General features: G+C 65.6%; 46 protein-coding genes (2 of these 46 cut by a window edge). 28 read left to right on the forward strand and 18 right to left on the reverse strand.

Going from position 1 to position 57,671, the window contains the following annotated elements:
- Both K7G82_RS09040 and fusA read left to right on the forward strand, forming a co-directional pair.
- Positions 1-189: the 3' portion of a hypothetical protein gene (locus K7G82_RS09040; RefSeq protein ID WP_222989516.1), read on the forward strand. 72 nt of this gene lie to the left of the window's left edge; only the last 189 of its 261 coding nucleotides appear in the window; its start codon lies beyond the left edge, outside the window; it ends in the stop codon at positions 187-189.
- Between the two features lie 344 nt (positions 190-533).
- Positions 534-2,582 carry an elongation factor G gene (gene fusA / locus K7G82_RS09045; RefSeq protein WP_222989517.1) on the forward strand — a complete coding sequence of 683 codons (2,049 nt, stop codon included), beginning with the start codon at positions 534-536 and terminating at the stop codon, positions 2,580-2,582.
- Between the two features lie 56 nt (positions 2,583-2,638).
- On the opposite strand, the gene K7G82_RS09050 is transcribed toward fusA, so the two are convergent.
- From K7G82_RS09050 to cyoA, 7 genes are all read right to left on the reverse strand, one after another.
- Positions 2,639-3,172 (reverse strand): response regulator transcription factor, encoded by a 534-nt coding sequence (locus K7G82_RS09050; RefSeq protein ID WP_222989518.1) that lies wholly within the window; start codon positions 3,170-3,172, stop codon positions 2,639-2,641.
- Positions 3,169-4,416, reverse strand: coding sequence for an ATP-binding protein (locus K7G82_RS09055; RefSeq protein WP_222990237.1), 1,248 nt, complete (start codon positions 4,414-4,416; stop codon positions 3,169-3,171). Before K7G82_RS09055 ends, K7G82_RS09050 begins: the two co-directional genes overlap by 4 nt.
- Before the next feature lie 65 nt (positions 4,417-4,481).
- A complete protein-coding gene (locus K7G82_RS09060; protein WP_222989519.1) occupies positions 4,482-5,225 on the reverse strand; it encodes an SURF1 family protein in 744 nt (247 codons plus the stop codon).
- A complete protein-coding gene (gene cyoD / locus K7G82_RS09065) occupies positions 5,222-5,575 on the reverse strand; it encodes a cytochrome o ubiquinol oxidase subunit IV (protein ID WP_246623389.1) in 354 nt (117 codons plus the stop codon). Before cyoD ends, K7G82_RS09060 begins: the two co-directional genes overlap by 4 nt.
- Entirely contained in the window at positions 5,572-6,201 is a 630-nt protein-coding gene (gene cyoC, locus K7G82_RS09070; protein ID WP_222989520.1) for a cytochrome o ubiquinol oxidase subunit III, read from the reverse strand. Before cyoC ends, cyoD begins: the two co-directional genes overlap by 4 nt.
- Positions 6,202-6,205: 4 nt before the next feature.
- Positions 6,206-8,215, reverse strand: coding sequence for a cytochrome o ubiquinol oxidase subunit I (gene cyoB, locus K7G82_RS09075; protein ID WP_222989521.1), 2,010 nt, complete (start codon positions 8,213-8,215; stop codon positions 6,206-6,208).
- 16 nt (positions 8,216-8,231) lie between these two features.
- The gene (gene cyoA / locus K7G82_RS09080) at positions 8,232-9,386 is read right to left on the reverse strand and encodes a ubiquinol oxidase subunit II (RefSeq protein ID WP_246623390.1); all 1,155 of its coding nucleotides are present in this window, start codon (positions 9,384-9,386) and stop codon (positions 8,232-8,234) included.
- A gap of 186 nt (positions 9,387-9,572) precedes the next feature.
- Here cyoA and K7G82_RS09085 point away from each other — a divergent pair, with 186 nt between their 5' ends.
- The 5 genes from K7G82_RS09085 (at position 9,573) to K7G82_RS09105 (ending at position 15,471) form a co-directional block, all read left to right on the forward strand.
- On the forward strand, positions 9,573-10,916 hold the full coding sequence (locus tag K7G82_RS09085; RefSeq protein ID WP_222989523.1) for an MFS transporter: 1,344 nt from the start codon (positions 9,573-9,575) through the stop codon (positions 10,914-10,916).
- A 70-nt stretch (positions 10,917-10,986) separates the two neighbouring features.
- Positions 10,987-12,207 (forward strand): CoA transferase, encoded by a 1,221-nt coding sequence (locus K7G82_RS09090; protein WP_222989524.1) that lies wholly within the window; start codon positions 10,987-10,989, stop codon positions 12,205-12,207.
- On the forward strand, positions 12,204-13,031 hold the full coding sequence (locus K7G82_RS09095) for an HTD2 family dehydratase (protein WP_222989525.1): 828 nt from the start codon (positions 12,204-12,206) through the stop codon (positions 13,029-13,031). The genes K7G82_RS09090 and K7G82_RS09095 overlap by 4 nt, the downstream gene beginning before the upstream one ends.
- Before the next feature lie 12 nt (positions 13,032-13,043).
- Positions 13,044-14,189, forward strand: coding sequence for an acyl-CoA dehydrogenase family protein (locus tag K7G82_RS09100; protein ID WP_222989526.1), 1,146 nt, complete (start codon positions 13,044-13,046; stop codon positions 14,187-14,189).
- Between the two features lie 85 nt (positions 14,190-14,274).
- On the forward strand, positions 14,275-15,471 hold the full coding sequence (locus tag K7G82_RS09105) for an acetyl-CoA C-acetyltransferase (protein WP_222989527.1): 1,197 nt from the start codon (positions 14,275-14,277) through the stop codon (positions 15,469-15,471).
- Positions 15,472-15,580: 109 nt separating this feature from the next.
- On the opposite strand, the gene K7G82_RS09110 is transcribed toward K7G82_RS09105, so the two are convergent.
- Positions 15,581-16,903: an APC family permease gene (locus tag K7G82_RS09110; RefSeq protein ID WP_222989528.1), complete on the reverse strand. Its 1,323-nt coding sequence runs from the start codon at positions 16,901-16,903 to the stop codon at positions 15,581-15,583.
- 235 nt (positions 16,904-17,138) lie between these two features.
- Here K7G82_RS09110 and K7G82_RS09115 point away from each other — a divergent pair, with 235 nt between their 5' ends.
- Positions 17,139-18,035: a MurR/RpiR family transcriptional regulator gene (locus tag K7G82_RS09115; RefSeq protein ID WP_222989529.1), complete on the forward strand. Its 897-nt coding sequence runs from the start codon at positions 17,139-17,141 to the stop codon at positions 18,033-18,035.
- On the opposite strand, the gene dgcN is transcribed toward K7G82_RS09115, so the two are convergent.
- From dgcN to K7G82_RS09130, 3 genes are read right to left on the reverse strand one after another with little or no spacing between them, the layout of a single operon-like run.
- Entirely contained in the window at positions 18,036-19,049 is a 1,014-nt protein-coding gene (gene dgcN / locus K7G82_RS09120; RefSeq protein WP_222989530.1) for an N-acetyltransferase DgcN, read from the reverse strand. It abuts the gene before it with no gap.
- Positions 19,046-20,632 carry an N-acyl-D-amino-acid deacylase family protein gene (locus tag K7G82_RS09125; protein WP_222989531.1) on the reverse strand — a complete coding sequence of 529 codons (1,587 nt, stop codon included), beginning with the start codon at positions 20,630-20,632 and terminating at the stop codon, positions 19,046-19,048. Before K7G82_RS09125 ends, dgcN begins: the two co-directional genes overlap by 4 nt.
- Positions 20,563-23,355, reverse strand: a complete 2,793-nt coding sequence (locus K7G82_RS09130; RefSeq protein ID WP_222989532.1) for a TonB-dependent receptor plug domain-containing protein — start codon at positions 23,353-23,355, stop codon at positions 20,563-20,565. The genes K7G82_RS09125 and K7G82_RS09130 overlap by 70 nt, the downstream gene beginning before the upstream one ends.
- Before the next feature lie 165 nt (positions 23,356-23,520).
- On the opposite strand from K7G82_RS09130, the gene K7G82_RS09135 reads away from it, so the two are divergent.
- Entirely contained in the window at positions 23,521-24,600 is a 1,080-nt protein-coding gene (locus K7G82_RS09135) for a cyanophycinase (RefSeq protein ID WP_246623391.1), read from the forward strand.
- Between the two features lie 194 nt (positions 24,601-24,794).
- Here the strand turns inward: K7G82_RS09135 and K7G82_RS09140 are convergent, their stop codons facing one another.
- Positions 24,795-26,366 (reverse strand): class I adenylate-forming enzyme family protein, encoded by a 1,572-nt coding sequence (locus tag K7G82_RS09140; protein WP_222989533.1) that lies wholly within the window; start codon positions 26,364-26,366, stop codon positions 24,795-24,797.
- A 3-nt stretch (positions 26,367-26,369) separates the two neighbouring features.
- Positions 26,370-28,373, reverse strand: coding sequence for a glycoside hydrolase family 5 protein (locus K7G82_RS09145; RefSeq protein ID WP_222989534.1), 2,004 nt, complete (start codon positions 28,371-28,373; stop codon positions 26,370-26,372).
- Between the two features lie 117 nt (positions 28,374-28,490).
- On the opposite strand from K7G82_RS09145, the gene K7G82_RS09150 reads away from it, so the two are divergent.
- The 6 genes from K7G82_RS09150 to K7G82_RS09175 all read left to right on the forward strand — a co-directional run bounded on the left by K7G82_RS09150 (position 28,491) and on the right by K7G82_RS09175 (position 36,428).
- Positions 28,491-29,870 carry an MFS transporter gene (locus K7G82_RS09150; protein WP_222989535.1) on the forward strand — a complete coding sequence of 460 codons (1,380 nt, stop codon included), beginning with the start codon at positions 28,491-28,493 and terminating at the stop codon, positions 29,868-29,870.
- A 91-nt stretch (positions 29,871-29,961) separates the two neighbouring features.
- Positions 29,962-32,241 (forward strand): TonB-dependent receptor, encoded by a 2,280-nt coding sequence (locus tag K7G82_RS09155; protein ID WP_222989536.1) that lies wholly within the window; start codon positions 29,962-29,964, stop codon positions 32,239-32,241.
- A gap of 106 nt (positions 32,242-32,347) precedes the next feature.
- Complete coding sequence (locus K7G82_RS09160; protein WP_222989537.1) at positions 32,348-33,136, forward strand: GntR family transcriptional regulator; 789 nt, start codon at positions 32,348-32,350, stop codon at positions 33,134-33,136.
- A gap of 10 nt (positions 33,137-33,146) precedes the next feature.
- Positions 33,147-34,109 carry a Gfo/Idh/MocA family protein gene (locus K7G82_RS09165; protein ID WP_222989538.1) on the forward strand — a complete coding sequence of 321 codons (963 nt, stop codon included), beginning with the start codon at positions 33,147-33,149 and terminating at the stop codon, positions 34,107-34,109.
- An 82-nt stretch (positions 34,110-34,191) separates the two neighbouring features.
- Positions 34,192-35,082, forward strand: a complete 891-nt coding sequence (locus K7G82_RS09170; protein ID WP_222989539.1) for a hypothetical protein — start codon at positions 34,192-34,194, stop codon at positions 35,080-35,082.
- On the forward strand, positions 35,079-36,428 hold the full coding sequence (locus K7G82_RS09175) for an MFS transporter (protein ID WP_222989540.1): 1,350 nt from the start codon (positions 35,079-35,081) through the stop codon (positions 36,426-36,428). Before K7G82_RS09170 ends, K7G82_RS09175 begins: the two co-directional genes overlap by 4 nt.
- Positions 36,429-36,474: 46 nt before the next feature.
- Here the strand turns inward: K7G82_RS09175 and K7G82_RS09180 are convergent, their stop codons facing one another.
- The 3 genes from K7G82_RS09180 to copC all read right to left on the reverse strand — a co-directional run bounded on the left by K7G82_RS09180 (position 36,475) and on the right by copC (position 38,710).
- Positions 36,475-37,287: a phytanoyl-CoA dioxygenase family protein gene (locus tag K7G82_RS09180; RefSeq protein WP_222989541.1), complete on the reverse strand. Its 813-nt coding sequence runs from the start codon at positions 37,285-37,287 to the stop codon at positions 36,475-36,477.
- A gap of 162 nt (positions 37,288-37,449) precedes the next feature.
- A complete protein-coding gene (copD, locus tag K7G82_RS09185; protein ID WP_222989542.1) occupies positions 37,450-38,307 on the reverse strand; it encodes a copper homeostasis membrane protein CopD in 858 nt (285 codons plus the stop codon).
- Positions 38,308-38,311: 4 nt separating this feature from the next.
- Positions 38,312-38,710, reverse strand: coding sequence for a copper homeostasis periplasmic binding protein CopC (copC, locus tag K7G82_RS09190; RefSeq protein WP_222989543.1), 399 nt, complete (start codon positions 38,708-38,710; stop codon positions 38,312-38,314).
- Between the two features lie 136 nt (positions 38,711-38,846).
- Here copC and K7G82_RS09195 point away from each other — a divergent pair, with 136 nt between their 5' ends.
- From K7G82_RS09195 to K7G82_RS09205, 3 genes are read left to right on the forward strand one after another with little or no spacing between them, the layout of a single operon-like run.
- Positions 38,847-40,517: an MFS transporter gene (locus K7G82_RS09195; protein WP_222989544.1), complete on the forward strand. Its 1,671-nt coding sequence runs from the start codon at positions 38,847-38,849 to the stop codon at positions 40,515-40,517.
- The gene (locus K7G82_RS09200) at positions 40,518-41,633 is read left to right on the forward strand and encodes an HlyD family secretion protein (protein ID WP_222989545.1); all 1,116 of its coding nucleotides are present in this window, start codon (positions 40,518-40,520) and stop codon (positions 41,631-41,633) included.
- Between the two features lie 5 nt (positions 41,634-41,638).
- Positions 41,639-43,012, forward strand: a complete 1,374-nt coding sequence (locus K7G82_RS09205; RefSeq protein WP_222989546.1) for an efflux transporter outer membrane subunit — start codon at positions 41,639-41,641, stop codon at positions 43,010-43,012.
- 12 nt (positions 43,013-43,024) lie between these two features.
- Here the strand turns inward: K7G82_RS09205 and K7G82_RS09210 are convergent, their stop codons facing one another.
- Together K7G82_RS09210 and K7G82_RS09215 are read right to left on the reverse strand one after the other, a co-directional pair.
- Complete coding sequence (locus K7G82_RS09210; protein ID WP_222989547.1) at positions 43,025-44,011, reverse strand: alpha/beta hydrolase; 987 nt, start codon at positions 44,009-44,011, stop codon at positions 43,025-43,027.
- A gap of 57 nt (positions 44,012-44,068) precedes the next feature.
- Positions 44,069-45,556, reverse strand: coding sequence for a hypothetical protein (locus K7G82_RS09215; RefSeq protein ID WP_222989548.1), 1,488 nt, complete (start codon positions 45,554-45,556; stop codon positions 44,069-44,071).
- Positions 45,557-45,728: 172 nt separating this feature from the next.
- Between K7G82_RS09215 and K7G82_RS09220 the strand changes: the two genes are divergently transcribed.
- The 10 genes from K7G82_RS09220 to lpdA all read left to right on the forward strand — a co-directional run.
- Positions 45,729-46,757 (forward strand): D-alanine--D-alanine ligase family protein, encoded by a 1,029-nt coding sequence (locus K7G82_RS09220; RefSeq protein ID WP_343228550.1) that lies wholly within the window; start codon positions 45,729-45,731, stop codon positions 46,755-46,757.
- Positions 46,750-47,544 carry an NTP transferase domain-containing protein gene (locus K7G82_RS09225; protein ID WP_222989549.1) on the forward strand — a complete coding sequence of 265 codons (795 nt, stop codon included), beginning with the start codon at positions 46,750-46,752 and terminating at the stop codon, positions 47,542-47,544. The genes K7G82_RS09220 and K7G82_RS09225 overlap by 8 nt, the downstream gene beginning before the upstream one ends.
- A 110-nt stretch (positions 47,545-47,654) precedes the next feature.
- Positions 47,655-48,437, forward strand: a complete 783-nt coding sequence (locus K7G82_RS09230; RefSeq protein WP_222989550.1) for a succinate dehydrogenase iron-sulfur subunit — start codon at positions 47,655-47,657, stop codon at positions 48,435-48,437.
- A gap of 117 nt (positions 48,438-48,554) precedes the next feature.
- Positions 48,555-49,016: a PaaI family thioesterase gene (locus tag K7G82_RS09235; protein WP_222989551.1), complete on the forward strand. Its 462-nt coding sequence runs from the start codon at positions 48,555-48,557 to the stop codon at positions 49,014-49,016.
- The gene (zapE, locus tag K7G82_RS09240; RefSeq protein ID WP_222989552.1) at positions 49,013-50,125 is read left to right on the forward strand and encodes a cell division protein ZapE; all 1,113 of its coding nucleotides are present in this window, start codon (positions 49,013-49,015) and stop codon (positions 50,123-50,125) included. The genes K7G82_RS09235 and zapE overlap by 4 nt, the downstream gene beginning before the upstream one ends.
- Positions 50,126-50,394: 269 nt before the next feature.
- Positions 50,395-51,357: a malate dehydrogenase gene (gene mdh, locus K7G82_RS09245; protein ID WP_222989553.1), complete on the forward strand. Its 963-nt coding sequence runs from the start codon at positions 50,395-50,397 to the stop codon at positions 51,355-51,357.
- A gap of 87 nt (positions 51,358-51,444) precedes the next feature.
- On the forward strand, positions 51,445-52,329 hold the full coding sequence (sucD, locus tag K7G82_RS09250) for a succinate--CoA ligase subunit alpha (protein WP_222989554.1): 885 nt from the start codon (positions 51,445-51,447) through the stop codon (positions 52,327-52,329).
- 59 nt (positions 52,330-52,388) lie between these two features.
- Positions 52,389-55,307 carry a 2-oxoglutarate dehydrogenase E1 component gene (locus K7G82_RS09255; protein WP_222989555.1) on the forward strand — a complete coding sequence of 973 codons (2,919 nt, stop codon included), beginning with the start codon at positions 52,389-52,391 and terminating at the stop codon, positions 55,305-55,307.
- 8 nt (positions 55,308-55,315) lie between these two features.
- Positions 55,316-56,551: a 2-oxoglutarate dehydrogenase complex dihydrolipoyllysine-residue succinyltransferase gene (gene odhB / locus K7G82_RS09260; protein WP_222989556.1), complete on the forward strand. Its 1,236-nt coding sequence runs from the start codon at positions 55,316-55,318 to the stop codon at positions 56,549-56,551.
- Positions 56,552-56,640: 89 nt separating this feature from the next.
- Positions 56,641-57,671, forward strand: the 5' portion of a protein-coding gene (lpdA, locus tag K7G82_RS09265) for a dihydrolipoyl dehydrogenase (protein ID WP_222989557.1). The gene runs 364 nt beyond the window's last position; 1,031 of the gene's 1,395 nt are visible here — the first part of the coding sequence; the start codon lies at positions 56,641-56,643; the stop codon falls past the right edge of the window.

Genomic DNA, 57,671 nt, shown 5'->3' on the forward strand with positions numbered 1-57,671 from the left:
ACCGAGTTCACCCATTATTGGCGGATCGTCGCTTATCTGGAGAACGGAAAGACCGAGGTCTTCTGGGGCCACACCAAGTCGCTGACCGACGCGAAGAAGAAGCGGCGGGCGGCGGTCGAGGCTGTCGGAAATCGCGGCTGGACACGCCATGATTTCGATATCGTCGAGCTGGTCAGGACGGTGGGATGATTGCTCGTGAACGGTATATCCTTGAATTGACAAATGACGAATACATAAATATTGGCCCTCGGCCCGCAAATGCGGTGTCAATAGAGGTGGATGATGACAGACGATAGCCAGCACCGGGAGTCTCGCTGACGCGTCCGTAGAGGCGTGTGGGTGCGCCTCCCTCTTGATTGTCCGGTGATGATCGCCGGAATTTTCATTCCATGAGCTTTTAGAAACCGGTGGAAGGTCGGCGCTGATCCTGCGCATGCCTGCGCTTGTCCTGCATTCGACTATCGAATGCGGGATGAATGCGCACGCCTATTCGACAGCCATGGGCATACCCACGCTAGTTCGAGAATAAGATCATGACCAACAGACTTCGCAATATCGGCATCATGGCGCATGTCGATGCCGGCAAGACCACATTGACCGAACGCATATTGTTCGACACCGGCCGCATCCATAAGGTCGGCGACGTGCATAGCGGTACGGCGACGACCGATAGCCATATGCTGGAGAAGCGGCACGGGATCACCATCTCCGCTGCCGCGACCTCTTGTGTATGGCGCGATGCTGCGATCACGATCATCGATACGCCCGGCCATGTCGATTTCACGATCGAGGTCGAACGGTCGTTGCGCGTGCTTGATGGTGCGGTGGCGGTGTTTTCCGCGGTCACGGGCGTCGAAGCACAGTCGGAGACCGTGTGGCGCCAGGCCGACCGGTTTGGCGTGCCGCGACTTTGCTTCATCAACAAGATGGATCAGGTCGGGGCGGATTTTGACCGCGTGGTCGCGATGATCGACGACCGGCTGGGTGCAGTGCCGCTGCCGTTGCAGCTGCCGATCGGCGGAGAGGGTGGTTTCAGCGGTGTTGTCGACCTCGTTGCCCTGGAAGCGTTTTGCTGGCCTGGGCAGGATGGTGTCCCTCAACGAATGGCGATCGCGCAGACGATGCGCGATGCGGTGGAGGCGGCGCGCCTGCGGCTGATCGAGACGCTTGCCGATCACGACGAGGGCGTGTTGACGACGTGGCTCGATGATCCGCTTGCGCTGACGCCTCAGGCGATACGCGCAGGCATCCGTCGCACATGCGTTGCGGGCAAATGTGCCCCCGTGCTGTGCGGTTCGGCCTATCGCAACATCGGCGTTCAGCCGCTTCTGGATGCGATCGTCGACTATGCGCCGGGCCCGGAAGATCGACCGCCTGTCACGGGCATCGATCCCCGCGATGGCATGGCACAAAGCCGTGCCATATGTCCGGATGCGCCGGCGGTCGCTCTGATCTCCAAGGTGCAGCCGAGCCGGTTCGGGGCGCTCGCCTTTCTGCGCGTCTATTCGGGGCGGTTGGCGCCGGGCATGACGATGCTCAATGCATCGACCGGCCGGGTCGAACGGATCGGCCGGCTGTTGCGGATGCATGTCGATGCGCAGGAGGAGATCGCCGAGGCGGGACCTGGCGAGGTCATCGCAGCGGTCGACCTCAAGGCGGTGCGTGCGGGCGATACCTTGTCTGATCCTGCGCATCCCATCGTTCTCGACGGCTTCGTCATCCCCGATCCGGTGATCGAGGCGGTGATCGAACCGCAAACGACGGACGACCGCAACCGGCTCGGCCCGGCGCTGGCGATGATGGAACGCGGCGATCCTTCGCTTCGTGTCTCGGTCGATCGCGACACCGGGCAGACGCTGCTGCGGGGCATGGGCGAATTGCATCTCAAAATCGTGGTCGAGACGCTGAAGGAGGATTTCGGCGTTGAGGCCATGATCGGAGCGCCGCAAGTCGCCTATCGCGCCGCACCGACGCGTCGTGCCGAGGTCGATCATCTGCTGCGCAAGCAGAATGGCGGCCAGGGGCAGATGGCAAGGGTGCGACTGGCCTTCGAGCCGCTTGCGGCAGACGAGGCCGGACTTGTGTTCGAGAATCGGACGGTTGGCGGAACAGTTCCGAAGGACTATGTTCCGGCGATCCAAAAGTCGCTCGAACACGCGCTCGCAGACGGTGGGCCGGGCGGATATCCGGTGCTCGGCATGAAAGCCATCCTGCTCGACGGGGCCTTTCACGAGAAGGACTCGTCGGCGCTCGCCTTCGAGACTGCGGCACGCGATGCGTTCCGGATCGGTTTTCCGCAGACCGATCCGGTATTGCTCGAGCCGGTGATGCGTGTCGTGGTGGCGACGCCCGGAGACTATCTGGGTAGCGTCATCGGCGATCTGCAAAGCCGGCGTGGCCAGCTCAGGTCGACGGACCTGGCTGGCCGGATACACGACGTGATCGCCGATGTGCCGCTCGGCGAGATGTTCAACTATGTGGGGACGCTCCGGTCGCTGTCGCAGGGCCGGGCGAGCTTCACGATGACTTTCGAGCGTTATGCACCGATGCCGGAACGGCTCGCGCTCGAAACCGTCGGTTGAGCAGGTGGGACGCGTGGCGAAGGCTGCGCGTCCCATTCGCGGCTTCTGCCGCACTCTCATCTCAACTGACGCTTCTCCAGTTTCCGCGCCAGTGTCCGCCGATGCATGCCCAGCCGCCGCGCGGCTTCGGAGATGTTGAAGTCGGTTTCGACCAGGGTCTGGTGGATATGCTCCCACTCCACCGTCTTGATCGAGGATTGCCGGCCATCCACCGGCGCGTCGGGGTTGCCGTCGTCGCGGGCGAAGGCGGCTTCGATGTCGTCGGTGTTGGAGGGTTTGGCGAGATAGTGCGATGCGCCCAGCTTGATCGCCTCCACCGCCGTGGCGATGCTCGCGAAGCCGGTGAGCACGACGATCTTCATGTCGGGATCGCCGGCGCGCAGCGTCTGGACGCAGGCGAGCCCCGATGCGCCGCCGAGCTTGAGGTCGACGACCGCGAAGCCGGGGCGATGCTCCGCCAGCAGCGCGACCAGCCCGTCATGGTTCGCGGCGGCGATCACGCGATAGCCGCGCCGTTCGAAGGATCGCCGCAAGGTGCGGGCAAAGGCTTCGTCGTCCTCGACGATGACGAGCAGCCGGTCTTCGCTCATGATCTGGCCTTCCGTTCATAGGCGAGCGCCGCGAGCGGCAGGAGGATCCGGACGCAGGCGCCGCCGCCCGGCCGGTTCTCCACCGATGCGGTGCCGCCCATCTTGCGCAGCACGTTGACGAGCAGGAACAGGCCGAGCCCACCGCCGGTGCGGCCCTTGGTCGAGCGATAGGGCTGGCCGAAACGCTCGATCATCTCGGGCGGGAAGCCGGGGCCGCGATCGGCGATCTCCAGGATCAGCGAATCCTGTTCCCGCCTTGCAGTCACGCCGATCCAGCTAGGCGAGGCTTCCGCCGCATTGTCGATGACATTGCCGATCACCTGCCGCAGCGCCGGATCGGAGACGATGGTGACGTCCTCCCCGAAGCGATCGTCATAATCGAGGATATCGGGCAGCCGGCTGGCGCGCCATTCGGTGACGATGTCGTCGAGAAAGCCGCGCATCGACGTCACCTTGGGCGCGACGCCCCGTGCCTCGCCGGCCGACATCAGAATGCCGCTGACGATCGCCTTGCAGCGCTGGATCGCCGCATCCATGTCCTCGATATCGTCCTGCAATTCGCGGTCGTCGGCCAGGCGCGGCAGCCGGCGCCAATCGCCGACCAGCACCGACAGCGAGGAAAGCGGCGTGCCCAGTTCGTGCGCCGCGCCCGAGGCGAGCAGACCCATGCGGACGATATGATCCTCTTCGGCGGCGCGCTGCCGGATCGCGGCCAGCGCGGCGTCACGGTCGCGCAGGTTGCGGCCGATCCGCGTGACGAACGCGACCAGCAGCACCGCGATCAGCACGAAACAGATCAGGCTGCCCTTGAGGTAGAGCGCCAGCGGATCGCCGTCATAAGGCGGATGCAGCGCGAGCGGCGTCGGGTTGATCGAAACCGCCACCAGCGCGACCAGGCTGGCGAAGACGATCGCCCAGGCGGCGCGGGGCGTCAGCAGGATCGCGCCCAGCACGACGTGGAGCAGAAAGAGCGAGGCGAAGGGATTGGCGAGGCCGCCGGAGAAATGCAGTTGCCAGCCGAGCGTCGCGACGTCGAACAGCAATGCGGAGGTCAATTCGGCATTGGTCACCGCCTTGCGCCGACGCAGCAGTGGCATGCTCGCCAGGTTGATCGCGACCAGCATCGCGATGGCGACGAACAGCGGCGCCAGCGGCAACCGGATGCCCATCAGCACATGCACCACCGCGATGGTGACAAGCTGTCCGCCGACGGCGAGCCAGCGAAGCTGAACCAGCAGCCGCATGTTGCGGCGGCCGGCATCGGCCTCTGGCGGGGCGAGGTCGAGAGGAGCGCTGATCCTGGTCTCTGTCACGCGGGCAATGGCCTGTGCGGGGCGGGTGAACGCAGCACATAGCATGCGGCGGCGAGCGAGAGGAGCGCGAGCGCGAACCAGGTCAGCGCATATTGCAGGTGATTGTCGGCAAAGCGCAGCACGGTCAGCCCGCCGACGGGAAAACCGCCCGGATTGGCCGTGCCGTCCGCATCGATGAAATAGGGCGCCGTCGGCCCCAGCGCCTGCGCGCCGGCGATGGCGGGGACGTCGCGCGAATACCAGCGGCGGTTGGCGGGATCGTTCGACCGCAGGAAAGCGCCGCCGGGCTCGGAGACGCGCAACAGGCCCGAGACGGTGACGGTGCCGGACGGGTTTCCGCTGGCGCGTGTCGCCCGGTCCTTGCGCTCGGCGGGAACGAAGCCGCGATTGACGAGCAATGTGAAGTCCGGCGTCTCCAGCGGGGTCAGCACCCAATAGCCGCTCCCCAGATCGGTTACCGCCTGCACCAGCGTTTCGCGATCGTGGCGGAAACGGCCGGTGGCCCGGACGTGGCGATAGGCGTCGCCATCCGCCGATATGCCGGGCCAGGTGGCGGGACCGGGGGCGGGGACAGGGGCGGCATGGACGCGGCTTTCGACCGCCGCGATCAGCGCGTGCTTCCATGCACGCCGCTCCACCTGCCAGATGCCCAGCGCGACGAAGGCGGCGGCGCACAGCAGCGCCGCGCCCGCGAAGATGGCACGGGCGCGATTGGCGCGCCTGCGTGCCCGGCCGGTCACGGTATCTGTCTTACGTCGTGCGGCATCGGCATCATGTTGGTGTTCAGATGGTGCATCACCCAGAGCGATCCGGCCAGCATGATCAGGACGACGATGATGGTGAAGACCAGCGCGGTCATCGACCAGCCGCCTTCCGCCCTGGGCGTCATGTGCAGGAAGTAGATCATGTGGACGACGATCTGCACGACCGCGAAAGCCATGATGATCGCGGCGGTGACGCCGGCGGCGAAGGGTTTCTCCATCACCAGCCAGAAGGGGATGGCGGTCAGGATCACCGACAGCACGAAGCCGATCGCATAGTCGCGCATCGAGGCGTGCGGGATCTCCACGGCGTGGTGATCGTGGCTCATCGCAGCATTCCCATCAGATAGACCAGGGTGAAGACGCCGATCCAGACGACGTCGAGGAAGTGCCAGAACATGCTGAGGCAGGCGACGCGGCGGCGATTGGCCGCGATCAGGCCGTGCCGGCCGAGCTGGACGATCAATGTCACCAGCCAGACCAGGCCGAAGGTGACGTGCAGGCCATGCGTGCCGACCAGCGTGAAGAAGGCCGACAGGAAGGCGCTGCGCTGCGGTGTCGCGCCGACATGGATCAGGTGCTGGAACTCGTAGAGTTCGATCGAAAGGAAGGCGAGGCCGAACAGGCCGGTCACGCCCAGCCAGATCTGCGTCTGGCGCAGCCTGTTCCGCTGCATCGACAGCATCGCGAAACCGTAGGTGATCGACGAGAAGAGCAGCATCGCGGTGTTGAGCGCGATCAGGTCCAGGTCGAACAGGTCCCTGGGGCCGGGCCCCGCGGCGAAATTGCCGCCGAGCACCGCGTAGCAGGCGAAGAGGATCGCGAAGATGAGGCAATCGCTCATCAGATAGATCCAGAAGCCCAGCATGGTGCTGTGGCCTTCGGGATGCGGATGCTCGTCCAGTTCGTAGAAGCGGACCGGCGCGTCGTCGCGGGCGAGGGTGGCTGTGTTCATCGGATCAGGCTCCGGCCGCTGAAAGCTGGCGGGTGCGCTTGTCCTCCACCTCAGCCACGGTCGCGGCGGGGATGTGGAAGTCGCGCTTGTAGTTGAAGCTGTGGACGATCGCGCCGCCGATCAGCGAGATCAGGCTCAGCCCCGCCAGCCACCAGATATGCCAGATCAACGCGAAGCCGAGCACGGTGCTGATGCCGGCCAGGATGATGCCCGCGCCGGTGTTGCTGGGCATGTGGATATCGCGGAATCCAGTGAGCGGACGTTCGGCGCCCCGGCGCTTCATGTCGTGCCAGGCGTCGAGATCGTGGATCACCGGCGTGAAGGCGAAGTTGTAATCGGGCGGCGGCGAGCTGGTCGCCCATTCGAGCGTGCGGCCGTTCCACGGATCGCCGCTGGTCTCGCGAAGCTGGTCGCGCTTCCAGATGCTCACCGCGAACTGGATGAGCATGGCGAGGATGCCGACCGCGATGATCGCGGCGCCGATCCCGGCGACGACGAACCAGATCTGCAGCGATGGATCGTCGAACACGCGCATCCGCCGCGTGACGCCCATCAGCCCCAATATGTAAAGCGGCATGAAGGCGAGCCAGAAGCCGACGACCCAGCACCAGAAGCTGACCTTGCCCCAGAAGACGTCGAGCTTGAAGCCGAAGGCCTTGGGCCACCAGTAATTGATCGCCGCGAACAGGCCGAACAGCACGCCGCCGATGATCACATTGTGGAAATGCGCGATCAGGAACAGCGAATTGTGCAGCACGAAGTCGGCGGGCGGCACCGCGAGCAGCACGCCGGTCATGCCGCCCACCACGAAGGTGAGCATGAAGGCGATCGTCCACATCATCGGCAGGTCGAAGCGGATCCGGCCGCGATACATGGTGAAGAGCCAGTTGAAGAGCTTCGCGCCCGTGGGGATCGAGATCACCATGGTGGTGATGCCGAAGAAGCTGTTGACGCTGGCGCCCGATCCCATGGTGAAGAAGTGGTGCAGCCAGACGAGATAGCTCAGGATGGTGATGCACACCGTCGCATAGACCATCGATGTGTAGCCGAAGAGGCGCTTGCCCGAGAAGGTGGAGGTGACTTCGGAGAAGACGCCGAACAGCGGCAGGATCAGGATGTAGACCTCCGGATGGCCCCAGATCCAGATCAGGTTCACGTACATCATCGGCGATCCGCCGAAATCGTTGGTGAAGAAGTTGGTGCCGGCATAGCGATCGAGCCCGAGCAGCGCGAGCACGGCGGTCAGCACCGGGAAGGACGCGACGATCAGGATGTTGGCGCAGAGACTCGTCCAGGTGAAGACGGGCATCTTCATCAGCCCCATGCCCGGCGCGCGCAGCTTCAGGATCGTCACGATCAGGTTGATGCCCGATAATGTCGTGCCCACGCCCGCGATCTGGAGCGCCCAGATATAATAATCGACGCCGACATTCGGGCTGTAGGCGATGCCGGACAGCGGCGGATAGGCGAGCCAGCCGGTCTGCGCGAATTCGCCGACGAACAGCGAGACCATGACGAGCACCGCACCCGCCGTTGTCATCCAGAAGCTGAAATTGTTGAGGAACGGGAAGGAGACGTCGCGCGCGCCGATCTGGAGCGGGACGATATAGTTCATCAGCCCGGTGATGAAGGGCATCGCCACGAAGAAGATCATGATCACGCCGTGCGCGGTGAAGATCTGGTCGTAATGATGCGCGTTCAGATAGCCTTCGGATCCGCCGAAGGCCATCGCCTGCTGCAAGCGCATCATGATCGCGTCGGCGAAGCCGCGCAGGAACATGACGAGGCCCAGGATCATGTACATGATCCCGATCTTCTTGTGGTCGACGGTGGTGAACCATTCGCGCCACAGCCAGCCCCAGAGACGGTATTTCGTGATCAGGGCGAGCATCACGAGGCCGCCGAGCACGACCGCGCCGAAGGTGGCGATCAGGATCGGTTCGTGCAGCGGAATCGCGTTCAGCGACAGGCGGCCCCAGATGGGGTCGGTTGCGGGCAGGGGAGGCGGGGTCATGGCGCTCTCGATGCGATCAGATCAGGGGACGGCCGGGGATCGGCGTTTCGTTGCGCGCGGTGCGTTCGGGCGCGAGCGGCCTGCTCGGCCGCGAAAGGCCGGCGCCGGTCAGCGGGGCGAGGTCGGCGGGCCGGTCGACCGGCGCCTTGCTCGGCGCCATCGGCACGGCGCAGGCCGCGGCGACATAGCGGGGCTTGAGCGTCGTGGAGGCGCTGCCGCGCGCCGCGAACTTGTCGTAGGCAAGGTCGCGGACATTATACACGCCGGCCATGCCCAGGCCGCCCTTCGCGTCGATCGACATCATGTCGTGCATGCACATCTTGCCGGGTTCGACGCACAGATTGACGACCGCGTCGAACAGCGCGGGATCGACCGAGGCGAAGCGCTGGACCGGCTCCTTCTCGCTCGGGCGTTCGAGCTTCAGATAGGCGGCGCGATCGAGCGACTGGCCGGCGCCCCGGGCGCCGTCCGCCCAGCGCGCGAAGCCATCGGCGGACAGGCTCTTCACCGCGAAGCGCATGTTGGAGAAGCCGGCGCCCGAATAATTGGCGGAAAAGCCGGTGAAATCGCCTTCGTGGTTGAACACGCCGTGCAGGCGCGTCTCCATGCCGGGCATCGCGTAGATCTGCCCCGCCAGCGCCGGAATGTAGAAGCTGTTCATCACCGACGATGCGGAGATGCGGAACTGGATTGGGCGATCGACGGGCACGGCCAGTTCGTTGACGGTGGCGATGCCTTGTTCGGGGTAGATGAACAGCCATTTCCAGTCGAGCGCGACGACGTTGACCTCGAGTGGCTTCACCTCGGCCGCGACCGGAACGCCGGCGGCGGTGCGGGTGAGCGGGCGATAGGGATCGAGCAGGTGCGTCGCCACCCAGGTGAGCGCGCCCAGGCAGATGATGATCAGCAGCGGCGCCGCCCAGATCACCAGTTCGAGCTGGGTCGAATGGTCCCAGTCCGGCTTGTAGGTCGCTTCGCTGTTGGCGGCGCGATAGCGCCAGGCGAAGAACACTGTCAGCGCCATCACCGGCACGATGATCAGCAGCATCAGCACCGTCGAGATGACGATCAGATTGCCCTGCTGGCGCGCGACATCGCCCGCCGGATCGAGCACGACCATGTCGCAGCCGGCGAGCAGCGGCAGCACGGTCAGAAGCGGAAGCAGGCGCATGCCGGGCCTGAATCGGGCGAGGTGAGCGGACATGGCAGAGCGGTTAGGCGCGTCATGCTGCACCGCACATAGGACATTTTGTCCAATCCCCCGATTGCGCCGATTGGCGCAGGGGCGTTTCATGACGGGGCGCCATGCCCTGCGAAGACTCATGCCGCGCGCGGCGAAGATGTGGACGATGATCCGATGACTGCCGAAACAATTCCCGTGACCCAGGCCGAGCGCGACGCCCGCGCCCTCAATGCGGACGGTCACGGGGCCGATGGCCACAAGATCGCGCCCGGCGAGATCGCGATCGGGGTGATCATCGGCCGGACCTCGGAATTCTTCGATTTCTTCGTCTATGCCATCGCGTCGGTGCTGGTGTTCCCGAAGCTGGTCTTCCCGCACATGGATCCGCTCAAGGGCACCTTATGGTCCTTCGCGATCTTCGCGCTCGCCTTCATGGCGCGACCGGTGGGCACCGCGATCTTCACCGCGATCGACCGCGCCTATGGCCGGGGCGCCAAGCTGACCATCGCGCTGTTCCTGCTCGGCGGATCGACCGCCGCGATCGCGTTCCTGCCGGGCTATGAAAGCATCGGCATCGCCTCCGCCCTGCTTCTGGCGCTGTTCCGTATGGGGCAGGGCGTGGCGCTCGGCGGATCGTGGGACGGGCTCGCTTCCTTGCTCGCGCTCAACGCGCCGGAGGGCAAGCGCGGCTGGTATGCGATGGTGCCGCAGCTTGGCGCGCCGCTCGGCCTGATCGTCGCCAGCCTGCTGTTCATGTTCCTGATCTCGTCGCTGCCGGCCGAGGATTTCCTGGCCTGGGGTTGGCGCTACCCCTTCTTCGTCGCTTTCGCGATCAACGTGGTGGCGCTGTTCGCGCGGCTGCGCATCGTGGTGACGCCCGAATATGCGCGCCTGTTCGAGAATCGCGAATTGCAGCCGGCGCGGATCACGGAGACGGTGCGGTCCGAATGGCGCGTCATCGCGGCAGGAGCCTTCGCGCCGCTGGCGAGCTTCGCGATGTTCCACATGGTGACGGTGTTCCCGCTTTCCTGGGTGTTCCTCTTCACCGAAGAGACGCCGGTGCGCTTCCTGATCATCGAGGCGGTGGCGGCCGCACTCGGTATCGCCGCGATCATCGCCTCCGGCTATTTGGCCGACCGGTTCGGCCGTCGCGCCGTGCTGGGCGTGACGGCGGCCGCGATCGCGGCGTTCAGCGGCTTCGCGCCGCAACTGCTCGATGCCGGCGAGTTCGGCGAGGCGGCGTTCATGTTCCTGGGCTTCGTGCTGCTGGGCCTGTCGTTCGGCCAGTCCTCGGGCGCGCTGTCGGCCAGCTTCGGACAGCAGCACCGCTATACCGGCTCGGCGCTCACCTCAGATCTCGCCTGGCTGTTCGGCGCGGGCTTCGCGCCCTTGGTCGCGCTGTGGCTGTCGAGCGCGTTCGGGCTGCTCGCGGCCGGCGCCTATCTGCTGTCCGGCGCGATCGGCACGCTGGTCGCGCTGTGGTTCAACCGCGAACTGGGCCGTAATATCGGCGGCTGATCTGCATTGCGCGGCTGCCCCGGTTCTTTTTGGGCGCGAAATTCCGCGAGGCGCTGATACAGTCCCGGCAATGTACGATCTTCTGCATGGCCTGCGTGTCGTCGAGGGCGCGGCATTCATCGCCGGGCCGTCCTGCGGCCTTCATCTGGCGCAGATGGGCGCGGAGGTGATCCGTTTCGACACGATCGGTGGCGGACCGGATTTTCGCCGCTGGCCGCTCGCCCCCAATGGCGCCAGCCTGTATTGGGAAGGGCTGAACAAGGGCAAGAAATCGGTCGCGATCAACCTGTCTTCGCCCGAGGGGCGAGACCTGGCGGTGGCGCTCGCGACCGCGCCGGGCGAGAATGCCGGCCTGTTCGTCACCAACTATCCGGCCGAGGGTTTCCTGTCTTATGCCGCGCTGAAGGCGAAGCGCGACGATATCGTCTGCGTCCGCGTGATGGGCTGGGCCGATGGTGCGCCCGCGGTCGATTATACCGTCAACGCGGCATCGGGCATTCCCATGATGACGGGGCCGTCCGATGATCCGCGCCCGGTGAACCATGTTCTGCCCGCCTGGGATCTGCTCGGCGGCGCTTATGCCGCTTTCGCGCTGGTCGCGGCGGAGCGCGCGCGGCGTGGCGGGCGCGGGGGCGGCGAAGTCCGCGTGCCGCTTTCGGATCTGGTCGCGTCGAGCCTCAGCCATATGGGGTCGCTCGCGGAGGTGCTTGTCTCCGGCCAGGATCGCCCGCGCATGGGCAATGACCTGTTCGGCGCGTTCGGCCGCGATTTCGCGACCGCGGACAGCACCCGCGTGATGATCGTCGCGATCACGCCAAATCAGTGGCGGGGGCTGATCCGTGCGCTCGATCTGTCCGACGCCGTCGCGGCGCTCGAAAATGAACTCGATGTCGCTTTCGCCGCCGACGAAGCTGCGCGCTTCGCGCATCGCGACCGGTTGTTTCCGCTGTTTGAGGCGGCGATCGCGGCGCGCGATCTCGCCGTGCTCGCACCGGCCTTCGATGCCGCCGGCGTCACTTGGTCCAGATATCAGGGCCTGCACGACGCGGCGACGCGCGATGCGCGGTTGTTCACGGCCAATCCCATCTTCCAGACGATCCGCCATCCCAGCGGGCTCGATTATCCGGCATCGGGGCCGGCGGGCACGCTTGCCGGACGGCCGCGCGGCCCCCTGGCGCCCGCGCCGCGCCTGGGCGAGCATACCGACGAGGTGCTGGCCGCGTTGCTGGGGCTGGACAGCGGTGTGATCGGTGGACTGCACGATCGCGGTGTGGTGGCGAGCGCGTCATGAGCCTGGATTCTGCGCAGATCGAGCAATGGCGCGGCTGGATCGGTCGCAGCGAACGCCATGTCGAATATCTTCACCGCGAATGCATGCGCCGTTATGCCGCCGCATCGGGCGGTGAACTGGATGTCGAGGCGCGGCAACCCTCGCTTGGCCATTGGGCCTATTTCCTGCCGACGGTCGCGGCGGATGGCGTGGGGGTGGATGGGCACCCGCTTCGCGGCGGTTTTCTGCCGCCAGTCACGCTGCCGCGCCGGATGTTCGCGGCCGCCGAAATCCGTTTCGAGCGCCCCTTGCAGCTCGATGTCGAGGCGGAACTCGTCGCGACGATCCGCGACGTGAAGCATCGCGCCGGCAAGTCGGGTGAGCTTGTGCTGATCGAACTGGACAGGGTGCTGAGCCAACAGGGTATTGTGCGGCTGAGCGAGCGCCAGACCATCGTCTATCGCGATGCCGGCGCGCCGACGCCTGCCGTGGAAGATGCCGGGCTCACCGCCGGGGCCGGGGATGAACGCTGGTTGCCCGGGGCGGTCGATCTGTTCCGCTATTCGGCGGCGACCTTCAACGGCCACCGCATCCATTACGACCTGCCCTATGCGACCATGGAAGAAGGATATCCCGGCCTGGTCGTGCACGGCCCGCTCACCGCGACCCGGCTTCACGCCTACGCCGCGCGCCGGTTGGGCCGGGCGCCGGCGCGTTTCGCGTTTCGCGCGGTCGCGCCGCTCTTTTGCGAGCAGCCGGTGCTGCTGCGGCCCGGCGGTATCGAGAATGAGATAGTCGCCGTCCGTTGCGACGGCATCACGGCGATGATCGCAACCGCCGATTAAACGGGGACCGATATGGACCAGGAAACCTTCACTCTCCTCCGCGACACCGTTCGCCGCTTCGTCGACCAGCGCCTGATCCCGGCCGAGGATCAGGTCGAGCATGACGATCTCGTGCCCGAGGCGATCGTCGCCGAAATGCGCGAGCTTGGCCTGTTCGGCCTGTCGGTACCCGAGGATTATGGCGGGCTCGGCCTGACCATGGCGGAGGAAGCGGCGGTGATCCGCGAGCTGACGCGCGCGTCGGTGGTCTTCCGCTCGGTGATCGGCACGACGGTCGGCATCGGCAGCCAGGGGATCGTCATCGACGGGACCGAGGAACAGAAGCGCGAATGGCTGCCCAGGCTCGCGACCGGCGAAGCGGTGTCGAGCTTCGGCCTGACCGAGCCGGACGCGGGTTCGGACGCCGCCTCGCTGCGTACGGTGGCGGTCCGTGACGGAGACAATTATCGGATCACCGGCACCAAGCGTTTCATCACCAATGCCGGCCGCGCCACCGTTTTCACGCTGATGGCGCGCAGCGAGCCCGACGTGAAGGGCGCGGGCGGCATTTCCGCCTTCATCGTGCCGGCGGACACACCGGGCATCAGCCTGGGCAAGCCCGACAAGAAAATGGGACAGCGCGGCGCACACGTCTATGATGTGATCCTCGATGATGTCGTCGTGCCGGCCGCCAATATCATCGGCGGCGTCCCCGGCCTGGGCTTCAAGACTGCGATGAAGGTGCTCGATCGCGGCCGCATCCATATCGCGGCGGTCGCGATGGGCATGTGCGATCGCCTGATCGAGATGAGCCTGCGCTACGCGACGGAGCGCAAGCAGTTCGGCCAGCGCATCGCCGATTTCCAGCTCGTCCAGGCGATGCTCGCCGATTGCAAGGCCGAGGCGCTGGCGGTGGAGGCGTTGATGGAACGTGCCGCCGCGCGCTTCGATGCGGGAGAGAAGATCAGCCTGGAGGCGTCGGCGCTCAAATATCTCGCGAGCGAAACGGTCGGCCGTATCGCCGATCGCGCCGTCCAGATCCATGGCGGCGCGGGTTATATTTCCGAATATAAGGTTGAGCGCTTCTATCGTGACGTGCGCGTGCTGCGCCTTTACGAGGGCACCTCGCAAATCCAGCAGCTCATCATCGCCCGCGAAATGCTTCGCGGAGCGGATTAGCGATTTGCAGTTCGATGGAATCATCGAACGACTCGAAAATCGCGGCAACGAATATCTACTGACTCCAGGGAACAGGAAAAACACCATGCGCAAGGCCGCTATCGTCACGCCGCTCCGTACGCCTGTCGGCAAGTTCATGGGCGCATTGTCCGGCATGCAGGCCGGCGATCTGGGCGCGGTGATCGTCAAGGCGCTGGTCGAACGCACCGGCATCGATCCGATGCGGATCGACGATGTCGTCTTCGCCCAGGGCTATGGCAATGGCGAGGCACCGGCCGTCGGCCGCTGGGCGGCGCTCGCCGCCGGGCTGCCGATCGAGGTGCCGGGCTATCAGCTCGACCGCCGCTGCGGCAGCGGGCTCCAGGCGGTGATCGACGCGGCGATGATGGTGCAGACCGGCGCGGCGGACGTCGTCATTGCCGGCGGCGTCGAAAGCATGAGCAATGTCGAATATTATTCGACCGACATGCGCAAGGGTGCGCGCATGGGGGCTTCGACAATGCATGATCGGCTGACGCGCGGGCGGCTGATGTCGCAGCCGATCGAACGCTTCGGCGTGATCAGCGGCATGATCGAGACCGCCGAGAATCTGGCGAAGGACTATGGTATCAGCCGTGAAGCCTGCGACGAATATGCGGTGATGAGCCACCAGCGCGCCACTGCGGCCTGGGCCGGGAACCGGTTCGCCGACGAACTCGTGCCCGTCCCGGTGCCGCAGCGCAGGGGCGATCCGGTGCTGTTCGCGAAGGATGAGGGCTTCCGCCCCGATGCGACGATGGAGACGCTCGGCGCGCTCCGGCCGATCGAGAAGGGCGGCGTGGTGACGGCGGGCAATGCCAGCCAGCAGAACGACGCCGCCGCCGCCTGCCTCGTCGTCGCGGAAGACAAGCTGGCGGAATTGGGGCTGGAGCCGCTCGCATGGTTCCATGGCTGGGCGGCCGCCGGCTGTGAACCTTCGCGCATGGGCATCGGCCCCGTGCCGGCGGTCGCGCGCCTGTTCGAGCGCACGGGACTGAGCTGGGACGATATCGATCTGGTCGAGCTCAACGAGGCGTTCGCGCCGCAGGTGCTTGCCGTTCTCAAGGGCTGGGGCTGGGACGACAGGGATCGCCTCAACGTCAACGGATCGGGCATCTCGCTCGGTCATCCGATCGGCGCCACCGGCGGCCGGATCCTTGCCAATCTCCTCCACGAACTGCGCCGTCGCGGTGGCCGTTACGGGCTGGAGACGATGTGCATCGGCGGCGGCCAGGGGTTGGCCGCGGTTTTCGAGCGGGCTTAGAGTCTGGTTGGAAATGCGCGGAAGAGCACATTTCCAGTGCCGCGCCAGGCGTATTCTCCAAACGGACTCTTAGAGCCGGCTGCGCGAAATCTGCATCGCGCAGGATGCTTTAACTGGCTGACGATCGGTCGCGCCAGTGGAACCAGCCGCGCGCGACCACCCAGCCGACGGCGACGATGATCAGGCCGTAGCGGGCCGAAGGCGGACCCGATATCAGGCTGGAGATCATGACGAGCAGCGCGCCGGCCGCGAACAGCGCGGCGGCGAGCTTGACCCCGATACTGAAGCTGCGCCCGCCGCCGGCGGGCGCGAGGCGGAAGACCGCGAGCCCGGCAAGGCCGTAGAACAGCCAGCTCGTCACCACGACATAGCCGAGCAACGTATCGAACGAGCCGAGCGCCGTCAGGATCGCGGCGACGATCGTGCACAGCAGCACGGCGGGCAGCGGCACGCGCGTCCGCGCGGACAGGCCGGCCAGAGCGTGTGGCAACAGCCCGTCGACCGCCATGGCGTAGACCAGGCGCGATCCGCTCAGCAGCGTGGCATGCGCGGCGCTCAGGATCGCGACGAGGATGATCACGCTGACGGTGTTGGCGATCAGGTTCAGGTCGGCCGCCCTCAAGGCAGCTTCGATCACATTGGGCGCGGACGCGAGCTCGGCGGGCGGCAGCCACAGGCTGACCGCGAGCGTCACCAGCATGTAAGTGACGCCCAGGATGACCACGCCGGCGATCAGGCCGAAGCGGATGGTGCGCGCGGGATCGGCGGCTTCACCGGAATTGTAGGTCACATATTGCCAGCCCTCGAATGCCCAGAGCACGGCGATCAGCGCGACCGAGATGTTGACGGTGGCGGGCGCCTGCAGCACGCTGCCGGCATCGGCGTGCGTCGGCGCCGGCAAGACCAGCAGCAGGATGGCGATCGCGACCAGCGGCAGCAGCTTGAACAGGGCGGTCCAGTTCTGGACGTCGCCCGATCGCCGGATCGACGCGCAATTGGCGATGCCGATGCCGAGCACGACGATCAGGCCGATCGTGGTGGGGCCAACGGGCAGCGCGAACAGGCGGGAGACGATGCTGCCAAAGGCGCTCGCCAGGGTCGCGATCGCGCCCGAGATGCCGACGAAAAGCATCATCCAGCCGAACAGGAAACCTGCCGTCCGGCCGAAGGCGTCGCGGATATAGACATAGACGCCGCCCGCCTCGGGCCGGGATTCGGCCAGCCGCGCATAGGTGAGTGCGCCGCACAGCGCGAGGGCGGCGCCGATCGCCCAGATCCCGATCGCCAGCCCCACGCTCATGCCCGATGCGGTCACGACCGTCCCTGGAACCAGGAAGATGCCGGAGCCGATGACATTGCCCACCGTCAGCATGGCGATGTCGCGCCGGCCAAGGGTGCGACGGAGCGTCGCGTCTTCCGTGATATCGGTCATCGTGCCGCTTGCCCCAGCGCGCATCCTTCACGATCGGCCATGCCATTCCCCCATGATGCGCATCCGGCGGATGCGGCGATGTCATTTTTCTAACTCGATCTTAGCCTATGGAAAGAATAGACCAGCCACAAGTCGATCGTCCCGTCCGGGACGCTTGACTGTCTGGGAACGCTTCGATGACGATGATCCATCCAGTCTTGTGGCAATCGCCGCCGATCCATGCGATGCCGCGCCGATGACTGTGGGCAGGGGCACTGGCCTGATCGAGCGGCTGCGTGAGGAGATGGCGTCCTTCACCGAGGCCGAGCGGCTGATCGCGAATTTCGTCGTCAACGACCGGCAAAGCGTTCCGTTCGAGACCGCGTCGTCGCTCGCGAAGAAGCTCGACGTCAGCCCGGTCACCGTCGGCCGCTTCTGCCGGCGCATGGGCTATCGCAATTTCCGCGAGCTGAAGGCCGAACTGAAATTCGATATCGCGGCGACGCCATGGCCGCGCGGCGAACAGTTCGATCAGCTCGTCGCGAACGATGCCGGCAAGTCGGAATTGCAGCGCGATTTCGATCTCAACGTCGCCGGCATGCTGGAGGTCTATAATCTCGCGCGCACGCCCGAATGGGACGTGATCGCGACGATCCTGGCCGAGGCGCCCGAGCTTTACGTGTCGGGTTTCCAGCCCGAGCGCGGCATGGCGGCGCAATTCGCCTATATGCTGCAATATGCCCGGCCCAATGTGCGCACGGTCGATCTGGCGGCGGGGCATTTCGCCGATGTGCTGGCCGACGATTGCCCGGGCAGGGCGCTCGTCATCGTCGAGACGCGCCGCTATTCGCGCCAGGCGCAGATGCTGGCGCGCCATGCGCAAAAGGCCGGGATCGCGCTGGTCTTCATCACCGACAAATATTGCCATTGGGCGCACCAATATACGCCGCACGTGCTGGCATTGCCGACCGAAAGCGCGATGTTCTGGGATACGCTGGTGCCGATGGTGGCGGCGCTGACATTGCTCTCGAACGCGGTGGTGCTCAAGCTGGGCGCGAGCGCCGAACCCAGATTGTCGCGCATTTCCGAACTCTATCAGGAGTTCACCGGCCATGTCGGCCAGACGCCGCGCAAGCAGCGCGGCGAGGGGTGATCAGGCACCGGATCCGGTAAGCGCGTCGACGATCGCACCCGCGCCGGTCGCGATCGGATCGATGACGGGCAGGCCGGTCTCCGCCGCCACCCGCGCGATGGTTTCATGGCGTTCGGTCTGGCTCATCCGGCTGGTGTCGAGCGAGATGCCGACCACGCGCGCGGACGGATTGGTGAGCTGCGCCGCGCGGACATTGTCCTCGATACAGCGCTGGAGCGAGGGCAGCGGATAATCGGGATAGCCGTCGATATGGGTACGCGCCGGATCGTGGCAGACCATGATCGCATCGGGCTGCGACCCGTGGAGCAACGCCAGGCTGACCGCCGCATAGCCGGGATGAAACAAGGATCCCTGCCCCTCGATCACGTCCCAGTGATCTGGGCCATTGTCGGGCGAAAGCGTTTCGGCCGCGCCGGCGGCGAAATCGGAAATGGTGGAATCGATCGCGATCCCGCCGCCGGCGATCAGGATTCCGGTCTGTCCGGTGGCGCGGAATGTCGCGTCGATGCCGCGCTCACGCAGCGCGCGATGGATGGCGAGCGCGGTGTATTTCTTGCCGATCGCGCAGTCGGTGCCCACGGTCAGCAATCGCTTGCCCGTCCGCTTGCGTCCCGAGGCGACGGGGAAGGGGCCTTCCCCGCGCCGGACATCATGGAGCGACTGCCCGGCGGCGGCGGCGGCTGGCGCCAATGCGGGATGGTCGCGCAACCGGGCGTGCAGCCCGCTGGCGATGTCGAGCCCCGCTTCGAGCGCCGCGAGCAGCGGCGCTATCCATTCGGGTTGCAGTCCGCCGCCAAGCGGCGCGATCCCGATGACGATGCTGCCCGCGCCAGCGGCACGCGCCTCAGCGGGAGTCATGTCCGGCAGGCCGATATCGACGGCATCGCCGCTCAGCCGGAACTGGCCCAGGCAGAGCTCGGGGCGCCATTGCAGGATTCCGCACGCGGTCTTGGCGATGAGGCGATCGGGCGCGTCGCCGAGGAAGAGCAGATAGGGGCCGGGGATCGACGTCATCGTGCGATGGTTCCTTCGCGCCGCAGCACACGGCCCGGATGCGCGCCCGTGCTCTTGCCGCCGTTGAAGACGAGCGCACCGTTCACCCAGACCCGCGCGATGCCTTGCGACAGGGCCGTCGGATCGTCGGTGGTGGCGCGATCGGTGACGGTCGCTGGGTCGAACAGCACCAGATCGGCGAACGCGCCGGCGCGGATGACGCCGCGATCCTTCAACCCCATATGCGCGGCGGACAAGGCGGTCATCTTGTGGATCGCCTGTTCGATCGTCAGCAATCCGGTTTCGCGCACATAGATGCGCAATGCGCGCGTGAAAGCGCCGGCGCCGCGCGGATGACGGCCGCCGATGGCGCCGTCCGACGAGATGTTCGCATGCGGCCAGGCGACGAATTTCGCGATATCGCGCTCGTCCATGCTGGTCGCGATCACATTGGCGCCGCTCTTCGCGCGTTCGATCTCGTCGACCAGCGCCATCAGCGTCGAGACCTCGTCGGTTCCGCGTTGCGCGGCGATCACCGCCACGGTCTTGCCCGCCAGCCCCGGCTCGGGTGGGAAACCGGCGATCAGCAGGCCTTTGGCGGGCACGAGATGTTTCAGGATGAACTCCGCCGTCGGCCGGTCGCCGAAATTGCGCTCCGGCCACAGCACCGTCAGCGTGCTGTGCCAATAGGGATAGGGATAGACGTCGAGCGTCGCGTCGATCCCTTCGGCACGGGCCTTGTCGAGCACCGACAGGAAACGATCGGCTTGGCCCCACCAGTCGGTCATCGCCAGCTTCGCATGCGACACCTGCACCGGCATGCCCGTTTTCCGGCCGATATCGACCAGTTCGTCGAGCGCCGCCCAGACGTCGCGATCCTCGCTGCGCAGATGGCTGATATAGCGCCCATGATGTTTCGCGGCCTCGCGGGCGAGCGAGAGCACCTCGCCCTTGTCCGAATAGATGCCGGGATCATATTCGAGGCCTGTCGACAGGCCGATCGCGCCCGCCGCCATGTCGTCGGCGAGCAGCGCGCGCATCTTCCCGACTTCGGCCGGTGTAGCCTTGCGCTTGAAATCCTGACCCAGCACCGCGCCGCGCAGGCTGTTATGCCCCGAATAGGACGCGACATTGATCGCGGCGGGCTTGTCCCCCAGCGCCTTGAAGAAGCCGGATAGCGGCACCACCGATCCACCGTCCTGCCCGGCGACGATCGTCGTGATGCCCTGGCTCACCACGACCGATGCGTCGGGATTCTCCGCAAGGCCGCTCGCATGATGGCTGTGGGTATCGATGAAGCCCGGGGCGAGCGTCAGGCCGCGCGCATCGACCACCGTCTCGCCTGCCTCGGCATCGAGCGCGCCGATCGCGACGATCCGGTCGCCGCGGATGCGGACGTCGGCGGTCACGGGCTTCGTGCCCGTGCCGTCGACGACCGAGGCATTCTCGATCAGCAGGTCCTCCGCCGAGGCGGGGGCGATCGCGAGCAGCGCGACGGCCAGCGCGATCAGGCCGGCCGGCAGAGGGCGACGGATCAGAGCTTCTCTCCGCCGAGCTTGTAGGTCAGTTGCAGGAAGAAGCTGCGGCCGACGCTGTCGAACCAACTGATGTCGTAATAGGGATAAGCGGTGTAGGTCGGATCCTTGACCGGCTTTTCGTCGAGCAGGTTGGTGACGGTCAGCGATCCGCGCAGATGATCGGTGAAATCGTACTGCAGCGTCGAATTGAACAGATAGCTCGCCTTGATATAGCCGTCCTCGCCATAATTGGGCAGCTTGCCGAGCCGGTTGCCCGATACCGTCCATTTCAGCCCTTCGACCGAATAGGTGATGCTCGCGGTCGTCTTGTCGCGCGGGATATAATAGCTGCTGTCCGCGGCCAGCTTGTTGATGACCGGATCGCCGTCATATTGGCGGAAATCGTGATCGAACACATGGGTGTGCGCGACCGACAGCGCGAATTCGCCGAAGCTGGTCGGCAGCCGGCCATGGATCGCCACGTCGATGCCGCTGGTCTTTTCGTGCGAGACGTTGATCGGGTTGATCGAGACCGAGTCGAGCTCGCCTTCCAGCACGCCGCTGGTGAAGCGCTTCACGCGCGTAAGGGCGTCCTGGCAGGTCGGCGTGTTGATATCGACCGGAGCGCCGCCTTCGGTCTGCCGGAGACGGCAGTCCGCTTCGGTCCTGAGCAGCCTGTCGATGCTCAGATCCTGGACCTGGTTGGACAGCGCGACGCGGAAATAATCGACTGAGACGTCGAAATAGCGTGACGGCGCCCAGACGATTCCGGCGTTCAGCGATTTGCTCGTTTCCGGTTTCAGCAGGCGATTGCCGTTGCGCTGCGCGACGATGCCCACCCCCGAATAATCGCAATCGGCGATATCCTCGTCGGGCTGATCCCTGCGGCAGAGATAATAGTCGTCGGCCGAAGGGTGGGTATTGCCCGGCCCGGTGAAGACATAATGGAGGTCGGGCGCGCGGAAACCCGTGCCATAGGCGGCACGGATCAGCAGCGTCGACGTCGGCCGCAGTTCCAGTCCGCCATTATAGGTGAACTTGCCGATGTTGCTGCCGGCGAAGCTGAAATGATCGTAGCGCGCCGCGCCGGAAATCTGGAGGAAACTGGTGACCGGCACGCGCAGCTCGCCGCCCAGCGCCCAATGGGTCCGCCGGCCGACGCCGTCACTGTCCTTCAATCCGTAATAATAGTCGGTCAGCGCCAGCGGGTCGGGATTGAGGTCGTAGCCCTGCTTGCCATATTCGCCGATCGCGGCGAAGCCGATCGGGCCGGCGGGAAGCCGGAACAGTTCGGTCGTGTTGATCGTCGCCGAGAAATTGTCGGTCCAGCTGCGCGGGCGATAGATGCTGTTGACCGCGATGCTGTCATATTCCGCTTCGGTCAGCGGCTTGTAGAGCCGGCTCGGATTGGCGTTGAAGATCGGATAGCCGCTGTCGGGATCGACGCCGAGTTGTGGGCCAAGGAACAGCGCATTGGCCTTGGCGGCTATGACCTCGGGGAATTTGACGACCGACCTGTACTCGCTGTGGTTGAACGAGGCCTCGTAATTCCAGTTGTCCGCGAAATTGCCCCTGACGCCCGGCGTGATGCTGAACGTCTTCTGCTTGTTGCGGATCATCGTCTTGCGGAAACCGCCGGCTTCTTCCGGCGTGAACTGGCGGGACCAGTCGTCGAGCACGCCATCATAGCTGTTGTAGAAGGTGGTGTCGCTGCTGCCCGATGCGTCCTGGAACGCCCAGCTCAGCACATCGGGCATCAGCGCGACATTGCTGATGCCGAACTGCGCATCGACGAACAGTTTTGCGTTATCGGACAGCTCGTATCCGGCGGATGCGAAGCTGTTGAAGCCCTTGCGCTGCGATATCACGGTTCCGTAACCGATCGAGCTCCGGCTTCCGCAGAAATAGCCGGGACCATAATCGTCGATCACCGGATCATATTCGCCATAGCGCGCGCGTGAGGTGTAGATCGTGCTGCCGCGATTGAGATAGGCTAGGCTGGCGCAGGTGGCGGCACCCGGATCGACGTAAATATCCTCATCCGGATTGTAGCGCAGGAAGACGCGCCGGGCGAGCGGGGTCACCGGATTGTCCTCGGTGCTGTCCTGGATCTTGCGCGTATAGGCCCAGAGCGGCCGCTGATGCAGATATTCGATGCCGCCCACGATGTTGAAGCGATCGGTGGACCAGCCGCTGGTCAGCGTCGCGCGGTGGGACATGCCGCCGCCATGCTCGGTGAAGCCGGCGCGATAGTCGATGGTGGTGCCGTCCACCCGTTCCTTCATCTTGAAGTTGATCACGCCGGCGATGGCATCGGAACCGTAGATGGCCGACGCGCTGCCGCTCAGCACTTCGACGCGTTCGATCAGGCCGACCGGCAGGTTGGAGATGTCGGTGAAGTTGCTGCGGCCCTGGAAGGGCAGCGGGAAATCCGCGATGCGCCGGCCATTGACCAGCACCAGCGTATGATTGGGGCCAAGCCCGCGCAGATCGACCTGTTGCGCGCCCGGCGTGAAGCTGGCGCCGCTGAACGATTGCTGGCTCTGCGTCTCGCCGCCATTCTGGGTCACCGCGCGCAGAATGTCCGGAACGCTGGTATAGCCGTTCGATCGGATCATGTCGGAATTGATCACCGTGATCGGTGCGGGCCCTTCCTCCGACACGCGCGGAATGCGCGATCCGGTGACGATGATTTCCTCCGACGGCGTCGCATCGCCCTGGGCGTCCTGCGCGAGCGCGGGCGTGGTCAGCGCGAAGACGCCGCATCCCAGCGCCAGTGAAATCCGAAATGCGTTGCGCGCGATCATCATCGACACCCCCCCTTTGCTTCGATCGACCGATTTCAACCGACCATCGTTTCCCGGCGACGATCGGAATCTTTGTCAAAAGCTGATCAGAAAATCACATCTGCAAATTTTCTGACACGATTTCCGTAGCAACATTGCCCCGCTCATGCGACAGAAATAGTGGTCGGCATGCCCGGTTTGCCGGTCGGCGATGCCGATCTGCAACAGGGCAGCGGCGTCGCATCGGGAGAGGCATGGATGAACCTGCTTAAATTCGCCGGAAGTCTCGTGCTCGCATTTGTCCTGGCGGCGGCCACGCCCGCCGCGGCACCCGTTGACGGCCTCACCCGCTATGTGGCCGGCGATATCGATGCGGCGACACCGGGGCCGGTTTCGGGCGGATTGTTGCTGATGGGCGGCGGCGATCGCGATCCCGCCGCGATGCGCTGGTTCTTTGCCAAGGCGGGGCGGGGGCATATCGTGATCCTGCGCGCGTCCTATGGCGGGGAGGCGGGCGAGGAATTCTATCGAGAGATCGGCGGTATCGCTTCGGCGGAAACCTTCGTCTTTTCCGGTCGTGCCGCGTCCAGCGATCCGCACATGCTCGCGCGGCTTGCACGTGCCGACGGCATTTTCATCGCCGGCGGCGATCAGGCCAATTATGTCCGCTACTGGAAGGGCACGCCGGTCGCCGCCGCGCTCGACGCGCATGTGGCGGCAGGCAAGCCGATCGCCGGGACAAGCGCAGGGCTCGCGATGCTCGGCGAGCGGCTTTACGGTGCGATGGATGGCGGCAGCCTGACGAGCGCCGAGGCCCTGGCCGATCCGTTCGGCCCGGCGAACACCATCGAACGCGATTTCCTGCATATCGCGCTGCTGCGCGGCATCGTGACCGATACGCATTTCAAGGAACGCGACCGGCTGGGCCGGCTGATGGCATTCCTCGCCAAGGCGCAACGCGGCGCGCGGGCGGGCGACCGCGCGATGCTGGGGCTTGGCGTCGACGAGGACGCGGCGGTCGCGGTCGAGCCCGACGGCACGGCGCGGTTGTTTTCGATCAAGCCCGATGGCGGCGCCTGGCTCGTCGATGGCGCGGGGCTGCGCGGGATCAGGGCGAAGGGGCCGCTGACGGCTGCGCGGGTCGAGGTGACGGGGATCGGCAGGGCCTCGGTGCTTCACTTGCCGTCGGGCAGGGTGGAGGCGCCGACCTTCCGTCGCGCCTATCGGCTCGGCGGCGGCAGGATCGTCGAATTGCCGGCTGAGAAATAGGGCCCGATCGTCGATGTTCGTTTGCTTGTCGCCGGGTTTCAATCGCGTCCTGTTGACGCCCCTGTCCTCCTGTCATTCCCGCGCACGCGGGAATCCAGCTTCTTCTTCTTTTTCCTGACACTTCACGGAAAAGCTGGATTCCCGCGTGTGCGGGAATGACAAGGAGAAGGAGAAGAGGCGTCGGCTTCCCGATTTCAATCGCGGCGGCGGTGTCCGTCGCTGTCGAGCGCCATGTCGCGCAATTCGCGTTTCAGCACCTTGCCGATCTCGCTGCGCGGCAGCGCGTCGATCTCGATGATGTCGCTGATCCGCTGGGTCTTGCCGACGCGCTGGTTCAGCCAGTTGCGGATCTCCGCCGCAGGAGTTTCGTCGCGCGCGCGGCGGACGATGAAGGCGACCGGCGTCTCGCCCCATTCGCTCGAAGGCATGCCGACCACCGCGACATCCTCGACCGCGGGATGCTCGCGCATCGCGACCTCGATATCGGACGGATAGACGTTGAAGCCGCCCGAGATCACCACGTCCTTGCGGCGATCGAGCAGGGTCAGGAAGCCGTCTTCATCGAAACGGCCGATATCGCCGGTACGGATATAGCGGCGGCCCTGTTCGTCGAACCATTCGGCGTCGCGCGTCTGTGCCGGGCGGTTGTGGTAATGCCGCATCATCAATGGCGAATGGCCGACGATCTCGCCGACGCTGCCCGGCGGCAACGGCTGGCCATCCTCGTCGATCACGCGCATGACATGCCCTTCCACCGGCACGCCGACCGTGTCGAGTTTGTGGGGATGGAGATGTGCCGCCAGCGTCGCGGTCCCGCCGCCTTCGGTCATGCCGTAAATCTCGATCAGCCCGCCCGGCCAGCGCCGCAGGATCTCCGCCTTCAGATCGGCGGCGAAGGGCGCGCTGGTGCACGTCTTCATGCGGAATGCGGACAGGTCGAAACGGTCGAATTCCGGATCGTTCATCAGCCGCCGATACTGGACGGGCACCAGCATGGCATGGGTGACACGGTGGCGCTCGGCAAGCTCCAGGAAGCGCCGCGCGTCGAACTTCTCCATCAGCACCAGCGTTCCGCCATTGGCGAGCGTGGGCACCACGCTGACCAGCGTGGTGTTCGAGCAGAGCGGCGTCGAGATGATCGCGATCGCTTCGGCGGTATAACCGGCCATCCGCCCGCGCAGCACATGCTGCCAGCGCATGCCATGATCCTGCACGATGCCCTTGGGGCTGCCGGTCGTGCCCGAGGAATAGATGATGTTGAAAATATCGTCCGGCGCCAGCGGCACCGGGGTCGGCTCGGCGTCTTCCTCGGGGAGCCAGGCGGAGAGCGGCGTGCCGATCGGCGCATCCTCGCCGAGCGCGATCACCGTCGCGCCGGACAAGGCGTCGGCGAAGCGGTCGCCGGTCGCTTTATCGACGAACACCAGTTTCGCGCCGCTGTCCGCGATCACGGCGGCGAGCGCGTCCGGGCTCGACGAGGCCGCGATCGGCGCGACGGTACCGCCGGCGCGCAGGATCGCGAGGAACATCGCGACATGATCGATCGAGGTCGCCGCGACGATCGCGACGACGTCGCCCCTGGCGATGCCGTCGCGCTGCAATCCGGCGGCCATCCGGTCGATCCGCGCATCGAGCGCGCGATAGTCGAGCCGCACCTCGCCATGGATCAGCGCGACATGTGCGCCGGTGTCGCGAGCATGAAGCCGGACGAGATCGGGCAGGGTGGCGAAGCTGTCGAACGGCATGACGATCGGTTCCGTGTGCATGTGTCAGCCGGCGGGGCGCGGTTCGATGACGATCTCGATCCGGCCCGGCCGCGCCGCATCGATCCGCACGAACTGGCCCGACGCGACGATATCCGCACTATCGTCGCCCGCGACGCGCGTCGAGAAGCCTTCGGCGTAGCGGCTGCGCGGCACATAAATTCGCGTCGGCGCCGCGATCGCCGGATCGGCGTCGAACTGGAGCGTGAAACGGCGCGACGCCCGGTCGAAATGCATACGGACGATCCGGCCCTGGACGGCATGGGCGAAGGGGCGGCAGAAACCCGCGATCGCGCGGCCGCCTGAATCGGGATCGGCGGGATCCTCCTGCTGGTCCAGCGAGAAGATCGACAGATCCTCCTGGTTCCAGGTGTCGCCGATGCGCAGGTCGTTGCGGTTGGACGCGGTGTAGTTCCATTGGGTGGCGTGGAGCAGCAGTGCATCGAGCGCGTCGTACATCAGCCCGAGCAGCAGCACATGCTTGTCCCAGATCGCGGGATCGCGCACGCCGTTCGCCCACGCCTCATAGGCAGCGCCTTCGTCCAGATCGAAGGGGATGCCGAACTCGCCGACCAGCGAGGGGGACCCCCCGGATGAGAAAAGCTCGGCGGGGGCGGCCTTGTGCGCCATCTGGTCGATGAAGCGCGCCAGCACCTGTTCCTCGCCGCACGCGCGCGCGCCGGTGACGAAATCGAACGAATTCTCGGGATCGAAGCTCTTCAGATAAAGCGTCGATGCGTCGTACCAGTGGCTGGCATTGACGGTCCGTTCGGGCATGTCGACGGGGAAGGGCCTGCCAGCCGCCGCGCCCATGGCATCGAGTTCGGCGAAGACCAGCCAGTCGGGATTGTGCGCACGCACGGTATGCGCCACCTGGTGGAAGAGCGGGCCGAAACCATCCTCCGAAATGGTGATGCGGCGGCCGTCGCGCGTGCGGAAGAACTCCTCGTCGCCCGCGATCGCGACGCCATTCTCGATCCGATAGGCGCCGGCCGCCTCGAACGGGCAGGCGACGCCGTCGCGCCAGATCGGGATGCCGTGCGGATTGACGATCGCCGTGCCGGCGGGCTCGGCGATGCTGGTCAGCGCATTGCGGCGGAGCAGCGGCACTTCGACGGAGAGGCCGCGCGCCGCCGCAAGGCCGTCGAGCGCGGACATCGCCTTGCCGGGGCGAGCGCGGGTAGTGTTGTCCTCGCTGGGGGCGAGGTGGCGATAGCTCAGCCGTTCGCCGATCCAGCCCGTGCCCGGTTCGTTGAGCGTGTCGAAACCCAGGACATGCGGCATGTCGCGCAGGCGCGCCGCGACCGCGTCCATCGATCCCAGATAATGGCGCTGCAGATAGTCCTGGATGTTCTCCTCGCCCACGCGATGTGCGGGCGTCAGCAGCCGGCCGCCCCAGAACAATGTCCACATGATCGCATTTGCGGGCAGGCGGTAATTGGTGCCCCAGCTCATCTGCGGATAGTCATCCTGGCGCTTCACCGTGCTGGCATAGTCATAGACATGCTGCATCACATGCGCGGCGCCGGCGGCGTGGAATTTCGTGAAGTCGAGCCCGGCCGCCTCGAAGGTCCAGCCCGGCGCGCCGTCGCCGCCGGTCATCCGGCTCCAGACGTCCTGGTGGAAATCGACGAAGAGGTAGAGGCCGTGATGCGCCGCGCGACGGCAGATCTCGGCGAAATAGTCGAGATACTCCTGGTCATGCAGGCCGGGGCCGGCATGTTCGACCGCTTCCCAGGTGGTCAGCAGCCTCAGGCAATTGAACCCCCAATGCGCGAGCCGGCCAAGATGCGCGTCGGCTTCCGCCACGGCAAAGGGGCGTCCGACGAACGAAACCGCGCGGTGGTCGGCGAAGTCGCCCGGAAACTGCGTGCCGCCGTCAGGCCAGGGCACCTTGCAGTCGCCGCCGAGATTGACGCCGCGCAGCATGACCTGTCGGCCGGTCGCGTCGACGAGCCTTGGCCCGTCGATATGGATGCTCGGAAGATGCGGGTTGCGGCCGACGCTCATATGTTGAACCTTGCTCAAATTGATCGATCACCATAAAAATGGATCGAAAATGTGCCGTCAAGGCAAATTTATATCGAAAATAGGCGCGGGGTAGGCGCCGGTGGTGGAGGGTGGAGAGTGTCCGATAGCGAGCAGGGCGCGCAGCGCCTGAGCATGAAGCGCAAGGCCGGGTTCGCGATCGGCGATTATGCCTGCAATCTCTATTGGCAGAGCATCTCGCTCTTCCTCATGTATTATTACACCGATGTCGTCGGCCTGCCTGCGACCACGGCGGGCTTGATCTACATGATCGCCTCGATCTTCGACGGCGCGATCGATCCGGTGATGGGCGCGGTCGCGGATCGCACGCGCACGCGCTGGGGGCGTTACCGGCCCTGGATCCTGATCGGCGCGATCCCGCTCGGTTTTTCCTTCGCGGCGCTCTACTGGAAGCCCGCGCTCGACGGGCTGGGCCTGATCGCGGTGGTGCTCGCCACGCATCTGGTGTTCCGTGTCGCCTATACCGCGGTCTCCATCCCCTATTCTTCGCTGACCGCGCGGATCACCACCAGTTCGGACGAGCGCAACGGCCTGGCCGGCTTCCGCATGTTCTTCGCGACGCTGGCGGGGCTCACCATCTCGTTCCTGACCCAGCCCATGGTCGCGCTGTTCGGCGGCGGCGATCAGGCGCGGGGCTTCTTCTATGCCGCCTGCACGATCGCGCTCGTCTCCACCTCGATCCTGCCGCTCGTCTTCCTGGCGACGCGCGAGCCGGTGCTGGCGTCGGACGATCAGCCGATGCCCGGCATGCGCGATTATTGGCGCTCGATCCGCGTCAACCGCGCCTTCTGGCTGGTGATGGTGGCGATCACCTCGGCGGCCCTGTGCAGCACGGTGATCGGCAAGTCCGTGCTCTATTATTTCAAATATTTCGTCGGGGACGAGGGGAGCGCGCGCTATGCGCTCTCGGTCAAATCGGCCGCCGGGCTGCTGATCATCCCGAGCTGGGTCTATGTCACCAAGCTGACGGGCAAGCGCGGCGCCTGGTTCACCGCCACCGGCTGGGCGCTGGTCGGGCTGGCCGTCTTCGCGCTCACCGATATCCGCGACGTGGTGGGCGCGTCGCTGATGTTCCTCTTCCTGCACGTCGCGATATTGGGGCTCAACATGACCTATTGGTCGATGCTGCCCGATACCGTCGAATATGGCGAATGGCGTTCGGGCGTGCGCGCCGAATCCTTCATCTTCGGTTTCGGCATCTTCTTCCAGAAGGTCGCGCTCGGGATGGCCGCCGGCCTGCTCGGCGTGATGCTCGATCTGGCCGGTTATGTCCCCAACCAGCCCCAGACCCCTGAAACGCTGGAGGGGATCAAGCTGATCATCACCGTCTTCCCGACGATCGGGCTGATCATGGCGGCGGTCGCGATGTGGCTTCATCCGCTTCGGCGCGGCGAGCATGAGCGCATCTCGCGCGAACTGGCGGAGCGCCGGCTCGCCATGGCCCATGCCGATGATTGAGTCGTTTGCGATCGACCAATTGACATAAGGCAGGATTCGGTCGAAAATCATCATAATAACAAGATACGAATCAAATATAGGGGAGAATGGGATGATCGGCTCCGGGATTCTGTCGTCCGAATGGGTGCGCTTCCGTCGCGGACTGTTGTGTGGAACGGTTTCGGGTCTTGCACTGGTCGCGTCTCCGGCATTCGCCGCCAACGGACAGGCCGCGCCCGCTCAGGCGGCCGAAAGCGAGGCCGATCCGGGGGACATCGTCGTCACCGCGCAGAAGCGCGCGGAGCGGCTGCAGGACGTGCCGATCTCGATCGCGGTGGTTGGCGGCGAAACGCTTTCGGCGCTCAATCTCAACGAGGCGACCGATCTCCAATATATCGTGCCCGGCGTGCAGGTGCTCAACGCCGCCGGCCCGCGCAGCTTCGGCTTCTATATTCGTGGCATCGGCACGACCTCCTTCTCGTCGGAGTCGGTCGAGGGCAGCGTCGCCTATGTGATGGATGGCGTCGTGCTCGGCCAGTCGGGCGCTTCGCTAGCCGATCTTCCCGATATCGAACGGATCGAGGTGCTGCGCGGCCCGCAAGGCACCCTGTTCGGCAAGAACGCGTCGGCGGGCGTGATCAACGTCGTCACCCGCCGTCCCTCCGATCATTGGGAGGGCAGGGTTTCGGGAAGCTGGGCCTGGCCGCTCAACGAGCGCAAATTCTCCGGGCTCGTCACCGGCCCGATCAGCGACGATGTCCGTGTCCTGTTCTCGGCGCGCCTGAACAAGCGCGACGGCAATGTCGAGAATGTGTTCGACGGGCGCAGGCTCAACAACCGCAACGATTATGGCTTCCGCGGCAAGATCGAGGCGACGCCGGGCAGCAATTTCACGTCGACATTGATCGGCGACTGGTGGCGCCGTCGCTCCGACTGCTGCATCTGGACGCTGCGTTCAGTGACCGTGCCGCCCAATGCCATCGAGGCCAGCCAGATCGCGGCGGGCATCGTGCCCTCGCCGACCAACGAGAAGCAGAACGTCAATGGCCTGGTCCGCTCCGACATCGATAGCTGGGGCGTCTCGCTCGACAATGAATACGAGACGGACAGCGGCTATGCGATCAGTTCGATCACGGCTTTCCGCTCGTGGCATACGATCGACGGCCTCGATACAGACAGCTCGCCGACCAATATCTACGACACCAACTATGCCGATTTCGACCAGCGGCAATTCTCGCAGGAATTGCGGTTGACCTCACCCAAGGGCGGGCTGATCGACTATGTCGCGGGCGTCTTCTATTTCCACAGTTCCGTGACGTCGGTGTCTTACCAGGACAACAAGTCGAGCGCCGCCGCCTATGCCGGCCGCGTCGTCACCAACAATGCGACGACCGACAATTACGCGGTGTTCGGCCAGGCCAATATCAACGTGGCGAAGAATTTCCGGCTGATCGCGGGCGCGCGCTGGCTCAGCGAAACGGCGACTGCCAACAAGCTGCGGCTCGACACGCGCAGCAGCGCCACCCAGTTCGCCCAGGCCAGGAAGACCGATACCGGCTTTGTCTGGCGGCTTGGCGCGCAATATGATCTGAGCCCGGACGCCAATGTCTTCGCGACGGTCACGCGCGGCTTCAAGGCCGGCGGCTACGACACCGGCATCGGCTTTCCCGAATTGCGCAATGTCGATCCGGAAAAGCCGACCAATTGGGAAATCGGCGTCCGGACGAGCTGGCCCGATGCGGGATTGACGGTCAACCTCACCGCCTTCCACCTGACCGTCGACGATTATCAGATCTCGGCGCGCGCGCCGGGGCCAACCTCGATCTATTATCTGATCAACGCGGCCAAGCTCGAATCGAACGGCGTCGAAGGCGACATCACATGGCGGCCGCGCGGCGACGTGGATTTCACGCTCAGCGCCAGCGCGTCCTATATGGACGCCACCTTCAAGAGCTTCCCCAACGCCCAATGCTATCCGGGGCAGACCGCGGCGCAGGGCTGTGTTGGCGGGCAGCAGGATATTTCGGGCACGGTGCTGCCGCACGCGCCCAAATTCTCCGCCAATCTCCAGGCCAGCTATGTCGATGCGCTGGGCGGCGGGCCGGTCAAGCTGCAGCTCGACGCCAATATGAACTATCGTTCGGCCACCGCGCAGGGCTTCCCGGTGTTCGATGCGCTGATCCAGCCGCGCTACGCATTGGTCAACGCGTCGATCGCGATCGCGAGCAGCGACGATTTCTGGCAGGTCCAGTTCTTCGGACGGAATCTGACCGACAAGAATTTCGCGACGACGATCGGCGGAACCGTGCTCGGCAGCGCGGGCAACACGCAGCAATATCCGCTCTATGAGGCGCGCCGCGTGATCGGTGTCGGCTTCTCCCTCAATTTTTAGGGATTCGATCGAATCGAGGAAATTGACAGCGATTTCGCAAGAGACTGTTCATCCTGCCCCGGCGGTGCTTAAGGTGACACATCATCCGTCAACCGAAAGGGCTGCCGTGGCGCGTCTGGTTTCCGTCGCAACCTTCAAGGATCCTCGCCTTCAGGCCGGAATCGATGTCCGCACCAATCCCACCCAGGCGGCGGCGCACTGGTTGCGGCGCGACATCGTTCGTGGCGTGTTCGAGCCGCTCGAACGGCTGAAGGTCGAGCAGCTCACCAAATTCTACAATGTCGGCCACAGCCCGGTGCGCGAGGCGATCCTGCTGGTTTCGGCGAGCGGGCTGGTCGTGCACGAGCACCAGAAGGGGTATCGCGTCGCAGGCATATCCTCGACCGACTATGCCGATCTGATCGACATCTATCAGCGCACCTATCATCTGGCGCTGACCATGGCGGTGGAGCGCGGCGACGAGGATTGGGAGGAGCGCGTCGTGCTGGCGCTGCATCGCTCGATGAAGATCCGCAAGGTGATGACCGATGCCGAGCCCGAAGATCGCGAGCTGTGGCAATATGCGTACAAGAATCTGCACAACGAGATTCTGTCCGGCTGCGGATCGCCGTTGCTGATGGGAATCGTCGGCGACCTGGGCGATCGCGCCGAGCGCTACGTCAATCTCTGCGCCGACATGGCGACCGATCGCGAGCGCGACAGCCATGCCGAGCATCGCGTGATCGTCGACGCAATCGTCGCCGGTGATGTCGATCACCTCAACGTGCTGCTCGATCGCTTCTTCGAGACCGGTGAACCGATGCGCGTCTCGATCCGCGCATCGCTGGCGGCGCTGGAGAACAAGCCGCGCCGCCGCCGGGCCGGATCGGCGGCTACGCAGTCCACGGCGGCATAGGCGCCGCGCGATGGAACGACTGCGCATCGGCCTGTTGGGCGCTGCGCGCGTCGCCAGGGCGGGCATCGTCGATCCGGTGGCGGCGGAGCCGCGCGCGGTGCTGGCGGCAGTTGCCGCGCGCGACCGCGGCAGGGCCGCGGATTTCGCGCGCGAACATGATGTCGCGATCGTCGCGGCCGATTATGCGGCGCTGATCTCCCATCCCGGGATCGATCTGGTCTATGTCGCGACGCCGCCAGCGCATCACGCGGAATGGGCGGCGCGGGCGATCGCGCAGGGCAAGCATGTGCTGGTCGAAAAGCCGTTCGGGCTCGACGCGCGCGAGGCGGAGCATGTCCTCGCCCTGGCGCGAGATCGGGGCGTGCGCGTGTTCGAAGCGATGCATGCGCCGCATCATCCGCTGTTCCGCAAGGTCGAGGCGATCGTGTCCAGCGGTGCGCTCGGCGCGATCCGGCGCGTCGTCGCGCGATTCGACGTCGCATTGCCGCGCACGCCCGGCGAGTTCCGCTGGGACGCGACCCAGGGCGGCGGCGCGCTGATGGATCTGGGCGTCTATCCGCTCGCCTTTTGCCGCAGGCTGCTGGGCGAGGCGTTCGAGATCGAGTCCGTGACAGCCGATCTGATCGAAGGTGTCGACGCTGATTTTTCGGCAAGGTTGCGCTTCGATGGCGGCGTGATCGCGGAGGTTTCAAGCGCGTTCACAAAGCCCGTGGTGATGGAATTGTCCGTCGAGGGCGATTGCGGGACCGTGCTTGCCGACAGGATCGTGGTTCCGCACCGGGGCAATCGGCTCGAAACGCGGATCGATGGTGAGACCATGATCGAGGAGGTGCCGGGGCCGACCAGTTGGACCGCGCAACTGAACGCGATCTGCGACACCTTGCTCGATGGCCGGCCGTTTCCCCTGCCCGAGGATGATTTTGTCCATTCGATGCGCGCGATCGACCGGATCCGTGCGGCTGGCGGGTGGTAAACTGGTCAAAATATATCGAATCTGTTGACTATGGCGCATTTTGAATAAACTATTCCCGCAACGAAAATATGTGGGAGGATTCATGGCGCCGGTGCCCAATACCAATGACGGGTCGTCGCGCGCGCCGCGCCTGCTGCACGGGATCAGTTTCGTCACGCCCGCCGCCTTGCCCGACTGGTCGGTCGGTCCCAGGGGATCGACCGAGACGATCAACGCCGCGCTCAAGGCGGCGGGCTATGAGGCGTTGCAGACGATCGAACCGCACAAGGCGGTCGCCGCCGGCCTGATTCCGACGGGCATGATGCGGATCTTCGACGATGTCGCGCAGATGCGCGAGCGCGTGCGCATGTTCCGCGATGCGGGATGCGACTGCACCACCGTCCATCTCGGCACCGGGCTGGAGAGCGACGACGAGATGACCCGGCTTGCGGAGGCGATGCTGGAGATCGCGGAGAGCGAGCGGCATCCGGTCTATCTCGAAACGCATCGCGCGACGATGACGCAGGATATCCGGCGCACGCTCGACCTGATCGAGCGCCTCCCCGAACTGCGCTTCAACGGCGATTTCGCGCATTGGTATATCGGCCATGAATTCACCTATGGCGATATGGAGATGAAGTTCGCGGCGCTCGCGCCGGTCTTCGAGCGCACGCGCTTCCTGCATCTGCGCATCTCGTCCAACGCTTTCGGCCAGGTGACCGCAAGCGACCCGGCCGAGGCAAGGCATACCGACTATTATCGGCGGATGTGGACGGCGGCCTGTGAGGGCTTTTTACGATCGGCGGGGCCGGGCGATTATCTGGCCGTCCATCCCGAACTGCTGCCCGCCCGCGCCTTCTATCCCAAGATGGTGCCTGGGCCGGATGGTGAGATGCGCGAGGAAAGCGACCGCTGGACGGAGGCGCACTATCTGATCGACATCGCCGAGCATTGCTTCGCCGCCGCGCGCGCCAATCTGGCGGTCGCCGCATGAGCGCGCCCGCGCGGAAGCTCGGCTTCGGACGGATCCTCGGCTTCACCGTCGGCGATTATGCGTTCAACCTCTATTGGCAGAGCGTCTCGCTGTTCCTGCTGTTCTTCTACACCGATGCGGTGGGGCTGAGCGCGGGCGTCGCCGGGCTCATCTACATGATCGCCTCGATCTTCGATGCGGTGATCGATCCGTTCATGGGGGCGATCGCCGATCGCACGCGGACGCGCTGGGGGCGCTATCGCCCCTATATCCTGTTCGGCGCGCCGTTCACCGGCATCGCCTTCATGCTGCTTTATTACCGGCCACCGCTCGACGGGGCCGGGCTCGCGCTGTGGATGCTCGCCGCGCACATCATCTTCCGCATCGCCTATACCGTCGCGTCGATCCCCTATACCGCCATGTCGGCGCGGATTACCCCGGACTCGCTGGAGCGCGGCACCATCGCGGGCGGACGCATCATCTTCGCGACATTGGCCGGCCTGACCGTCGCCACCCTGACCCAGCCGCTCGCATCGGCGCTCGGCGGCGGCGATGTCGCGCGGGGCTTCTTCTGGGCGTCGGGCATATTCGCGCTGATCGCGACGATCGTGCTGCCGCTCGTCTTCCTCGCGACGCGCGAGCCCGAGGAGACGGGGCTGGACAAGGGGCCGGAACGGCTGGCGGATTATTGGCCGGCCCTGCGCGACAATCGCGCGCTCTGGGTGGTCGTGATCGCGATCTGCACGGGCGTGGTCTGCTCGACCGCGCTCGGCAAATCGGTGCTTTATTATTTCAAATATTATCTGGGTGACGAGGCGGCGGGCCGCCAGGCGCTGAGCGTGACGGCGGCGAGCGGCCTGCTGATCGTGCCGGCCTGGGTCTATGTCACCAAATGGATCGGCAAGCGCGCCGCCTGGCTGGCGGCGATCGTCTGGGGGTTGGCGGGGCTCGGCGTCTTCGCGCTCGTCGATATCCGGTCGGTGGGTCTCGCCATCGCCTTCTTCGTCTGGATGCATGTGACGAGCCTGGGGCTGGCGCTGGGTTTCTGGTCGCTGCTGCCCGATACCGTCGAATATGGCGAGTGGCGTACGGGCATGCGGACCGAAAGCTTCGTCTTCGGCCTGGGCGCATTCTTCCTCAAGGTCGCGCTGGGCCTGGGTGCGGGGCTCTATGGCTGGCTGCTGGAACTGATCGGCTACCACGCGAATGTGGTGCAAAGCGCGGAGACGCTGGCCGCCATGAAGCTGCTGATGACCGCGCTTCCCGCCATCGGGCTGCTGCTGGCCGGCGCGGCGATGATCTTCTACCCGCTGCGCGGCCGGATGCACGACGATATCGTGCGCGAACTGGCGGCGCGGAAGGGCTGAGGATCCGTGACCCTGCGAGGACGGGTGACTTTGATCTCCGGCGGAATCAATCCGCAGGTACGACCATGAACTGCCGCTCCGGATCGTCCTGGACGATCTCCTCGCCATTGACGATCGTATAGGCGCCATCGGGCGCATATTGCAGGATATAGGCCTTGCGGACGGTGCCGTCGCGCAGATTTGGGCCGGTGCGATGCGGCGCCAGTGACGAGAACAGGATGATGTCACCCGCCTTGCCGGGAACGGCTACGCCCTCCGCATCCTCCAGGCATTTCAGCCCGATCGGCGTCACCCAATGTTCGATCGTGCCGCCGCGATGCAGGGCTGGCACGATCCAGGGGCAACCATTCTCCTCGTCGACATCGGCCAGCGGGATCCACAAGGTCAGATATTGCTGGGGCTGGATGAAGGTATAGCCATTGTCCTGATGCCAGGGGAATTCCTGCTTCCTGCCCGTCTTCTTGTAGACCGATTGATCCCAATAGAGCCGGACGCCGCCGCCGATCAGATCGTGCAATATGGCGCGGATCGCGGGGTGCGCGGCGAAATCGCGCAATATCCGCGATTGCTTCACGATATGCGCGGTGAAGGTGATGGTGCCGGCGGAGGTGAGCCGGAAACTGCCGCCTTGTTCCTCGGAGACATAGGTCTCGTAGGCCGCCTCGATCGGGTCGATCGCCCGCACCACCGCGTCAATTTCTTCTGGCGTGAACACATCCTCGATCCGCAGGAATCCGTCACGATCGAAGGCGGCGACCTGCTCGCGCGTCAGCGCGCCGAGCGTTCGCTCTGCGGGTACGTCCTGCCATTGGAAATCGCGATTGAGCGGATGCGGTCTGGGTTGAGTGGCGATGTGCATGAAACTCGCATTTCGGGTGGGGCGTAGCCCCTAATTGATTCGATTTATTTTATGTATCTTATCAATTCTCTATCAAAAATTGAAAGTCGTGACAATTCGGATCGCGAACGTATGGCATCGCGCCATGCGAGTGGCGCGGCAGGCATGTTCCCACGGGTTATGTCAGTCGAGTGGCGAGAGATTGCCCAGAATGGCGACGAGCGCGACGATGGCGACGGCGCAGGCCGTTTCGCATCCGATGCTTGTTCGCAGCGCGCGCCGGGCGGGTGCGGCATCGACCGCGTCGCCACGCAGAAGTGGGGTCAACCGCCAGCGATTGTTCGCGGCGAGCGCGAGCATCGCGAGAAAGGCGAGGAGCTTGAGGGCGAGCAGTCGCCCGTAAAGGGTGTCGGGCAGCCGGGCGAGCGCGTCCGTACCAACGATGAACCAGAGATTGGCGAGGCCGGTCAGCAGGATCGATCCGACGAGGATCGACCCCGCCGTGCCGAAGCGCGACAGCGCATCGTGCAACCGGGCGGTTGCCGTCGTCCGGCTGGCGATCATCGCCAGCAACAGGGCCAACGCGCCCATCCATGCGCCGGCCGCGAGCAGATGGACGATGTCGGCGGTGCGATGGGCCATGCCCGCCAGCCCTTCATGCATCGCGGCATGGCCCGACCAGGCAAGACTGGCGAGCGCGGTTCCGGCGAATATGCCGGCGATGCCGGGGCGCCACGTGAACGGCACGACAAGCGCAAGCGCGCCGATGCGCACCAGAAAGGCGCGCCCCGGATCGGTTTCGAGCGCGATCATCGTCACGGTTTCGCGATCGAGCGTCGCCAGCGTCGCGCCGGTCATGCCTGCTGCCATGCTGGCGAAGGCGAACAGGCTTGCCGCCAGTCCCGCGACCGCCAGCGCGATCAGCCAGCCCGGCCGCCGCGCCGCGCCATCGCCATGGAGCGGATAGACGGCGAGGCCGAAGAGCAGCAGCAGATCGAGATGAACGGCGAAACGGGTGATCGCCGCGGCCGCGTCGATCATCGCGTCAGCGCACCGAAAAGGCGTGCGATCCGGTGATGCGATGCGTGTCCGACGAGACGACATGCCAATCGACCCGGTAGCTGCCTGCGGGAAGCGGCGAGGCGGCCTTGACGACGATCGTCTTGCCGTCGGGGCCGACGGAAGCGGCGGCCTTCATCGGCATGTCGGGATGGTTCTTCATGCCGGGCATGCCGGTCATGATCAGCCTGGCGCCCGACAATTTGGGCATCAGCGTCTCGCTGAAGCTGAGCGTGATCGTGGCGGTACGCGGCACGCTGGCATTGGCAGCCGGATTGGCGCCGACCAGCGACGGGTGGGCCATGGCCGCCACGGGGAACAGCAGCGCGGCGGCGGCCACGGAAAGCAATAGTTTCAATTCCAGTCTCCTCGACGTTGCGATCATTCTACGCGACGAAAAGCCGCGCCCCTCGTACTTTCGCACGATTCTTTCGGACGCTCGCACGGGCGCCATGCATGAAGCGACGGTTGCAATTGGCGGCCCTGATCCCATAGTCGTCCGCGAATTGCCCGGACGCGTCATGACCAGCACGGCACCCTATGTCTTCAAGCCCCATGAACGGCCGACACTGCCGGGGTCGCCCGCAAATCCCGATCATCCGGAACGGCGGCGGCGACTCTATTTCGCGATCGGCTGCCTGATCGGCATCACCGGCGGCCTCGGCAACGCGCTGGTCACGGTCAATCTCAATTTCGCGCAAGGGACGCTCGGCCTCAACAGCGACGAAAGCGCCTGGCTGACCGCCGCCTATTTCATGACCAACGTCACCGCGAACCTGCTGCTGGTGAAATATCGCCAGCAATTCGGGTTGCAGCCCTTCATCCGCTACACGCTCGCCACCTATGCGCTGGCGACGCTGCTGCACCTGTTCGTCCATGGATTCTGGACGTCGGTGGCGGTGCGTGCGGTCAGCGGCATCGCTGCGAGCGGCCTTTCGACGCTGACCATCCTCTATCTGATGCAGTCGATGCCGGCGGCCAAGCGATTGGCGGGGGTGATGATCGGCATCAGCGTTCCCCAACTCGCCACGCCGCTGGCGCGCGTGCTGTCGCCAGGCCTGCTCGATTGGGGCGACTGGCACATGCTCTACTGGTTCGAACTGGGCCTGGCGCTCGCGACACTGGCGGCGGTGATGGCACTGCCGCTGCCGCCGAGCGAGCGCGAGAGGGTGTTCGAACCGCTCGATTTCCTCACCGTCGGCCTGCTTGCACCCGGCCTGTGGCTGCTGATCGCGGTGCTGTCCGAAGGGCGCATCCAGTGGTGGACCGATCGCGAATGGCTTGGCTGGGCGCTCGCGGGCAGCGTCGTCATGATCGCCGCGGCGTTGCTGGTCGAGCATCACCGGCCCAATCCGCTGATCAACACGCGCTGGCTGGGCACGCGCGAGATGCTGCGGCTGATGCTGATCGCGGCGTCGGTGCGGATCCTGTTGTCCGAACAGGCCTTCGGGTCCGTCGGGCTGCTCACCGTGCTCGGCATGCTCAACGATCAGATGGTGAGGCTGAACCTGATCGTGCTCGCCGCTTCGATCGCGGGGTTGGTGACCGCGATCGTCACCTTCCGCCCGGACAATGTCGCGCGTCCGATCACCATCGCCGTCGTGCTGATCGCGGTGGGCGCGTTCATGGATGCCGATGCGACCAATCTGACGCGGCCGAGCAGCCTGTATCTGAGCCAGGCGATCATCGGTTTCGCGGCGCTGCTGTTCATGGCGCAGGCGATGGTGATCGGCATCGCGCGGACATTGCTGGCCGGCCCCAAGAATTTCATCAGCTTCGTCGTGCTGTTCAGCCTGAGCCAGAGCATCGGCGGGCTCGCCGGCAATGCACTGCTCGGCACTTTCCAGGCGATCCGCGAGAAGGTGCATTCGCACGAGCTCGTCCAGTCGATCGTGATGACCGATCCGCTGGTCGCGGCCAGGATTCGCGCCGGATCGGGCGTTGTCTCCGGCGTGGTCGGCGATCCCGCGCTGCGCGGCGCCGAGGGGGCGGTGCTGCTGGCGCAGCAGGTGACGCGCGAGGCGCATATCCTGGCGTTCAACGATGTGTTCATGCTGGTGGGCGTGCTCGCGGTGCTGACGGCGCTTTGGGGGTTCGCGATCCGCTGGTCGATCCGCCGGCGCGGCGAAATCTCGCCGGTGATCGAGTTGCAGCAGAAGATGATGCAGGCGCAGGGCGCCAAGGAGCAGTAAATGGCCGAAAGCGACGCCGATCCCGCACCCGAAAGCGATCCGCAGATTGATCCGCCGCCCGGCGGCTGGCGTCCGCCGGCGAAGGGCAGGCTGGTGGTAATCGCGATCGTCGGCATCGCGGTGCTGGCGGTGCTGGCGATCCTCTATGCGTGGCAGTTGCCGCCCTTCGCGGGCTATGCCGAAAAGACCGACAATGCCTATGTGCGCGGCCGGGTGACGATCATCAGCCCGCAGGTGAGCGGCTATGTCACCAATGTGGCGGTGCAGGATTTCGCCGAGGTGAAGGCGGGGCAGGTGCTGGCGACGATCGACGACCGCATCTATCGCGCGCGCGTCGCGCAGGCGCTGGCCAATGTCAGCGCGCAACAAGCCGCGCTCGCCAATTCCGCGCAGGCGCAACGCTCGCGCGAAGTGGCGACGCAGAGCCAGGATGCCGCCATCGCCAATGCGCGCGCGCAGCTTGTCCGCGCCCAGGCCGATATGCGCCGCGCCGACGCGCTGATCGCCGACGGATCGATCTCCGCGCGCGAGCGCGATCAGACGCGCGCTGCTCTGCTCGCGGCGCAGGCGGGCGTGCGTCAGGCCGAGGCGGGCCGCGCCATCGGCACGCAGGACGTGCGCACCGTGATCGTCGGGCGCGGCGGGCTCGAGGCCGGGGTGGAGGCGGCGAAGGCGCAATTGCATCTTGCCCAGATCGACCTCGACAACACCGTGATCCGCGCGCCCACCGACGGGCAGCTCTCCGAGATCGGCGTCCGCAACGGCGCCTTCGTCACCGCCGGCACGCAGCTTATGTTCCTGGTGCCGCATGATCTGTGGGTGATCGCCAATCTCAAGGAAGCCCAGACTCGCCGGATCGCGGTCGGGCAACAGGCCAGCTTCCGCGTCGACGCGCTGGGCGGAGAGACCTTGACCGGACGCGTGGAGAATCTGGCGCCGGCGGCGGGATCCGAATTCGCGGTGATCAAGGCGGACAATGCCACGGGCAATTTCGTGAAGGTGGCGCAGCGCATCGCGGTGCGCATCCGCATCGATCCAGGCCAGCCGGCGGCGCGGCGACTGCGGCCGGGCATGTCGGTCGAAGCACGGATCGATACGCGCGGTTCCGCCCGGTGACGCGCATGCGCGCCCTGATCCTGCCGCTCCTGCTGGCCGGCTGCGCCGGGCCGGCGGTGGAGATGGCGAAAGTCGAGCCCGTGCAGTCGCTGGCCGCGTGGCGCACCGATGCCGGGCCGACGGCGCCGCTGGACCGCGACTGGTGGATCGGGTTCGGCGATCCCGCGCTGACCGCGCTGGTCGAACGGGCGCTTGCCAACAATGCCGATATCGGAGTCGCCGCCGGTCGGGTGCGGGAGGCGCGGGCGAACGAGATGCTGGCGCGCTCGCAATTGCTGCCGACGCTCGATGCCGGCATCGGCGGCAGCCGTTCGCGCAGCGTCAATCCCTTCGGCAAGGCAGTGGAGCAAAGCGCGGCGCAGCCGCAAATCCAGGCGGCCTATGAGGTCGATCTGTTCGGTCGGCTGGCCGATCAGCGTTCGGCGGCGCGCGACGCATGGCTCGCCAGCCAGGCCGCGCGCGATAGCGTCAGGCTGGCGGTCGCGAGCGCGGTGGCAGGCGGCTATGTCACGCTGCTCGGGCTCGATGCCCGGCTTGCCGTCGCACGCCAGACGCTGGCGGCGCGCGCCGATTCGCTCAAGGTCGCAACATCGCGCGTGCGGACCGGCTATTCGCCGAAGCTGGAGCTACAGCAGGCGCAGGCCGAATATGACGCGACCGCGCAGATCGTTCCGCAGATCGAACTCGCCATCGCCCGGCAGGAGAACGGACTGAGCGTGCTGACCGGGGAGGCGCCGGCGACGATCGCGCGGGGCCGGCTCGACCGCTTGGCCGAACCCGCCCTGCCGGACGGACTGCCCTCCGATCTGTTGCGCCGTCGGCCCGATATCGCACGTGCCGAATATCAGCTCGCCGCGGCCGACGCCTCGCTCGCCGCCGCGCGCAAGCGCTTCCTGCCGCAACTGCGGCTGACGGGTTCCGCCGGCGCGGCGCTGTCGACATTGCTGGCCGATCCCATCGGCATCTGGTCGATCGGCGGCAGCATATTGGCGCCCTTGTTCGAGGGCGGCCGGCTGACGGGGCAGGCGGAGGCTGCGGGAGCGCAGCGCGATCAGGCGGCCTTCGCCTATCGCCAGGCGGTGCTCGTGGGTTTCCGCGAAGTGGAAGACGCGCTGGCCGCGGTGAAGCGCCTCGATGAGCAGCGCGGCTTCGCGACCAGCCAGCGCGACGCGTTGGCCGAAGGGTTGAGGTTGGCGACCAATCGCTATCGCGAGGGTTATTCGCCCTATCTGGAGCAACTCGACGCGCAACGTGGCTTGCTTGGCGCGGAACTGAGCCTGGTCCAGATCCGCAGCGACGCGCTGGCGGCGCGTGTCCAGCTCTATCAGGCGATGGGCGGCGGCTGGAGCCCGCAGGCGATCGCGGCAATGCCGCGATAGCCGGACAGCGGATCAGGGCTTCGCGGCGGGCTTCGCCGGCAGCGCAAGGTCGAATGCCGGCTTGAAGGTCGCCCAGGGCACGCTGCCATGGGTTTCGCCCTCGAACACCTTGTAGACCACCTTGTAGCCGGCGCCGCCCCTCAGGCCCTGAAGCTGCTTGCCGAGCGCGACCGCATTATCGACCATTGCGGCTTCGGCCATGTGCGCCGTCGCCTGCTCGCGGGTCATGCCGGGGGGCAGCGGATCGGGCACCGCCTGCTCCAGGCTGCCCACACCGATGAAGACGCGGGGAGAAAGCCCGGCGGCGAGCTTGCCGGCGAATGCGGGTTCGCCCTTCAGCACGTCCCGCCCTGCCCACCAGATCGACGGGCTGATCGCGACATAGGCATCGAAGGCCGATGGCCGCTTGAACAGGGCGTTGAGCACAGCCAGACCACCGATCGAATGGCCCAGCAGCACGCCGCGCTTCGGATCGATCGGCAGGCTGGCGCCGACCAGCGGCTTGATCTCCTTCTCGATGATGTCCAGCAGCACGTCCGCGCCGGCATATTCGATGCCGTCCACCCCCATCAGCTTCATGGTGGTTTCCATTTTCTGGCGTTCGCCGTCGGTCGGTTGGGCGGGCGTCAGATCGTAGAAGCGGCGGCCCATCATCGTCAGCAGATTGTCGGTGGGATAGCCGATGCCGACGACCACCGCGCCGGCGATCTCTCCGCCCAGCGCGCTGCGCGCCCGGGTGGCTTCGACGACGCTGCCGAAATAGGCGTTGCCGTCGAGGACATAGACCACCGGATAGCCGCCGGGCGGCGGCGGCGTGAGCGGCATCGCGATGAACAGTCGATAGTCCTTGCCGTTCGCCTTGGCGGTGAAATCCATCTGCTGCGAGAAGGCGACGGTGACAGGGGTCTTGGGTGCGGTGGCGGTGGTGGCGGGTGCCTGAGCGGCAGCGGCGGATGACCAGACCAGAGCGGCTGCCAAGGCCGAAACGTAGATGCGCATATGCTCTCCCCCTTTGTCCGGATATTTCAGAAACGGGCGCTTCGCCGGGCGACGATGCTATCCCGCCGTCCGCACCCGTTCGATCGCATCGACGATCACCGCCATGTCGCCGGCCAGCCGCGTTTCGAGTGCGTCGTCGTCGAGCGCGTCGAATGCGCTGACTTGCGGCATCGACAGGCCGACCCGCAATGTGCCGCCCCAGCGCCCATCGGGCAGCCGGACGCATTTGACCGGCTGACCCAGCCGTACGCCTTCATCGACCAATGCGCGGTGGATGCGTTTCGCCTCGTCGAAATCGGGGCTGCCGGGCAGGCCCGATATGTCGATGGTGGAGAGCGTCCGCATCTCGATCGGATGCGCGTCGCCCTCGGCGCGCTCGCCCGGTGCGTAGGGGGCCATGCGTCGTCCGCCGAGCCGCTCGACGAAGGCGGTACGGACGGCGGCGTGGAAGGCCAGGATGACGCGCGTCACCCGGTCCGTGCCCAGCGCCTGGAAGCGCTCCAGTTCGAACACCGATGCCTCCAGCCGCAGCAACAGGCCCAGATTGGCTTCGCGCGGCAACAGATCGGCATCGGGCCAGTTGTCCGGCCATTCGGCGCGGCGGAAGATCTTGCAGAAGGCGATGGGCATCGGCGCCGACGCTTCGACCATCGCGCGCGGCACCAGCGCGAAGCCGTTGAAGGGCGGGCCGCCCATGAATTTGGATCCGGTGACGAGCACGGCGCAGCCGCGCGCCAGATAATCGGCGATGGCGGCGCTGGTGATCCGCGCCTGACAGGCGTCGACGATGAAGCTGACGGTGTCGCCATGGCGATCCACCAGCGCGTCGAGATGCTCGAAGGCGGGCAGCACCAGCCCGGTCTTCGATCCATGGACGACATGGACCAGCGTGTGCTTGCGGGCCCGCGCCGCCTCGTCGACGGCGAGGTCGATCCGTCGCGCGATTTCCTCTGGGCGATAGGCGGCACCGCGATCGTCGCGGACGGGCACATTGTAGAGCTCGATCTTCGCGGGCAGCCGGCCGCCCATGGGCTCGCCCTTCACCACCTTGATCCCGCGCGCCGTCTCGTTTGCGAAGAACTGGCCGTGCGCGGAATAGACGCAGCCGCTGCCGACCTCGTCGGCGCCGAGCAGAATGTTGCGGATGCCCGCTTCGCTGCGTTCCTTGCACAGGGCGAGGCCGACATATTCGAGATCGGTGCCCGACGGCGCGAACACGATCTCCACGCCGTCGCCCAGGCGATAGGCCCGGCGGATGCGCGCGCGCAGCGCGTCGAGCGCGTCCTGATAGCCCTGTGGCGACAGGATCAGATCGGGCGCGACCTCCGCGAGCCTGCGGCAGACATGGTCGAACGCGGGTGCCGAGATGTCGTTGGCGGTCGACGAGGCATAGGCGATCGCGGAGGACGGGCGGGGCGACGAGAAATACTGGTTCAGCCCGGTCGCGGGATCGAGGACGATGCGGGCATCGCCGCCCCGGGTGAGGAGATCCGCCGCCGCGTCTGCGAAGACGGCGGTATCGACGGCGGCGGCATTCGGCTTCATCACTTGATCCAATCCCTATCATCACGCGGATTGCCCGCCGCATATGCCGCGTTCTTGCGGCAAAATCATCGCCTATTATTTCGCGCGCTGATCGGGTGATGTGGACGCAAGGCGCTTCCACCCCGACGGATCCGGTCTTATATGGCCGCGGTTTCAAGCAAAAGGCCGGTTCGTGACTCAAACGCCCAAGACGCTCCGCATCCCGCAGGAGGCGAAGGATCGCCTCCGCATCATGTTCATCGCGAAGCACGCGCTGGGCGATGGATCGCTTCACCCGGAAGACGGCAACCATGCCGTCTATCATCATGAGGTGCGGACGATCCTGGAAGGGCTGGGGCTCAACCTGCTGCTCGCCAATCGTTACGAGGCGCTGTTCGAGGATCCGGGCGCGGACTTCGTCTTTCCCCTGCTCAATCGCGGCGGTTTCCTCAATTCGGAAATGCTGTTGCCGCTCTTGTGCACGCGGCTCGGCATCCCGTTCCTCGGCGCATCGCCGATCGTGCGCGGCCTGTCCGACGACAAGCATCTGACCAAGCTGGAGGCGAAGGCGCGGGGCGTGCCCACCAGCCCCTGGGCGATCTATCGCCGTGGCGCGCCGGTGCGCGAGGCCGATTGCCCGATGGCCGAGCGCATGGTGATCAAGCCCAATGCCTCGTCGGCGAGCTGGGGCGTGTCCGACGCGTTCGACTGGAAGGGCGTGGAGGAGGCCGTCGCCGGCATCCATGCCCAGGGTCATGACGCGATCGTCGAACCCTTCCTCAACGGCAGCGATGTCGAGGTGCCCGTCATCACCGTCGACGGCGAACCCTATATCATGCCGATGATGCTGTTCGAGCAGGCCGATCCCAGCCATCTCCGCACCTATTACGAGAAGCGCGACCTGGTCGATCGCGCGCAGAAATATCAGCTCGTCGAATTCCAGGATTCCTATTGGCAGCCGAAGATCGACGCGCTCACCCGCAAGATGGTCGAGGTGTTCCGTCCCTTCGATTATGGCCGCTACGAATTCCGTCTCGACCTTGAAAAGGGCGAGGTCCAGATGCTGGAGGTCAACCTCAACTGCAATCTCTGGTCGCAGAAGGTCTATGGCCGTTCCGCCAGGGCGGCGGGCATCTCCCAAGAAGCGCTGATCGAGACGATCCTGTGCGAAAGCCTGATGCGGCACGGCCTGATCGAGCGGAGCGCGGTTTCGGGTGACTGACGGCTTCACCGTCCTCGTCCTCGCCGCGCAGCGCGCCGGGGTCGAGAATCCGCTCGCGGTTCGCGCCGGGGTCAGCCACAAATGCCTGGTGCCGATCTGCGGCAAGCCGCTGATCACGCATGTGCTCGACACGCTGACGACGATGCCCGGCATCGGGCTGATCCGCATCTCGGTGGAGCCCGACGCGGTGCCCGAACTGACCGCGCTGGTCGCGGCCTATGCGCCGGCGGGCGTGTCGATCGATTTCGTCGAGTCGGATTCCAATATCGCGGAAAGCGTGATCCGGGCATCGGCCGGGGTGCAGGCGCCGATCCTGATCACGACGGCGGACAATGTGCTGCTGAGCCACGATTCGCTGCGCCGGATGCTCGACGCGTTCGCCGGCGGGGCGGATGCGGCCGCGGCACTCACCACGCGCGGTGCGATCCATGCCGTCCATCCGGAGGGGCAGCGGCGTTTCTACGAATTCCGCGACGACGCCTATTCGAACTGCAATCTCTACGGGCTGTCCGGCGCGCATGCGCTGGCGGGCGTGGAGGTGTTCCGCGAAGGCGGGCAGTTCGCCAAGAATCCGAAGCGGCTGATCACCGCCTTCGGACTGATCAACATCCTGCTGATGCGCTTCAGGCTGGTGTCGATCCATGGCGCGATGAAGCGCGCGTCGCGCCGCTTCGGATTGCGGATGGAGGCGGTGGTCCTTGCCGATGGCAGCCAGGCGATCGACGTCGACAATGAGCGCACTTATGCGATCGCAGAGGGCTTGCTCGCGAAAAAGCTCGGGTTGTGATCTTCGGCCCCTGTCTGCGAAGATGTCTGTGAAGAAGCGGTTTTAGGTCTTCCCTCCCCGGGGTCTTGGGACTATCGGCTTGGCGGACTTTCATCCCGGGGATCGAGCGAATGGCCGAGTTCAGGCTGCCGAAGAACAGCACCGTCAAGAAGGGCAAGGCGCACAAGGCCGCCGATGGCGCCGGCAATGTCCGTACCTTCAAGGTCTATCGCTACGATCCGGACAGCGGCGAGAATCCCCGTTACGACACGTTCGATGTCGATCTCGACAATTGCGGGCCGATGGTGCTCGACGCGCTGATCAAGATGAAGAGCGAGCAGGATCCCTCGCTCACCTTCCGCCGTTCCTGCCGCGAGGGCATTTGCGGATCCTGCTCGATGAACATCGACGGCCGCAACACGCTGGCCTGCACGCATGCGATCGAGGATTGCAGCAAGGAAGTCCGCATCACGCCGCTGCCGCATATGGACGTGATCAAGGATCTGGTGCCCGATTTTACGCATTTCTATGCGCAATATGCCTCGATCCAGCCCTGGCTGAAGACGGTGACGCCGGCACCCTCGGGCAAGGAGCGGCTGCAGTCGCCCGAGGATCGTTCGAAGCTGGACGGGCTTTACGAGTGCATCCTGTGCGCCTGCTGCTCCACCTCGTGCCCCAGCTATTGGTGGAATTCCGACAAGTTCCTGGGCCCGGCGATCCTGCTTCAGGCGTATCGCTGGCTGGCCGACAGCCGCGACGAGATGACCGGCGAGCGGCTCGACGAGCTGGAGGATCCGTTCCGCCTCTACCGCTGCCATACCATCATGAACTGCTCCAATGTCTGCCCCAAGGGGCTGAGCCCGGCGCGCGCGATCGCCGAGGTGAAGAAGATGGTCGTCGAACGGCAGATTTGAGGATCGGGCGGCTCATCTCGCACGCGTCATCCCAGCGAAAGCTGGGATCTGCCGACCAGATGGCGCGTTGCCGGCAGCAGACCCCAGCCTTCGCTGGGGTGACGATCTGAGTTTGGCATGACGAAGGCATCCTTCATCCATCAGCCCGATCCCGACAATCCGGGCTGGATGACGTGGGAACTGAGCGATCCCACGCGCTTCAACAGCCTGCTCGGGCGGATGATGGTGCGGCTGGAGCCCGACGGCCAGGCGCGGGTACGGATGTTTCCGCAGCATGTGCATTCCAACCTGTCGAACAACCTGCATGGCGGCACGATCCTGGCGTTCATCGATGTGGCGCTGTTCGCCGGATCGCGCCTGTTCGGGCTGATCGAGGCGGGCACGGCCGTCACGCTGGACCTGTCGGTGCAGTTCATCGGCGCGGGCCGGGTGGGCGAGCCGATGGATGCGGTGGTCGAGGTGCTGCGCGAAACCGGCCGGCTGCTGTTCCTGCGCGGGCTGGTCGTCCAGGGCGATCACAAGGTGGCGGGCTTTTCCGGCACCATCCGCAAACCCACGAGCAAACCGGACGCTGAGTGAGCAACGTACTCGATCGTTATGAGGCGCTGGTCGCCGCCGGCGAACTTCGCCCCGACCGTGAGCAGCGCCGCGCGGCCGAGCGGCTCAACACGCTGCAACAGGCGCTGGAGGCGACACCCAAGCGCGGCAGCGTGCTGTGGCGGCTGGCCGGCAAGGCGCCCGAGCCGCCACGCGGCGTCTATATGTGGGGCGGGGTGGGGCGCGGCAAATCCATGCTGATGGACCTGTTCCACGATTGCCTGCGCATCCAGCGCAAGCGTCGCGTCCATTTCCACGAATTCATGCTCGAGGTTCATGCCCGCCTGCGCGTCGAGCGGCAGAAAGAGGCGGGTGATCCGATCGTGCCCGTCGCCGAGGCGCTGGTGGGCGAGGCGCGCCTGCTCGCCTTCGACGAAATGGTGGTCAACAACAGCGCCGACGCGATGATCATGTCGCGGCTGTTCACCGCGATGATGGCGCGCGGGCTGACCGTGGTCGCGACGTCGAACCGCGCGCCGAAGGATTTGTACAAGGACGGGCTCAACCGCGAGCATTTCCTGCCCTTCATCGCGTTGATCGAGCGCGACCTGGATGTGATCACGTTGAACGGCCCCGTCGATTATCGGCTGGAGCGGCTGAGCGGCGTCGAGACCTGGCACACGCCGCTGGGGCAGGAGGCGACCGACGCGCTGCGCGACGCGTTCTTTCGCCTGACCGATTATCCGCCCGAAGACAGCGCGCATGTGCCGTCCGAGGAACTGCCGATCCCAGGCGGGCGGAGCATGCATGTGCCCAAGAGTCTGAAGGGCGTCGCGGTCTTCTCGTTCAAGCGGCTGTGCGCGGAGGCGCGGGGCGCCGCCGATTATCTCGCGATCGCGCGCCGCTATCACACCGTGATCATCGTCGGCATTCCGCGGCTCGGCCCGGAGAACCGCAACGAAGCGGCGCGCTTCGTGACGCTGATCGACGCGCTCTACGAGCATAAGGTGAAGCTGCTTGCCGGCGCGGCGGCGGAACCGCAGCATCTCTACGAACAGGGCGACGGCGCCTTCGAGTTCGAGCGGACGGTGAGCCGGCTGATGGAAATGCAGTCCGACGACTATCTCGCCCGGGGGCATGGTCAGGAGTGATCATGTCCATGGCCGACGCTTCGAAGTCGGCGGGGATCGATTTCCGGTTTTTCGCGTTCACAAGGGGGCGAGGGCATGGGCTGATCATGTCCGTCGATCCTTGCTTTCAGCGCCTTATTGCAACTAATTATAAGTTGCAAAGATTTCCATGGGGCGGAAGCGCTTCCTAGGTTGCCCTTGTCATCCAATGCGCCTAAGCGGGCGCCAATCTTGGATGGGCGGGGCCCGAGTCATGGCCGTTTTCCGCCCCGGCGAGGGAGAAAGACTGCATGGCTCGTAAAAAGATCGCGCTCATTGGCGCCGGGAATATCGGTGGAACGCTCGCGCACCTCGCGGCGATCAAGGAACTGGGCGACATCGTCCTGTTCGACGTCGTGGAAGGCGTGCCCCAGGGCAAGGCGCTCGATCTCAGCCAGTGCGGCCCCGTCGAGGGCTTCGACGCGAAGATCATCGGCAGCAACGACTATGCCGATATCGCGGGCGCGGACGTGATCATCGTCACCGCCGGCGTCGCCCGCAAGCCGGGCATGAGCCGCGACGACCTGCTCGGCATCAACCTGAAGGTGATGAAGGCGGTCGGCGAGGGCATCAAGAACAATGCCCCCAACGCGTTCGTCATCTGCATCACCAACCCGCTCGACGCGATGGTCTGGGCACTGCGCGAATTCTCGGGCCTGCCGCACCACATGGTCGTCGGCATGGCCGGCGTGCTCGACAGCGCGCGCTTCAGCCATTTCCTGGCCGATGAGTTCGAGGTTTCGGTTCGCGACGTGAACACCTTCGTGCTCGGCGGCCATGGCGACACCATGGTGCCCGTCGTGCAATATTCGACGGTCGCCGGCATCCCCGTGCCCGATCTGATCGAGCAGGGCCGTTCGACCAAGGAGCGCATCGACGCGATCGTGCAGCGCACGCGCAGCGGCGGCGGCGAGATCGTCGCGCTGCTCAAGACCGGTTCGGCCTATTATGCGCCGGCCACCAGCGGCATCGCGATGGCCGAAGCCTATCTGAACGACCAGAAGCGCCTGCTGCCCTGCGCCGCGCATGTCGACGGCAAGTACGGGCTGGACGGCCTGTATGTCGGCGTGCCCGTGATCATCGGCGCCGGCGGTGTCGAGCAGATCGTCGAGATCAAGCTGGATGACGAGGCCAAGAGCAATCTCCAGGTCTCGGTCGACGCGGTCAAGGAACTGCTCGATGCCTGCAAGGCGATCGACGAGAGCCTGAAGTAATCGCCATCGTCCCCGCTTTTGCGGGGTTGAACCACGATCACGCTGGATCCCCGCGAAAGCGGGGATGACACAAGGAAAGAAGACGCGATGTCGATTCTCGTCAACAAGAACACCAAGGTCATCACCCAGGGGATGACCGGTGCCACCGGCACCTTCCACACCGAACAGGCGCTGGCTTACGGCACGCAGATGGTCGGCGGCGTCACCCCCGGCAAGGGCGGCGAGACGCATATCGGCCTGCCCGTGTTCGATACGGTGGCGGAGGCGGTCGCGAAGACCGGCGCCGATGCCAGCGTGATCTACGTTCCGCCCCCATTCGCGGCGGATTCGATCCTGGAGGCGATCGACGCCGAAGTGCCGCTGATCGTGACGATCACCGAAGGCATTCCGGTGCTGGACATGGTCAAGGTGAAGCGTGCGCTTTCCGGCTCCAAGTCGCGGCTGATCGGCCCCAACTGCCCGGGCGTGCTCACCCCCGGCGAATGCAAGATCGGCATCATGCCGGGCAGCATCTTCAAGCAGGGTTCGGTGGGTGTTGTTTCGCGTTCGGGCACGCTTACCTATGAAGCCGTGTTCCAGACCAGCCAGCAGGGCCTTGGCCAGACCACCGCAGTCGGCATCGGCGGCGATCCGGTCAACGGCACGAACTTCATCGACGTGCTCGAACTGTTCCTGGCCGACGACGCGACCAAGTCGATCATCATGATCGGCGAGATCGGCGGCGACGCCGAGGAGCAGGCGGCGCAGTTTCTGAAGGACGAGGCGAAGCGCGGCCGCAAGAAGCCGATGGTCGGCTTCATCGCGGGCCGCACCGCGCCTCCGGGACGGCGCATGGGCCATGCCGGCGCGATCGTGTCGGGCGGCCAGGGCGGCGCCGAAGACAAGATCGCGGCGATGGAGGAAGCGGGCATCCGCGTCTCTCCCAGCCCGTCCGAGCTCGGCGTCACGCTCGTCGATCTGCTCAAGGGCTGAACGCGGACATCGATCGCCCGCCCGGCAACCGGGCGGGTACGATCACGAAGGACGGTGACATGGGTTATGAAGGCCAGGAATTCGACGATATCGCGGGCGTGAGCCCGGGGTTCGTGGAAGGGCTCTACCGCGTTTATCAGGCGACGCCCGACAAGGTCGAACCCGCCTGGCGCGCCTGGTTCGAGGGGCTGGAGACCACGGCCTCCGGGCCGAGCTGGGCGCGCGCGAACTGGCCGCTCAAGGAAACCGACGCGCTCACCGCCGCGCTCGATCCCACGCAGATGGCGGTCGAGCCCAAGGCCGCTAAGCCGGCGCCCGCCGCGCCCGCGCCGGTCTCGTCCGACGCGATCGCCGCGGCCGCTGGCGACGCGATCCGCGCGCAGATGCTGATCCGCACCTATCGCGTGCGCGGGCATCTGGCCGCCAATCTCGATCCGCTGGGCCTCAGCCAGCGCGAATTGCCGGCCGATCTGACCCCCGAATATCACGGCTTCTCCGGCGCCGATCTCGATCGCCCGGTCTATCTGGGCGGCACGCTGGGCCTGGAAAAGGCGACGATCCGCGAGGTCGTCGAGATATTGCGCGCCAATTACTGCGGCAATGTCGGCCTGGAATATATGCATATCTCCGACGTGGAGGAGCGCCGTTTCCTGCAGGAGCGGATGGAGGGCAAGGACAAGGCCATCCAGTTCACGCCCGAGGGCAAGAAGGCGATCCTCGCCAAGGTGATCCAGGGCGAGCAGTACGAGAAGTTCCTGGGCCGCAAATATGTCGGCACCAAGCGCTTCGGCCTGGACGGCGGCGAATCGATGATCCCCGCGCTCGAAGCGGTGATCAAATATGGTGGCCAGCTCGGTGTTCGCGAGATCGTCTATGGCATGGCGCATCGCGGCCGCCTGAACGTGCTCGCCAATGTGATGGCGAAGCCGTTCCGCGTCATCTTCCACGAATTTTCGGGCGGCTCGGCCAACCCCGAGGATGTCGGCGGTTCCGGCGACGTCAAATATCACCTCGGCACCTCCACCGATCGCGAGTTCGACGGGATCAGCGTCCATATGTCGCTGGTGCCCAACCCCTCGCACCTCGAAACCGTCGACCCCATCGTTCTCGGCAAGGCGCGCGCCACGCTCGCCATCCGCGACGATCTGGAGGAGATGGATCAGGTCCTGCCCGTGCTCATCCACGGCGACGCCGCGTTCGCGGGGCAGGGCATCGTCTGGGAGACGCTCGGTTTCCAGGGCATTCGCGGCTATGCCAGCGGCGGCTGCATCCATTTCATCATCAACAACCAGATCGGCTTCACCACGTCGCCGCAGTTCGCGCGCAACTCGCCCTATCCCTCGGATGTGGCGAAGGGCGTCCAGGCGCCGATCTTCCACGTCAATGGCGACGATCCCGAAGCCGTGACGTTCGCCTGCAAGATGGCGATCGAATATCGGCAGAAGTTCGATCGCGACGTCGTGATCGACATGTGGTGCTATCGCCGCTTCGGCCATAACGAAGGCGACGAGCCCAGCTTCACCCAGCCGCTGATGTACGCGAAGATCCGCCAGCATCCGCCGGTCAGCGCCATTTATGGTGAGCGGCTGGTGAGCGAGGGCGTGATCGACGGCGCATGGGCCGAACAGTCGAGCCAGTCGTTCGTCGATCTGCTCGAAGAGGAGTTCGAGACCGCCAAGGGCTACAAGCCCAACAAGGCGGACTGGTTCGCCGGCCGCTGGTCGGGCCTCAACAAGCCCGCCGATTCAGAAACCGCGCGTCGCGCGGTGGAATCGGGCATCGAGAAGAAGCTGTTCGACAGCCTCGGCCGCACGCTGACTACGGTTCCCGACGATCTCGTCATCCACAAGACGCTTGGCCGCATCCTCGATGCCAAGCGCGAGATGTTCAAGACGGGACAGGGCTTCGACTGGGCGACCGGCGAGGCGCTGGCCTATGGCTCGCTCGTCTCCGAAGGCTTCGGCGTCCGCCTGTCCGGCCAGGATTCGGGGCGCGGCACGTTCAGCCAGCGTCATGCCGTCTGGGTCGACCAGAATGACGAGCATAAATATGTGCCGCTCGGCACCGTGCCGCACGGCCGGTTCGAAGTGCTCGACAGTCCGCTCTCCGAATATGGCGTGCTCGGTTTCGAATATGGCTATGCCATGGCCGATCCGAAGACGCTTGTGCTGTGGGAAGCGCAGTTCGGCGATTTCGCCAACGGCGCGCAGATCGTCATGGACCAGTATATCGCGGCGGGCGAAGCCAAGTGGCTGCGCGCCAACGGCCTCGTGATGCTGCTGCCGCACGGCTATGAAGGGCAGGGGCCGGAGCACAGCTCCGCGCGCCTGGAACGCTATCTCCAGCTTTGCGCGCAGGACAATATCCAGGTCTGCAACATCACCACCCCGGCGAATTATTTCCATGTGCTGCGCCGGCAGATGCTGCGTCCGTTCCGCAAGCCGCTGATCATCATGACGCCCAAGTCGCTGCTCCGCCACAAGATGGCGGTGTCGAGCGCCGAGGACTTCATGGGCGATTCGCACTTCATGCGGATCAAGTCCGACACCAATGCCCCCAAGGCGGGAGACGTGAAGCGCCTCGTGCTCTGTTCGGGCAAGGTGGCGTACGACCTGATTGAGGCGCGCGACGCGGCGGGCGACAAGAATACCGAGATCGTCCGGATCGAGCAGCTTTATCCCTTCCCGGGTGAGGCGCTGACCGCCAGGCTCGAACGCATGACCAATCTCGACGAGGTGGTCTGGTGCCAGGAAGAGCCGAAGAACAACGGCGCCTGGTCGTTCGTCGAACCATATATCGAACAGTCGCTGGCGGATGCCGGCACCAAGCCGAAGCGCGCGCGCTATGCCGGCCGGGCGGCGTCCGCATCGCCCGCCACCGGCCTCGCCAAGCGGCATGTGGCCGAACAGGGCGCGCTGGTCGCCGATGCGCTCGGCCACAGCGTTCGCCAGGAAATCCGGCGCCAGAAGAAGGGTTGAACTGAATCATGGCCACCGAAGTCAAAGTCCCGACGCTGGGCGAATCGATCACCGAAGCGACGATCGGCGAATGGCTCAAGCAGCCCGGCGAGCCCGTGAAGGCCGATGAGCCGATCGCGAGCCTGGAAACCGACAAGGTCGCGGTCGAGGTGCCCGCGCCCGTCGCCGGCGTCATGGGCGCGCATCTCGCCCAGCCCGGTGATACCGTGAATGTCGGCGCGACGATCGCGATGATCGAGGCTGGCGCCGCCGGTGCCGCAGCCGCGCCCGCGGCCCCCGCCAAGGCCGAAGCCGCCGCGCCCGCGCCGGCGCAGCAGGCGGCGGCACCCGCCGATGGCGAGCAGGTGATGACGCTGTCTCCCACCGTCCGCCGGCTGGTGCTTGAGCATGGCCTCGATCCGTCGTCGATCAGGGGCAGCGGCAAGGATGGTCGCCTGACCAAGGAAGACGTGCTGGCCGCCGCCAGCGCCGCCAAGGATGCGCCGACCCCGGCCGCTGTGCCCTCGACGCCCGCGCCGACCGCCGCGCTGCCCGAGATCGGCGGCCGCAAGGAAGAACGCGTCCGCATGACGCGCCTGCGCCAGACGATCGCGCACCGCCTGAAGGAAGCGCAGAACAGCGCGGCGATCCTCACCACCTTCAACGATGTCGACATGACCGCCGTCATGGAAGCGCGTGCGAAGTACAAGGACCTGTTCGAGAAGAAGCACGGCGTGCGCCTGGGTTTCATGGGCTTCTTCGTGAAGGCGGCCTGCCAGGCGCTCAAGGACGTGCCGGCGGTCAACGCGTCGATCGAGGGCGATGAGATCGTCTATCGCGACTATGCCGACATCTCGGTCGCGGTCTCCGCGCCCAACGGCCTGGTCGTGCCGGTCATCCGCGACGCGCAGACGCTGAGCGTCGCGCAGGTCGAGAACACGATCGGCGATTTCGGCAAGCGCGCCAAGGACGGCACGCTGAAGCTGGAGGAGATGAAGGGCGGCACCTTCACCATTTCCAATGGCGGCGTGTTCGGATCGCTGATGTCGACCCCGATCATCAATCCGCCGCAGTCGGGCGTACTCGGCCTGCACCGGATCGAGGATCGCCCGGTCGTCCGCGACGGCCAGATCGTCATCCGTCCGATGATGTATCTCGCGCTGAGCTACGACCATCGCATCGTCGACGGTCGCGAGGCCGTGACCTTCCTCGTCGCGATCAAGAACGCGATCGAGGATCCGACCCGCTTGTTGATCGATCTCTGAGGACTGAACTCCTCCGGACTTTTGTTGAACGCGATCGCCGAGTTGCCGGATGACCCGTCCGGCTGGCGACCGCCCTAAGGAACGCTGACATGGCTGATTACGACTATGACGTTCTGGTGATCGGCGCCGGACCCGGCGGTTATGTCGCCGCGATCCGCGCGGCGCAGCTCGGCCTGCGCACCGCCTGCGCCGAAAGCCGCGAGACGCTGGGCGGCACCTGCCTCAATGTCGGCTGCATCCCGTCCAAGGCGCTGCTTCACGCGTCGCACCTGTTCGAGGAAGCGCATTCGGGCGCGCTCGCCAAGTTCGGCGTCAAGGTCGACGGCGCCAGCCTCGATCTCGACGCGATGCACGGTTCGCGCAAGGATGCGGTGAAGGGCCTGACCGGCGGCATCGAGTTCCTGTTCAAGAAGAACAAGGTCGACTGGCTGAAGGGCCTCGCGACCTTCACCGGCAAGGACACCGTCGAAGTCGCCGGCAAGAGCTACCGGGCGAAGAACATCATCATCGCCACCGGCTCCAGCGTCACGCCGCTGCCGGGCGTCGAGATCGACCACAAGGCGATCGTCGATTCGACGAGCGCGCTCGAACTGCCCAAGGTGCCCGGCCATCTTGTCGTGATCGGGGGCGGCGTGATTGGGCTCGAGCTCGGTTCGGTCTGGCGGCGCCTTGGCGCGCAGGTGACCGTGGTCGAATATCTCGACCAGATCCTGCCCGGCATGGACGGCGAGGTCCGCAAGGAAGCCGGCCGCATCTTCAAGAAGCAGGGCTTCGACATCCGCACCGGCACCAAGGTCACCAAGGCCGAGAAGAAGGGCGAGGGCGTCGTACTGACCGTCGAGCCCGCCAAGGGTGGCGAGGCGCAGACGATCGAGGCCGATACCGTGCTGGTCGCGATCGGCCGCCGCCCCAACACCGACGGGCTCGGTCTCGACAAGGCCGGGCTTGCGGTCAACGGCCGTGGGCAGATCGAGACGGATCACCGCTTCCAGACCGCGGTTCCCGGCATCTGGGCGATCGGCGACGTCGTCCCCGGCCCGATGCTCGCGCACAAGGCCGAGGATGAGGGCATCGCGGTCGCCGAGAATATCGGCGGGCTTACCGGCATCGTGAACCACGA

Source organism: Sphingomonas colocasiae (assembly GCF_019880585.1).
Lineage (GTDB): Bacteria > Pseudomonadota > Alphaproteobacteria > Sphingomonadales > Sphingomonadaceae > Sphingobium_A > Sphingobium_A colocasiae.

What these genes read in the sequence shown, in the direction of transcription:
- K7G82_RS09050 (WP_222989518.1), bottom strand. Translation starts at nt 3,172, where the DNA reads ATGAGCGAAGACCGGCTGCTCGTCATCGTCGAGGACGACGAAGCCTTT.
- K7G82_RS09165 (WP_222989538.1), top strand. Translation starts at nt 33,147, where the DNA reads ATGGAACGACTGCGCATCGGCCTGTTGGGCGCTGCGCGCGTCGCCAGG.
- dgcN (WP_222989530.1), bottom strand. Translation starts at nt 19,049, where the DNA reads ATGACGTCGATCCCCGGCCCCTATCTGCTCTTCCTCGGCGACGCGCCC.
- odhB (WP_222989556.1), top strand. Translation starts at nt 55,316, where the DNA reads ATGGCCACCGAAGTCAAAGTCCCGACGCTGGGCGAATCGATCACCGAA.
- K7G82_RS09105 (WP_222989527.1), top strand. Translation starts at nt 14,275, where the DNA reads ATGCGCAAGGCCGCTATCGTCACGCCGCTCCGTACGCCTGTCGGCAAG.
- K7G82_RS09135 (WP_246623391.1), top strand. Translation starts at nt 23,521, where the DNA reads ATGCCCGGTTTGCCGGTCGGCGATGCCGATCTGCAACAGGGCAGCGGC.
- K7G82_RS09235 (WP_222989551.1), top strand. Translation starts at nt 48,555, where the DNA reads ATGACGAAGGCATCCTTCATCCATCAGCCCGATCCCGACAATCCGGGC.
- fusA (WP_222989517.1), top strand. Translation starts at nt 534, where the DNA reads ATGACCAACAGACTTCGCAATATCGGCATCATGGCGCATGTCGATGCC.
- K7G82_RS09090 (WP_222989524.1), top strand. Translation starts at nt 10,987, where the DNA reads ATGTACGATCTTCTGCATGGCCTGCGTGTCGTCGAGGGCGCGGCATTC.
- K7G82_RS09210 (WP_222989547.1), bottom strand. Translation starts at nt 44,011, where the DNA reads ATGCGCATCTACGTTTCGGCCTTGGCAGCCGCTCTGGTCTGGTCATCC.
- K7G82_RS09145 (WP_222989534.1), bottom strand. Translation starts at nt 28,373, where the DNA reads ATGAGCGTCGGCCGCAACCCGCATCTTCCGAGCATCCATATCGACGGG.
- K7G82_RS09255 (WP_222989555.1), top strand. Translation starts at nt 52,389, where the DNA reads ATGGGTTATGAAGGCCAGGAATTCGACGATATCGCGGGCGTGAGCCCG.
- K7G82_RS09180 (WP_222989541.1), bottom strand. Translation starts at nt 37,287, where the DNA reads ATGCACATCGCCACTCAACCCAGACCGCATCCGCTCAATCGCGATTTC.
- K7G82_RS09055 (WP_222990237.1), bottom strand. Translation starts at nt 4,416, where the DNA reads ATGCGGCTGCTGGTTCAGCTTCGCTGGCTCGCCGTCGGCGGACAGCTT.
- K7G82_RS09130 (WP_222989532.1), bottom strand. Translation starts at nt 23,355, where the DNA reads ATGATGATCGCGCGCAACGCATTTCGGATTTCACTGGCGCTGGGATGC.
- K7G82_RS09195 (WP_222989544.1), top strand. Translation starts at nt 38,847, where the DNA reads ATGACCAGCACGGCACCCTATGTCTTCAAGCCCCATGAACGGCCGACA.
- sucD (WP_222989554.1), top strand. Translation starts at nt 51,445, where the DNA reads ATGTCGATTCTCGTCAACAAGAACACCAAGGTCATCACCCAGGGGATG.
- K7G82_RS09170 (WP_222989539.1), top strand. Translation starts at nt 34,192, where the DNA reads ATGGCGCCGGTGCCCAATACCAATGACGGGTCGTCGCGCGCGCCGCGC.
- cyoC (WP_222989520.1), bottom strand. Translation starts at nt 6,201, where the DNA reads ATGAACACAGCCACCCTCGCCCGCGACGACGCGCCGGTCCGCTTCTAC.
- copC (WP_222989543.1), bottom strand. Translation starts at nt 38,710, where the DNA reads ATGATCGCAACGTCGAGGAGACTGGAATTGAAACTATTGCTTTCCGTG.
- cyoB (WP_222989521.1), bottom strand. Translation starts at nt 8,215, where the DNA reads ATGACCCCGCCTCCCCTGCCCGCAACCGACCCCATCTGGGGCCGCCTG.
- K7G82_RS09100 (WP_222989526.1), top strand. Translation starts at nt 13,044, where the DNA reads ATGGACCAGGAAACCTTCACTCTCCTCCGCGACACCGTTCGCCGCTTC.
- K7G82_RS09110 (WP_222989528.1), bottom strand. Translation starts at nt 16,903, where the DNA reads ATGACCGATATCACGGAAGACGCGACGCTCCGTCGCACCCTTGGCCGG.
- K7G82_RS09205 (WP_222989546.1), top strand. Translation starts at nt 41,639, where the DNA reads ATGCGCGCCCTGATCCTGCCGCTCCTGCTGGCCGGCTGCGCCGGGCCG.
- K7G82_RS09115 (WP_222989529.1), top strand. Translation starts at nt 17,139, where the DNA reads ATGACTGTGGGCAGGGGCACTGGCCTGATCGAGCGGCTGCGTGAGGAG.
- copD (WP_222989542.1), bottom strand. Translation starts at nt 38,307, where the DNA reads ATGATCGACGCGGCCGCGGCGATCACCCGTTTCGCCGTTCATCTCGAT.
- K7G82_RS09095 (WP_222989525.1), top strand. Translation starts at nt 12,204, where the DNA reads ATGAGCCTGGATTCTGCGCAGATCGAGCAATGGCGCGGCTGGATCGGT.
- K7G82_RS09155 (WP_222989536.1), top strand. Translation starts at nt 29,962, where the DNA reads ATGATCGGCTCCGGGATTCTGTCGTCCGAATGGGTGCGCTTCCGTCGC.
- cyoD (WP_246623389.1), bottom strand. Translation starts at nt 5,575, where the DNA reads ATGAGCCACGATCACCACGCCGTGGAGATCCCGCACGCCTCGATGCGC.
- K7G82_RS09200 (WP_222989545.1), top strand. Translation starts at nt 40,518, where the DNA reads ATGGCCGAAAGCGACGCCGATCCCGCACCCGAAAGCGATCCGCAGATT.
- K7G82_RS09085 (WP_222989523.1), top strand. Translation starts at nt 9,573, where the DNA reads ATGACTGCCGAAACAATTCCCGTGACCCAGGCCGAGCGCGACGCCCGC.
- cyoA (WP_246623390.1), bottom strand. Translation starts at nt 9,386, where the DNA reads ATGCGCCTGCTTCCGCTTCTGACCGTGCTGCCGCTGCTCGCCGGCTGC.
- K7G82_RS09175 (WP_222989540.1), top strand. Translation starts at nt 35,079, where the DNA reads ATGAGCGCGCCCGCGCGGAAGCTCGGCTTCGGACGGATCCTCGGCTTC.
- mdh (WP_222989553.1), top strand. Translation starts at nt 50,395, where the DNA reads ATGGCTCGTAAAAAGATCGCGCTCATTGGCGCCGGGAATATCGGTGGA.
- K7G82_RS09215 (WP_222989548.1), bottom strand. Translation starts at nt 45,556, where the DNA reads ATGAAGCCGAATGCCGCCGCCGTCGATACCGCCGTCTTCGCAGACGCG.
- K7G82_RS09230 (WP_222989550.1), top strand. Translation starts at nt 47,655, where the DNA reads ATGGCCGAGTTCAGGCTGCCGAAGAACAGCACCGTCAAGAAGGGCAAG.
- K7G82_RS09140 (WP_222989533.1), bottom strand. Translation starts at nt 26,366, where the DNA reads ATGCACACGGAACCGATCGTCATGCCGTTCGACAGCTTCGCCACCCTG.